Here is a 56967-nt window from a genome sequence, read left to right as displayed (position 1 = left end):
TGCGCTCATCCCCACCGAATCGCGTGACCGCCGTGCCGTTCATCGACCTGACTGCCCCCTTGTGCGTTCGTCTGCCCGCGCTCGCGTCCCGTAAGCCGTCTCCGGGCGCCGCGCCGCGCCCGGCGTCCAACCGCGCCTGAACGTGCTGACGGGACAATCGGAAGTCGTCGACGGCATCGCGCTGCGCACGCATCTGCAACCGATCTACAGCCTGCCGCATCAACGCGAAGTGGGCTACGAGGCGCTGTTGCGCGGCGAGACGGGCGGCGGCGCGCTCGTCGGGCCGTTCGATCTCTTCGGGCGGGCGATCGTCGCGGGCAAGCTGACCGAGCTCGACCGCATGAGCCATCTCGCGCATCTGCGCAATGCGGCGCCCCTGCTGCCGGACGCGCAGTGGCTCTTCCTCAACATCAATCCGGCGACCTTCACCGATCCGGGCTACGCCGCGCGGCTCGCCTCCGCGACGCGCGAAGCGGGCCTCGCGCCCGAGCGCCTCGTGATCGAAGTGCTGGAATCGGGCGGCACGGATGTCGAAGAAATCGCGCGCGCCACGCACACGTTTCGCGCGCAGGGCTTTCTCGTCGCCGTCGATGATTTCGGCGCGGGGCATTCCAACATCGACCGGCTGATCACGCTGCGGCCGGACATCGTCAAGCTCGATCGCAGTCTCGTGCGCACGAAAAGCCCGCACATGCGCGACGCACTGATGCCGAAGCTCGTCGATCTGCTGCACGAATCGGGGATGTTCGTGGTCGCGGAAGGCATCGAGACGAGCGACGATCTGATGCTCGCCGCGCGCTCGAACGTCGATTTCGTGCAGGGCTATCTGTTCGGCATGCCGTCGGCGCGACTCGCCGAACGCGGCGCGGCGACGCCGCTTTTCGAAGACGTGTTCGACGCGCTCGCCCAGATGCGCCGTACCGAGCGCCTCGCGGGCGACCTGCTCCTGCTGCCGTATCGCGCGGGGCTCACGCAGGCCGCGCGGCGTTTCGCCTCGGGCACGACGACCGAATCCGCCTGCGCCGATCTGCTCGCGCTGCCATGCACGCTCAGTTGCTTCTTCCTCGATCAGGCCGGACGCGAGTTCATGCCCGGGCTCGCGGGCGCGGCGGCGATCGCGCCGAGCGAGCGATTCGCGCCGATCGCGGATCCGTCGACCGGGCGCTGGGACAATCGCCCGTATTTCGTCGATGCGCACGCGAAACCGCAGCAGGTCATCACGAGCGCGCCGTATCTCTCCGTGACGGGCACGTCGCTGTGCGTGACGCTCACGGTCGCGACGCAACGCGCGGAGAAGCCGGTCGTGATCGGCGCGGACCTCGACTGGCGCAAGCTGACCGAAGCGACGCCCGCGGTTTTCTGAGCTTTAGACAGCGCTTTTCGCCTGCGCGATGGCATCGGCAAGCGCCGCCGCGCCCGCGCGCAACGCCGCGAGATTGCCCGGCTCGAACGTCCAGTGCCCCGCCGCGTTCACGACGGCCAGTTCCGCGCCGGGCCAGTGCGCCGCAAGATCCACGGCCTGATCGGCCGGGCACACCATGTCGAAGCGGCCATGCACGATCCGGCAAGGCAGATGCGCGATGCGCGCGACGCGCGGCAATAGCGGCGAAGGCGGCAGTTCGTTCGCCATGTAGTGACGCTCGAGCAGCGCCATCGAGACGGCGGCGGAGTTGGCTTCCGCGCTCGGGCGTTTCTCTTCCTCGGCCGGTTCCTTCTCCGGCTTGTTGACGACGGACAGCGTCGTCTCGTAGTGCGTCCACGCGCGCGCGAGCCGCGTGCCGGCCTCGTCGAAACGCGCGAGCGGCGCTTCGGTCATCTGCAAGATTTCTTGCGCGTTCGCGGGACGCTTGCCGCACGCCGCCTCGATCGCATCGAGAAACGCGCGATGCGCCTCGGGAAACACGCGCCGCACGTCCCATAGGAACCAGTCGATGTCCTCGCGCCGCGCGAGAAAGATGCCGCGCAGCAGGAAACCCGTGCATTGCTCCGGATGCGCGACGCCGTATGCGAGGCCGAGCGTCGTGCCCCACGAGCCGCCGAAGATCGCCCATCGCTCGATCTTCAGCGCGACGCGCAGCTTTTCCATGTCCCCGACGAGCGCATCGATGCCGTTCGCTTCCAGCTTGCCGAACGGCGTCGACTTGCCGCAGCCGCGCTGATCGAAGAACACGACGCGCCACTTGTCCGCTTCGAGCACCTCGGCCCATTTCACGTTCATCGCGCCGCCGGGGCCGCCGTGCACGACGAGCATCACGGGCGCGTCGTGCGGGCCCTGCGCGCGCCAGTAGATCGAGTGGCCGTCTCCCACGTCGAGCATGCCTTCGTCGAACTGCACCGGCGATTGATTGTCCATTGCGCTTTCCTTGCTGAATGTGTTTCGTCGGGGTCCATTGTTGCACCGGTTCCATGTCACCGCATGACGCGGAATGCCCGTCCTGCGCGTTTCGCCCGATACGCTATGCTTGCGGATTCCCGCCGTTGGTCATCCACCCGTCATCTACGAATCCCGATGCGACGCACCCTCGTCAAGTGGCTCTTTGCAACCTATCTGCTCGGCAGCGGCATCGTCTGGTCGATTTTGATCCTGCCGCTCTTTCCGTTCGTCGGCCGCAACGGGCGCTACCGGCTCGCGAAGCTCTGGTGCCGCGCGATGGTCGCGATGATGCGCGTCATCACCGGCGTCACGTGTTCGATCGAAGGACTGGAGCATCTGCCCGACGGGCCGTGCATCATTCTGTCGCGACACGAGTCGACCTGGGAGACGCTCTCGTTCATGGCGCTCTTTCCGCGGCGCATCAGTTTCGTGTTCAAGCACGAGCTCATGAACATTCCCTTCTTCGGCTGGGTGCTGCGCGGCCTCGACATGGTGAGCCTTAATCGCGGATCGATCCGTCAGGCGCACGCCGCCGTGACGCGCGAGTGCGCCGCGCGGCTGAAGAAAGGCGATTCGGTGGTGATCTTTCCGGAAGGCACGCGCGTCGCGCATGATGCTCCGCTTAAGCTCGCGTCGGGCGGCGTGCGCCTCGCCTGCGCGACGAAGGTGCCCGTCGTGCCCGTCGTGCACGACGCGGGCAAGGTCTGGCCCGCGAAGGGCTGGCCGGACCGCGGCGGACATATTCGCGTGATCGTCACGCCTTGCTTGCCGCTCGATTGCGAGATCCCGCAAGAGTTGAACCGCCTCGCGCAGTCGCAGATGGACGTGGCGCTCGCCGAATTGCGTTAAGCGGCGCTCAATATAGCGGCCGCTTCTTCGCAGCACACAAGCGATTGACCGCGGAAATCAGCGTTTCCATGTCGACGGGCTTGCGCAGATAGCCGTCGTAGCTGACGAAAGCCGGCGGATTCGGATGCCCCGAAATCATCAGGAAAGGAATGTGCGCGAGCGCCGCGTCGTTCTTCATCGTCTGACAGAGCAGCGCGCCGCCCAAGCCGGGCATCATCCAGTCGGACACGACAATGTCCACTCTCTCTTCCCCGAGTATCGATAACGCTCCGTTGCCGTCGAACGCGCATAAGACGGTGCAATCCTCGCCTTGCATGCAGAGGGTCCAGGCTTCGATGGTGGCGGGGTCGTCGTCGACGAGCAGTACTGTCTTCATCTTGCGAACATGGTCGGGTGCGGCGCGTGTGTGCGGGAATGTCCGCGACAGAGGCGGCGGACAACCCGGATGTGACCGCCGCCATCGCGGTTTGTTGCAGTCACTTCGTAGCCGCCGCTTTTGTCATAGTATTTCTTTCGCGCAAAACGTGCGCGGTAAATGCTGCTTCAGCAACTTGCGCGCCGCCCGGCGCAGCCGGTCATTTGCTCCCGGCGCGTGAACGGCCGGCTTCGCGCAGCGCATCGACAAGCGTTTCCTCCACCGGCGTGCGCGCGGCGTCATTGCGGCGGATCAGGCCGATGGGCTCGTCAGTGCCGGCAAAGGGCATCGGCAGCGCGGCGAGCAGCCCGAGTGCGATGTCCTGCTCGACCGCGCCGGCGGGCACGAACCACACGGCGTCGTTGTTCATCGCGAGCGAGCGCCCGAGCGACACCGACAAGGTTTCGACGAGCGCCGTCAACGCATGCGCGCCGAACGCCGTCAGCACGCTTTCGGCCGATTGACGAATCAATGTGCCGAACGGCGGCACGACGATCACGAAGCGCGCGAGCAACGCGGGCGTGAGCGGCGTCTCGAGCGTGAGCGGATGCTCGCGGCGCACGACCACCGCAAGCGGCTCGCGATAGATTTGTTCGAAGGACAGCGCGTGCATCGCCTCCGGCTCCGACAGCCGCCCGACGACGAGATCGACATCGCCCGCCTTCAGCTTCTCCAGCAGCAGCGCGTTCGAATCCGTCCAGACGGACAGCGAGACGGCCGGCCACTGCTGACGGAACGACATCAGCGCGGGCGAGAGCAGCACGGGCGCGACCGTCGGCAAGATGCCGATCGCAATGGACCCGGGCACGTCGCCGCGTTCGCGCAGGAGCATGTCGACGCCCTCGCGCAAGGACGCGACACACGCGCTCGCGTGCGGCGCGAAGAGCCGCCCTTCGCGCGTGGGCACCGCGCCGCGCCGCCCGCGCTCGAACAGCCTCACGCCTAGAATGGATTCGAGCTCGGCGATCGTTTTGGAAACCGCGGGCTGCGTGATCGACAGGCTGTCGGCGGCGCGCTGCACGCTGCCGAGCTGCGTGACGGCAAGAAAACACTGCAGATGCCGGAACTTGACGCGGGTGTTGGTGAAATCGGTATCCATGACGATCCGTTATGCAAGATGGCACGAAACATCATTTTCCATAACTTGCATCGTTCTATAAAGTAGCCGTCAGAAACATCCTATTCAACTTCCACAAATACAGGAGACAGTCGACATGACCTCCCCCATCCTCACACCGCGCGATTGGGAATCCCATCCCGCGTATCTGTCGCCGGGTTACAAGTCGTCGCTTCTGCGCAGCCCGGGCTTGCCGCTCATTCCGCTCAAGGAAAACCTGCGCAATCGCCGCGTGCCGGTCTATGGTGCTGACGATCTGGGCGTGCTCGACAACGACCTCACACGCAACGCCGCGAAGAACGGCGAACCGCTCGGCGAGCGCATCATCGTGACGGGACAGGTGCTCGACGAAGGCGGCCGTCCGGTGCGCAACACGCTCGTGGAAGTGTGGCAGGCGAACGCCGCAGGCCGCTACGTTCACAAAGCCGACCAGCACGACGCGCCGCTCGACCCGAACTTCCTCGGCGCGGGCCGCTGCCTGACCGACGACGAAGGCCGCTATCGTTTCATGACGATCAAGCCGGGCGCGTACCCGTGGGGCAATCACCCGAACGCTTGGCGTCCGCAGCACATTCATTTCTCGCTCTTCGGCGAATATTTCGGCTCGCGCCTCGTCACGCAGATGTACTTCCCCGGCGATCCGCTGCTCGACCTCGATCCGATCTATCAGGGCATTCCCGAGCACGCGCGCAAGCGTCTCGTCTCGTCCTTCTCGATCGACACGACGCAGGAAAACTACGCGCTCGGCTACGAATTCAACATCGTGCTGCGCGGCCCGGATCAAACGCCGACGGAGTAATCGAACATGACCACGCTGAAACAGACCCCATCGCAGACCGTCGGACCGTACTTCGCTTACGGCCTCGTTCCGGAGCAATACAACTTCGATCTGAAGAGCCTCTTCACCGCGTCGGCGGCGGATCGCGAAGTGCCGGGCGAGCATATCGCCGTCGTCGGCAATGTGTTCGACGCCGAAGGCAAGCCCGTCAACGACGCGCTGATCGAAGTCGCCCAGGCCGATGCGAACGGCCGCTATGTGCAGAACGTGCAGGAAGCGCGCGAATCAGGCTTTCGCGGCTTCGCCCGCGTGGGCACGGGCACGGATCCGAAATTGCGCTTCATCGTCGATACGGTGAAGCCGGGCGCAACCGCCGACGATTCCGCGCCGCACCTCGACGTCATCGTGCTGATGCGCGGCATGTTGCTGCATACCTACACGCGGATCTACTTCGAGGACGAAACCGAAGCCAACGCGAAGGACACCGTGCTGCAGAGCGTCCCGGCCGAGCGCCGTCATACGCTGATCGCGAAGCGCGAGGCAGGCGCGTCGGCCAAGCCGGGTTCGTCGGGCACGATCTATCGCTTCGACATCCATCTGCGCGGCCCGAACGAGACGGTTTTCTTCGATCTGTAAAGCGTCTCGCGGCAGTCGTGTGAAACGAAAGGCGTCCGGCACTGCGTTATAGTGTCGGACGCCTTTGGTCTTTTCTCCGCTTTCTCCCATGTCCGACGCTCCCACGCCCAGCCCGCTCTACGTCAAGCTCCTCGGTGAAACCGCACAGATCGGCTGGTCCGAACTGGAGCGCTTCTTCGCGCAAGGCAAGCTCATCTGGGTGAAGGGCGATCTCGATCTCGTGAGCGTCGCGGAAGCCCTCGCCGCCGACGACACGCAGCAGGTCACCCAATGGCTTTCCGCCGGGCTGATCGAGCGCATGCAGGCAGCGACGGCCGCCGATCTCGCCGCGCGCGATCCGGAGTTGTGGGCGGTCGTTCTCTCGCCGTGGGTGTGCGTGCAGGAACGCCGTTGATCTGGCTTCGATGATGCTCCTCGTGCGTAACCGCGATGCATACGCCGGACGTCGAAAGCGCCGAGGCGCCTTCGACGCGACACCGGAGCAAGCGGTAAAGCGCTAACTCCGCTTGTCGACGTAATCCGTCCATAGCACGACGAGAATCGTCATCAGCGCCGGGCCGATGAATAATCCGATCAGCCCGAAAGTCTCGGCGCCGCCGAGAATGCCGAACAGCACGAGCAGAAACGGCAGCCGCGCCGACCCGCCGATCAGCACCGGCCGCACGAAGTGCTCGGCGACGAACACGACGATCATCCCGAACACGGCGACGCAAATCGCCGCGATCATCGAGCCTTGCGCAAGCAGCCACAGCGCCGAACCGAGGAACACGATCGGCGCGCAGAACGGCAGCATCGCCGCGATGGCCGTCAGCATGCCGAGCAAGGTGGCGTGCGGCACGCCCGTCACCGCATAGGCGATCCCGAGCAGCGCGCCCTCGCCCAGTCCCACGACGACGAGTCCGACCACCGTGCTGCGCACCGATTCGGCCATGCGCCGCACGAGCGCCGCGCCATCCGGACCGAACGCGCGGCGCGAACCCGAAAGCAATTGCTCACCGAGCTTCGAGCCCGCAAGAAACACGAAGAACAGCGTCATCAGCATGAAGCCGAAGATGACGACGCCATGCACCACACGCCCGCCGAAGTGCCGCGTCATCGCGACGACGGTCGCACTATGCAGGTTCTTCACCGCGGGCGACGTTTCGAGCGGCGTCGCCAGATTCTCCTGCCACCAGTGCCCGACCTGTTGCGCACCCATCGGCAGATGCTCGATGAAAGCGGGCATCGGAATGCCGGTGCGCAACACATCGTGGAACCAGTGGAGCATGTCGCGCGCTTCGTTCGCCGTTTGCGCCGCGACGATGAAGAACGGCACGACGAACAGCAGACCGATCGCCGCCGTCAGCAAGACCGCGAGCACGTTGTGATGCCGCTTGAACATCGGCCGTCGCTCGAGCCAGCCCAATGCCGGCCATAGCGCAATCGCGATCACGCTCGCCCAGACGACCGCCGGAATGAATGCGCGCGCGGTATAAAGCGCGACCAGCACGAGCACCGTATAGAGCACCGCCGACGCCGTGCGCTGAAGCTTGCGGGTGCGCTCGGATGAGTCCGGTGTCGAGTCGTTGCGCGGTTGGATGGGCATGAGTGAGCGGTCTCTCTTCGTGATGTGCGATTGTCGGCAGAACATGAATCGTTCGCCAGCATTGTAATCACGCACGAATCATTCCACTGGATGCGCGCCGTCATGCATCTTTATTTACAAAAGGCGCGTTTCGCGCTCCCTATAATCGAGACTCGCCATCGAAGCAGGATTTTTGCAAATGAAGGAATTCGCCTCGCGCGCAACGGCTGGCGCATGCTTGTCTCTCGTACTGCTCGCCGGATGTTCCACCGGCCTCAACCGGTCGAAGGAAGATCAATTGAACGCGCAAAACGGCATCACCATGTTGCCGGTCAAAGGGGGCGTGGAGATGCGGCTGCCCGAGGCGCCGCTCTTCGATACCGACGAATCGACCCTCCGCGCAGGCTATTCGCCGCTGCTCGATCGCGCCGCTCAGGTGTTGAAGCGCAGCATGCGGCCCATTCTGATCGAAGGTCATACCGACAACCAGGGCACGCTGGCCTATAACCGCACGCTTTCCGATGCGCGCGCCCAGGCCGTCGCGCGGGCGCTGATCGCGCGTGGCGTGCCCGCCGAGCGCATCGCGACGAAAGGCGTGGCGTGGCTGCGGCCCATCGCCAGCAACGAAACGGCGCAAGGCCGCGCAATGAACCGCCGCGTGGAAATTCTGGTGCGCGCCGAGAAGGAAGAGACGCTGCTCGGCGCGCCCGCGAAGGTCAAGCGCTAGCCGCCTGCTCGACCTCCAGCACGAGCAGCTGCGAGCCGTCGGCGACCTGATCGCCGACTTCGAACAGAATCTCGCCGATCTTGCCCGTCGAAGGAGCGACGATCGTATGCTCCATCTTCATCGCTTCCATCACCATCAGCGGCGCGCCCTTCTCGACCGTCGCGCCCGTCTCCACGAGCACCGCGATCACCTTGCCGGGCATCGGCGCGGTGAGACGGCCTTCGTGCTCGGCATCGCCCGCATGGGCCATCAGGTTCTGCCACTCGAACTGGAACGCCGCGCCTTCGTGGAAGACGTGGAAGACGTCGCCGTCGGTGAAGACGTGGCCCTTGATCAGCGCATCGTCGAGCTGGACCGCGAATGACGTCGCGCCGCTATGCGACCAGTCGAAGCGCGCGCTTTTATCGTTCAGCGTGAGACGCTTGTCGCCGTTCTTCGTGAACACGACCTTCAGCGTCTCGTCCGTATCGAGCGCGCGCCAGTTCAAATCCTGGCTATAGCCGCCCGCCATGCGCCAGTGCGACAGCGCATCCCACGGCGAGTGGCCGTGCGCCTCGCCGCCCTCGCGCGTGAGCAGCGCCGCGCACGCGAGCGCAAGCCCCTTCTTGCGCGAAACGAGAGTGGGCGCGAAGAGCGCATCGTGATGACGCTCGATCAGGCCCGTGTCGAGATCGCCGGCACTGAACGGCTGGCTCGTCACGATGCGTTGCAGGAACTCGACATTCGTCGACAACCCGACGATCTCGCACTCCGCCAGTGCGCGCGCCATGCGCGCCAATGCATCTCGGCGGTCGCGGCCATGCACGATCAACTTCGCGATCATCGGATCGTAGAACGGCGTGATCGCGTCGCCCTGACGCACGCCGCTGTCCACGCGCACGTCGCCGTCGATAGAAAACTGCACCGCGTGCGGCATGCGCACGTGCTTGAGCGTGCCCGTCGACGGCAGGAAGCCGCGCGACGGATTTTCCGCGTAGATGCGCGCTTCGATCGCGTGGCCGTGCACCTTCAGCTCGTCCTGCTTCAGCGGCAAGGGCTCGCCCGCCGCCACGCGCAGTTGCCATTCGACCAGATCGAGCCCGGTCACCATCTCCGTCACCGGATGCTCGACCTGCAGGCGCGTGTTCATCTCCATGAAGTAGAACTGGCCGTCCTGCGTCATGATGAATTCGACCGTGCCCGCGCCGACGTAGTCCACCGCGCGCGCCGCCGCGACCGCGGCTTCGCCCATCGCGCGGCGGGTTTCATCGTGAAGACCCGGCGCGGGCGCTTCTTCCAGCACCTTTTGATGGCGACGCTGCACGGAACAATCGCGATCGAAGAGATAAACCGCGTTGCCGTGCTTGTCAGCGAAGACCTGCACTTCGACGTGACGCGGGCGCAGCAGATACTTCTCGATCAGCACGCGATCGTTGCCGAAGCTCGACGCCGCCTCGCGCTTGCACGATGCGAGCGCCGCCGCGAAGTCCTCGCTCTTCTCGACGACGCGCATGCCCTTGCCGCCGCCGCCCGCGCTTGCTTTCAGCAGCACCGGATAGCCGATGCGGTCCGCTTCGCGCTGAAGCAGCGCAGGATCCTGATCGTCGCCGTGATAGCCCGGCACGAGCGGCACGGACGCGGATTGCATGAGCGCCTTTGCGGCCGCCTTGGAACCCATCGCGCGAATCGCGTCGACGGGCGGCCCGATGAAGACGAGACCCGCCTTCTCGCACGCATTGGCGAACTCCTCGTTCTCCGACAAGAATCCGTAGCCCGGATGAATCGCCTGCGCGCCGGTCTTCTTCGCCGCATCGACAATGCGCTCGATGCGCAGATAGCTCTCCGCCGCGGCCGACCCGCCGACATGCACCGCTTCATCGCAGACATCGACATGCTTGGCTTTCGCGTCCGCATCGGAATAGACGGCGACGCTGCCGACGTTCAGGCGCTTCGCCGTCGCCGCGACCCGGCACGCGATCTCGCCGCGGTTCGCAATCAGTATTTTGTTGAACATGGCGTTACATCCTGAACACGCCGAAGCGTGTTTCTTCGATAGGTGCGTTCATCGTCGCGGCGAGGCCGAGGCCCAAAACGTCGCGCGTTTGCGCGGGATCGATCACGCCGTCGTCCCACAGACGCGCGCTCGCGTAGTACGGATGCCCTTGCGCCTCGTACTGATCGCGGATCGGCGCCTTGAACGCCTCTTCTTCCTCCTTCGACCACGTGCCGCCCTTCTTCTCGATGCCGTCGCGCCGCACGGTCGCCAGCACGGACGCGGCCTGTTCGCCACCCATCACCGAGATGCGCGCGTTCGGCCACATCCACAGGAAGCGCGGCGAATAGGCGCGGCCGCACATGCCGTAGTTGCCCGCGCCGAACGAGCCGCCGATGATTACCGTGAACTTCGGCACCTTCGCCGTGGCAACCGCCGTGACCATCTTCGCGCCGTTGCGCGCGATGCCTTCGTTCTCGTACTTCCGGCCGACCATGAAGCCCGTGATGTTCTGCAGGAACACGAGCGGAATCTTGCGTTGCGCGCACAACTCGATGAAATGCGCGCCCTTCAATGCGGATTCGCTGAAGAGAATGCCGTTGTTCGCGACGATGCCGACCGGATGCCCCCAGATATGCGCGAAGCCGCACACGAGCGTCGTGCCGTAGCGCGCCTTGAATTCGTCGAAGGCGGAATCGTCGACGATGCGCGCGATCACCTCGCGCACGTCGAAGGGCTTGCGCGTATCGACGGGAATTACGCCGTACACGCTCTGCGGGTCGTAACGCGGGGGACGCGGCTCTTTCAGCGCGAGCGTCGGCGTTTTCACCCGATTCAGATTGCCGACGATGCTGCGCGCAATGCCGAGCGCATGCGCGTCGTTCTGTGCGAGATGATCGGCAACGCCGGACAGGCGCGTATGCACGTCGCCGCCGCCCAGATCTTCGGCGCTGACTTCTTCGCCCGTCGCGGCCTTGACGAGCGGGGGGCCGCCCAGAAAGATCGTGCCTTGATTCTTGACGATGATCGATTCATCGCTCATCGCCGGTACATAGGCGCCGCCCGCGGTGCACGAGCCCATCACCACGGCGATCTGCGCGATGCCTTGCGCCGACATGTTCGCCTGGTTGTAGAAGATGCGGCCGAAGTGATCGCGGTCGGGGAATACGTCGTCCTGATTCGGCAGGTTCGCGCCGCCCGAATCGACGAGATACACGCACGGCAGACGGTTCTGCTCCGCGATTTCCTGCGCGCGCAAATGCTTCTTCACGGTCACGGGATAGTATGTGCCGCCCTTCACGGTCGCGTCGTTGCACACGACGACGCATTCCTGCCCCGCAATGCGCCCGATGCCCGTGATGATGCCCGCGCCCGGCGCGTCGTCGTTATACATGCCGTATGCCGCGAGCTGCGACAGTTCCAGAAACGGGGTGCCCGGATCGAGCAGTTGCGCGATGCGATCGCGCGGCAGCAGCTTGTTGCGCGACACGTGCCGGTCGCGCGCGGCCTGTCCGCCGCCTTCCGCGATCTTCGCGACCTTCGCTTTCAGATCCGCGACGAGCGCCTCGAGCGCGGCCGCGTTCGTGCGGAATTCCTCGCCACGCGGATTCAGTTTAGATTCGATGATCGTCATGAGCGCGCGCCTCAGGCCGTCTCGGCGAACAGTTCGCGGCCGATCAGCATGCGGCGGATTTCGCTCGTGCCCGCGCCGATTTCATAGAGCTTCGCATCGCGCCACAGCCGGCCGACCGGATATTCGTTGATGTAGCCGTTGCCGCCGAGGATCTGAATGGCCTCACCCGCCATCCATGTGGCCTTTTCCGCGGTGTAGAGGATGACGCCCGCGCAGTCCTTGCGCACTTGGCGCACGTGGCCGGAGCCGAGCGTGTCGAGCTGGCGGCCGACCGCGTAGAGATACGCGCGGCAGGCCTGCAGCGTCGAGTACATGTCCGCGACCTTGCCCTGGATGAGCTGAAATTCGCCGATCGCCTGGCCGAACTGTTTGCGATCGTGGATATACGGCACGACCGCGTCCATGCATGCGAGCATGATGCCGGTCGGGCCACCCGCGAGCACGGCGCGCTCGTAGTCGAGGCCGCTCATCAGCACCTTCGTGCCGCCATTCAACTGACCGAGTATGTTCTCTTTGGGCACCTCGACGTTCTCGAACACGAGCTCACCGGTATGCGAGCCGCGCATGCCGAGCTTGTCGAGCTTCTGCGCGACGGAAAAGCCCTTCATGTCCTTCTCGACGATGAACGCCGTGATGCCGCGCGGACCGGCTTCGACGTCCGTCTTCGCGTACACGACGAGCGTGTCGCAGTCCGGGCCGTTGGTGATCCACATCTTCGTGCCGTTGAGCACGTAGTGATCGCCCTTTTCCTCGGCCCGCAGCTTCATGCTGACGACGTCCGACCCCGCGTTCGGCTCGCTCATTGCGAGCGCGCCGATATGCTCGCCCGACACGAGCTTCGGCAGATACTTCTGCTTTTGCGCTTCCGTGCCGTTGCGATGAATCTGGTTCACGCACAGATTCGAATGCGCACCATACGACAGCCCCACCGACGCCGATGCCCGCGAAATCTCTTCCATCGCGACCATATGCGCGGTGTAGCCCATGTTCGCGCCGCCGTATTCCTCGGAGACGGTCATGCCGAGCACGCCGAGATCGCCAAACTTCTTCCAGAGATCCATCGGAAACTGGTCGCTGTGGTCGATTTCGCCGGCGCGCGGCGCGATTTCCTTCGCCGCGAAATTGGCGAGCGAGTCGCGCAGCATGTCGATGTCTTCGCCCAGCGCGAAATTCAGTCCGGGTACGGTGCTCATGAGTCGTCTCCTTCAGATGCGATGTTTTCGGCGCGCCCTGAAATTTGAGTTTCACTCACACAGGGCAGCAAACCACGGAATGGGGCAATTTCACGCTCAAATCGGCTAGCCGTCAATAGGTTTTTGAGCTACGCTCACATTTATTTCGCACGCTTCGCCATCATGTCCACGCATACCACTACCGGCCGCCGCACGCCCACGGGCGTCAAATCGCAGCAGCGCGTGAAGGACATCCTGCAGGCGGGCCGCGATGTCTTCGCAGAGAAAGGCTACGACGCCGCGACGAGCGCCGAGATCGCGCAGCGCGCAGGCATTTCGGAAGCGACCGTGTTCAGCTATTTCGCCGGGAAGCGCGAGCTATGCGCGCGCGTGATCGCCGACTGGTACGACGAAATCATCGATGCCTTCGAGACCGGCCTGCCGCGCGACGGCTCGGTGCGCCAGCAGTTCGCGTTCATCGTCAGGACGCACATGCGGCTCATGCTGATGAACGGTACGGGACTGTGCGCGCTCGTGCTGTCGGAAGGGCGCAGCAAACAGCACGATCTGTCGGACACGTTGACAGAATTGCAGCGCCGCTACACCGCGCCGCTGATGGACGTGCTCGCGCGCGGCCAGACGCTCGGCCATGTGCGCAGCGACATGCCGTTGCGTCTCTTGCGCTCGCTCGTATTCGGCCCGATGGAACACGTGCTGTGGGACGCGACGCTCGCGAAGCGCCGTCTGAGTCAGACTCAGATCGAGACGACGGCGAACGAACTGGTGGAAGTATTGTGGACGGCGCTGCAGCCGCCGAATGTGCAACTGGCGGCGCTCGCGCAGTTCCGGCAAGACGTGGAGGAAGCGTCGCGGCGCTTCGAAACGAGCGCCGCGCGAGAGAAGCCTACTTCCTGATGAAGCGCAGCGCGAAGCGCGCGAGCTTCGGCACGGTGGCCGGACGCAACAGCCGCGCGTCGTAGCCGCCCATGCGGCGGTCGTTTTCGGCGAGACACAGTTCGATCAGCGCGCGAACCGATACATCGCCCGCCACCGAATCGCCGACGTTCGCCGGAAAGTTCACGTCCTGCGCCGCGCCGCTCTTGTCGAAGCCGCGCGCGAGCGAGATGCGGTCGCGGATCAGCGAAAACCAGACGCTCGCGGTCTTCGCGAGAAACCACGGCTTGCGATACCACGGCAGGCTGCGCCGATACCACGCGGCCCAGTTAGCGAAGAACAGAATGTGCCGCGCTTCTTCCTGAATGACCGGCTCGAAGGTCTCGACGAGTTCTTCGGGGAAATATCCCGATTGCCGCGCCGCCTCGAAAAGCCCGAACGCGAAAAAACTGTCGATGCACTCGCTGTATCCCGTGAGCATCCACGCGCGCAGCGCATCGGCGGGAGCGGGATACGGCGGCTCCGGCGCGAGCGCGATGCCGTACGCCTCGACGAGCTTCGACAGCACGAGCTTGTGCCGCGCCTCTTCGCCGCCGTTCATACGCAACGCTTCGCGCAGTTGCGGGTCGGTGACGGTGCCCGCGTAGGTCGCGACGCGAATCGATGCGCGCCCTTCTGTCTGCACGGCGATATCCCAGATCGGCAGCGAGGTCACGCGCTTCAACGCGGCGGGATCGAGTTTGGGCCAGTCGATGACGGCGGGCTTGTACGGATTGTGCGTCGTCAGCAGCATCTCGCAGAACATGCGCTTGTGCAGGTCCGAACCGATCGGAATCTGCCCCGTCGACCGGTACGTCCAGTTGCGCATCGCATGATCTGCTTCGACTGTGTTGAGCGTGTCGGACATATTCGAATATTGGCGGCCGATTGGGTACGCCCTGCGCATTTTGGCATACAGGACGCTGACTCGCAGCATCGCGCGCCATTTTCGCCTAGTGCGAGATTTTTTCCAGGGCGAGATCGCGCGTTCTCGGGCCCATGAAGCCGATTGCCGCCATCACGATCAACATCGCCGACGCGATGAACACGAACACGCCCGTCGTCCCGAAGCCCTTGAGCACACCCGCGATGATGAACGACGTGAAAATCGCCGAAAAACGGCTCCATGAGTAGACGAAGCCGACCGCGCGCGCCCGGATGCTCGTCGGAAAGAGTTCCGTCTGATAGGCGTGGAAGCTGTAAGACATGATGTTCGCGGAGAGCGTCAGACCGACGCCCATCGCGATGAGAAACGCCGCGTTCCTCGACTGGCTGAAGAGCAGACCGCAGACGATATTGACCGCCGCCATCGCGACAATGGCCGTCTTGCGCTCGATCCTGTCGGCGATGGCGAGCCCGATGAGCGGACCGATCGGCGCGGCGATCGCGATGATGCTCGAATACATGAGGCTCGACGTCACCGTGACGCCCTGCTTCACGAGCAGCGTCGGCACCCAGTTTGCGAAGCCGTAGAAGCCGACGGTCTGGAACACGTTGAAGACGATCATCATCGTGGCGCGCTTGCCGTAGGGCGGCTGCCACATGTCGGCGAAGGTGCCGCGCCTGTCCGCGGTTTCGAGGGCGGCTTCGGGCGGCGGCAGCGGCTTGCCGTACTCGCGCGCGACTTTCTCTTCGAGCGCGCGCATCACGCGGTCGGCTTCGTCGAGCCGCCCTTTCTGCGCGAGCCAGCGCGGGCTTTCCGGCAGCGTGCGGCGAATCCACCAGACGAAGAGCGCACCGTGCGCACCGATGACGACGACCCAGCGCCAGCCGTCGATTCCGAAGGGCGCGCGCGGCACGAGCTGATACGCGAGGAACGCGACCACCGGCACGGCCATGAAGCCGACCGCCTGCTCGCACGCGAACGCGCGGCCGCGGATATGCCGGGGCGCGAGTTCGGAGATATAGGTGCCGATCGTGACGAGTTCCACACCGATGCCAACGCCGGCGATGAAACGCCAGATGTTGAGGCCCGTCGCCGTGTCCTGGAACGCCATGATGAGATTGGCGAGCGTGTACCACAGCAGCGAATACGTGAAGATCGCGCGACGGCCAAAGCGGTCGGCGAGAAAACCGCAGGCGATCGTGCCGACGAACAGCCCGGCGAACAGCGACGCGATGAAGCTTGCGATGCCCGTCATGCCGAAGAAACCGGTGGTCGTCGGCGTGAGGATGCCGCTTTTGACGAGACCGGGCGCGACATAGCCGGAATACAGGAGATCGTAGAGCTCGAAGAAGAAACCGAGGCTCAGCAGCACAATGAGCGTCCAGACGGTACGCGTCGCGGGCAGGCGATCGAGCCGGGCGGAAATGCTGCCGGCGGTGACGGGGGTTGCCATCGGGTTGTCTCCTCTTGAGGCGGGTTGCGGCGCGCTCTTCTGGCGGCGCGGCGCGGGCGAACGAGGGACGGATTTTAACCGGATAGGTAACCGCGATGGCGCCCGCCACACTCAATGCGGCTGAATCCCGCTCATCAACAACGCGACGACATGCCGCGCGAGCTGCTCGGCGCTGATGGCCCGGCTTCCTTCCCCGCGCCAGCGCGTAGTCGCGAGCGGAAACACCGTCAGCCCGAAGAGCGACGCGAACACGAGCGACGGCTCCAACGACGGATTCAGCTTTCCTTCCTTCTGCCAACCCGCGATGCGCTCGATCGCGCGATCCTTGTGCGCGTCGCCGAAGCGCTCGGCCATGCGCCGACGCAGCAGCCCGCCCTCGCTGATCATCTCGCGCACCCATAGCGCCGCGAACCACGGATATTTATCGACGGTCGCGACGAGCGTTTCCACGAAGGCGCGCAGCGTATCGACAGGCTCCGAATCCGGATCGTTGAACACGCGCGCGAGCTCGACGCGCAGCGGCACGAAACGCTCGTCGATCAGCATGTCGAGCAACTGATCGCGCGTCTTGAAGTAGTAGTGAACCATCGCCGGCGTGACGCCCGCCTCGCGCGCGATCGCGCCGAGCGTCGTTTCGCCGATGCCCTGCCGCGCGAACAGCTCGAGCGCGATATCCAGCAGTTGCTCGCGGGCCTGCTCCCCATGCGTACCGCTCGGGCGCCCCGGTTTCCGTCGCGGCGCGGGGCTCGCGGATGCGCCCGCGCCAGTGTCCAGCACATCGTTTTCCATATAAGAATTTGACGAGATCCGTTTCGTGGCCTATATTAACTTCCACGTTAATTAATTACAATCGATCCGAACTGCCGGGCGACAAGTCCGGCCGCGGATACGCAACACATCCTCACTCTTTGCTCGCGGCGTCGCTCACGCCGGCTCAGTCGACATGACATCTTTGCACCAAACCGCCGTCGCGGGCGCGCAAGCGTCCGACGAAACCGGTATCGCACCGAAACCGCCCGTCCGGCTGTTGTTCACGGCGCTCCTGCTCGTGATGCTGCTCGGCGCGCTCGACCAGACTATCGTCTCGACCGCGCTGCCGACCATCGTCGGCGATCTCGGCGGGCTCGAAAACCTCTCGTGGGTCGTCACGTCCTACCTGCTCAGCTCGACGATCGTCGTGCCGCTCTACGGCAAATTCGGCGACCAGTTCGGCCGCAAGATCGTACTTCAGGCGTCGATCCTGATCTTTCTCGCCGGCTCGATTCTCTGCGGCGTCGCGCAGAACATGACGCAACTGATCGCGCTGCGCGCCCTGCAAGGGCTGGGCGGCGGCGGCCTCATGGTCATCACGATGGCCGCCATTGCCGACGTCATCCCGCCCGCCGAACGCGGCCGCTTCCAAGGCTTGTTCGGCGGCGTGTACGGCCTGGCGACGGTCGTCGGCCCGCTGCTCGGCGGCTTTCTCGTCGAGCATCTTTCGTGGCGCTGGATTTTCTACATCAACCTGCCGCTCGGCCTGATCGCGCTCGCCGTGATCCAGCTCGTGTTCAAGCCGCACACCGCGCATGTGAATCATCGCGTCGACTACATGGGCGCGGGGTTTCTCGCCGCGGCGCTCACCTGCATCATCCTTTTCACGAGCGAAGGCGGCACGCTGCTTCCGTGGACCTCGCCGCAGCTCTGGGGCACGCTCCTGCTCGGACTCGTGTGCATCGGCGGCTTCGTCTACGAGGAACGCCTCGCCGCCGAACCGATCATGCCGCTCTCGCTCTTCAAGGAGCGCACCTTCGTGCTGGCGGGGCTGATCGGCTTCATCGTCGGTTGCGCGCTGTTCGGCGCGGTCACGTTCCTGCCGCTTTATTTGCAGGTCGTGAAGGGCTCGACGCCGTCGCAGGCGGGCCTGCAGATCACGCCGATGATGGGCGGCGTGCTGTTGTCGTCGATCGTGAGCGGGCGCGTCATCAGCAAGATCGGCAAATATCGCTTCTTTCCGATCATGGGCACGGCGCTCGTTTCCACCGCGATGCTGCTGCTCTCGACGCTCGACCTCGACACGCCGCTCGCGATCATGAACGTGTACATGGCGCTGCTCGGCCTCGGACTCGGCATGGTGATGCAGGTGCTCGTGCTCGCGGTGCAGAACGTCGTCGAATTCCGGTTGATGGGCGTGGCGACCTCCAGCGCGACACTGTTCCGCTCGATCGGCGGCTCGGTCGGGGTGGCGGCGTTTGGCGCGATCTTTTCGAATAGCTTGCGGTCTCGCCTCGAAACACTGCTTCCGCCCGGCACCGAAATGCCGCAATCGCTCGGACCGCAGGCGGTCGCGCATCTGCCGCCCGCCTTACACGACGATTACCTGCACGCGTTCGCGGGCTCGATGCACACGGTCTATCTCGTCGCCGCGTGCATCGCGCTCATCGCTTTCGCGCTCTCGTGGTTCCTGAAGGACCATCCGCTCAGGAAGCGCTGACACGAGGGAAACCTCTAAAGCCACGGCTATCGGGGCTTTTACTAGCTCCTGAACTATTTTGGCTTGGTAACCTTCTGCCGATTCTGAGCGGACACGATCCGCGGAATGCCCATGCTCCGGCGCTCATCGACGCGCCGGACGCCCGGATACGAGACCTTCCGGGCTGAACTGACCACCCTTTGGAGTTAAAACAGTGAAGAAACTGCTCGCGGCACTGACGATGTCCCTTCTCGCCGCCACGTCGCTCACCGCCGTCACGCCGGCGCTGGCGAAGGACTATTCGACGATCCGTTTCGGCGTCGACGCAAGCTATCCTCCGTTCGAATCGAAGGGTTCCGACGGCAAGCTGGTCGGTTTCGACATCGATCTCGGCAACGAGATCTGCTCGCGCCTGAAGGCGAAGTGCGTGTGGGTCGAGAACGATTTCGACGGCATGATCCCCGCGCTCAAGGCGAAGAAGTTCGACGGCGTGCTCTCGTCGATGTCAATGACGCCGCAACGCGCCGAACAGATCGCCTTCTCGAGCAAGCTCTTCAACACGCCGACGCGCCTCGTCGCGAAAAAGGGCAGTAACATTCTTCCGACGGCCGAAAGCCTGAAGGGCAAGAACGTGGGCGTCGAACAAGGCACGATCCAGGAAACCTACGCCAAGACCTACTGGGCGCCGAAGGGCGTGACGGTCACGCCGTACCAGAACCAGGATCAGGTCTATGCAGATCTGACCTCGGGCCGTCTCGACGCCGCGTTGCAAGACGCCGTGCAGGCCGAAATCGGCTTCCTGAAGACGCCGCGCGGCGCGGGCTACGACTTCGCCGGCAAGAACATCGACGATCCGAAGACGCTCGGCAACGGCGCGGGCATCGGTCTGCGCAAGGAAGACACCGACCTGAAGGCGAAGATCGACAAGGCGATCGCCGACATCATCAAGGACGGCACCTACAAGAAGCTCGAGAAGAAGTACTTCGACTTCGACGTGTACGGCGGCTAAGTCTCACGTCACGCCCAGCCGGGCTGGCGAACGGGCTCCGCGCTCAAGGGCGCGGAGCCCGTTTTGCTTTTGGGCGCCCGCCGCGCCGATTTCGGCTAAGATCGAACGTCCGGTAGGACGCCGACGGACGGAGACACCGCGGCGCCCGGCAATTCCCAGAGGCAAGACCCGCGCATTCGCGTGCGCGCGACCAACATGCAAACCAGAACCCATCCCCTGATCTCGCCGACGCTCGGCACTTCCCGCAACATCACGAGTTTTCACTACGGCCCCGGTGGCGGCCAGAAAATCTATATCCAGTCCTCGCTGCATGCGGACGAACTGCCCGGCATGCTGGTCGCGTGGCGACTGCGCCGCCAGCTCGCCGAATTCGAGGCGGCAGGCAAGCTGCGCGGCGAAGTGGTGATCGTGCCGGTGCCGAACCCGATCGGCCTCTCGCAGCATCTGCACGGCACGCTGATGGGCCGTTTCGAGACCAACAGCGGCCACAACTTCAATCGCAATTTCTACGATCTCGCCGCGCTGATCGCGCCGCGCATCGAAGCGCGTCTCGGGAAGGACGCCGGCGCGAACACGCTGGCCGTCCGCGCCGCGATGAAGGAAGCACTCGACGAGCAGACGCCGCACACCGAGCTCGAATCGCAACGCCTCGCGCTGCAAAAACTCTCCTTCGACGCCGATGTCGTGCTCGACCTGCACTGCGATCTCGACGCCGCGCTGCATCTCTACACCAACCCGGACATCTGGGACGAAGTGGAGCCGCTCGCACGTTATCTCGATGCGAAGGCGTCGCTGCTCGCGCTGAATTCGGTCGGCAATCCATTCGATGAAATCCACAGCTTCTGCTGGTCGGATCTGCGCCAGCGCTACGGCGAGCGTTTTCCAATCGCGAACGGCGGCATTTCGGTGACGGTCGAGCTGCGCAGCCAGCACGACGTGTCCTATGAACTCGCCGACAAGGACGCGCAGGCGATCGTCAACTACCTGATCCACCGCGGCGTCATCGATGCGCCCGTGCCGGAGCTGCCGCCGCTCGTGCATCCCGCGACGCCGCTCGCGGGCGCCGAGCCAATCGTCGCGCCCGCGTCGGGCGTGCTCGTGTTTCGCGCGGAAGTGGGCGCGTTCATCGAAGCGGGCGAGCCGATCGCCGATATCGTCGATCCGCTCACCGACACCGTCACCACGCTCGAATGCACGACCTCGGGCGTGATGTACGCGCGGCATATCACCCGCTTCGCGACGGCCGGGCTCGAAGTCGCACGCATCGCGGGCGCGAAGGCTTATCGCACGGGTTCGCTGCTGTCGGCGTAAGCTTGCGTCAGAACGGCGCGAGACAGCATTGCGCGGCCACGACCTTCCACGCGCTGCCGATGTCGCCCCACGTTCGCGTGTAGCGCAAGCTGCCCGCGAACGGGGCGCCCGCGAATGTCCCGGAAAGCGCCACGCGCGTCACCGTGACGGCAAAGCCGCCGTACACGCGCACGCTCTGCTCTTCGACATCCAGCTTCTCGATGCGCTGCATGCCGTAGCGATGCCCGTTCAGATCGTCGGCCTTGGTCCACACCTTGCCGGTTGCATCGACGAAGCTCAGGTCGTCGGCCAATAGCGCATCGAGCGCGTCCACGTCCGACGCCACCATCGCCTTCTTCAGGCGCTCTTCCAGTTCGCGGATTCCTTGCTCGTCCATGATTTCGCTCGCGGTGACAGAACCGTGAGCATCGCATCGGATCAGCCGGATGCACAAGCGGCGATCTTTCACCGTCCGTGTTGCACGCACGACACACCGCAAGCTCGTTGCAAGCACTGTCACATTTGTTTCTTCGGCGATCGCTACATTTGCGCCCGTCGCCGCCACGCGCCGTCAGAGCGCGACGCGGCGCAGACACCGTCGACAACCACACCGCGAACCAACTCACGGAGCTTGTTTTGAAGAAGAATCTCTTGGCGACCGCCGCGCTCGCCGCATTCGCCGCAATCGCCGCCACCTCCGCCCACGCGCAAAGCAGCGTCACCCTGTACGGCATCATCGACGCCGGCATCAGCTACGTGAACAATAGCTCCAGCAGTCCGACGCGCGCCGGCGATTCCCTCGTGAAGTACGACGACGGCGTCGCGCAAGGCAGTCGCTGGGGCCTGCGAGGCGCCGAAGATCTCGGCGGCGGCCTGAAGGCGATCTTCACGTTGGAGAACGGCTTCAACAGCGGCACGGGCACGCTCGGTCAGGGCGGCGCGGAATTCGGCCGTCAGGCCTATGTCGGGCTCGCGCAGAACAACGTCGGCTCGCTGACCTTCGGTCGTCAGTACAGCTTCAACACCGACTACCTCGGCTCGAACTATTCGATCGGCGGCCAGACCGTCGCGGGCAACTACGCGTACCACATGAACGACTTCGACCAGTTGACGTCGAGCCGTATCAACAACGCGGTCAAGTTCTCGAGCGCGAACTTCTACGGCTTCACGTTCGGCGCGATGTACGGCTTCTCGAACACGGCCGGCGGCTTCGCGGGCACGCCCAACACGACGGTCGGCACCACGACGACTCAAGGTTCGTCGCGCGCCTACAGCTTCGGCCTGAACTACAAGGCCGGCCCGCTCGGCATCGGTGCGGCATACACGGACATCCGCTATCCGACGGCCGCGACGCCGGCATTCAGCGCGACGATCGCCAACATCAACACGACCGGCACGACCAACAACGCGAAGGATCTGCGCAGCTTCGGCGTCGGCGCGAATTACGCGTTCGGCGCGGCGACGGTCTTCGGCCTGTGGACGAACACGCGCTTCGAGCCGATCGTCGGTTCGAGCTCGCGCCTGAACGCGTTCGATATCGGCGGCAAGTACGCATTCACGTCCGCGATGACGGCGGGTCTCGGCTACACCTACATGGACCTGTACGACAACTTCAAGGGCCACTGGCACCAGATCGACGCGAGCTTCGACTACGCGCTGAGCAAGCGCACCGACGTGTACGCGCTCGCGATCTATCAGAAGGCGTCGGGCTCGAACAACGGCGTGGAGAATCAGGCGTCGATCGGTTCTTCGTCGTCGAGCTATTTCGGCACGTCGGGTCTCGGCGAGAACAACCAGCTCGCGTTGCGCGTCGGCATCCGCCACAAGTTCTAAGCTTCGGCAAAGCAGAGATGAATCGGGCCGCAGTTCGTCGGGGGCGGCCCGATTTTTTTGCTTCGCGCGTTACTTGCCTTTCTTGCCCGTGGCCTTGTGATAGCGCTCGATGTACTCATCCATCAGCTTCCTGATCGCGCGGCCGATCTGCATGTAGTCGCTCTCGTTCAGATTCGCGAGCGACACGCGCCCCGACGGATGCTGCGTGCCGAAGCCGCGCCCCGGCAACAGCACGACGCGCGCATCCTTCGCGAGCCTGAAGAGAATCTCCGAAGGCTCGGTGTTCGCGATGATCCAGTCGACCAGATCGCGGCCATGCCTGCGCTCGCCGAGATATTCGATGTCGAGGATCGTGTAGTAATCGACCGCATTCTCGTCCGGCTCTTCGAGCGCGATGCCGATCTCGCGATAAAGCGCCTGCTTGCGGTTGCGGATCATGCGCTTCAATGCGTTCTTGTACGCGTCGGGCGTGTCCATCAGCGAGAAGAGCGAGAACAGCACCATCTGCACCTGTTGCGGCGTCGACAGGCCCGCCGTGTGATTCAGCGCGACGGTGCGGCTGTCGGCCACGAGCCGGTCGATGAACTTGAGCTTGTCCGGCTCCGTCGTGATCGATTCATAGCGCTCGTGGAGCTGCGCCCGCTGATCCTTCGGCAGCGCGGCGAGTTGCTTGTCGAAGATGTTGTCGCGATGCGTGGCGATCGCGCCGAGCCGCCAGCCGGTCGCGCCGAAGTACTTCGAATACGAATAGACGAGGATCGTGTTCTTCGGGCACAGCGCGAAGAGCGAGACGAAATCGTCGGCGAAGGTGCCGTAGACATCGTCGGTCAGGAGGATCAGGTCGGGCCGCTCCTTCACGATGTCCGCAATGTATTCGAGGCTCTCCGTATCCATCTTCACCGACGGCGGATTGCTCGGGTTCACGAGGAAGAACGCCTTGACCTTCGGATCGCGCAGCTTGTCCAGTTCGGCTTTCGAGTATTGCCAGCCTTGGGCGACATCCGCTTCCAGATTGACGACCTTCAGCTTGTAATCGTTCAGGCGCGGAATCTCGATGTACGGCGTGAAGATCGGCGTGCCGAGCGCGATGGTGTCGCCCGGCGCGATGAGGAAATTCTCGCGCATCGTGTTGAAGATGTACGTCATCGCGGCGGTGCCGCCTTCGACCGCGAAGACGTCGAATTCGCCGACGAACGGATGCTTGCCGATCATCTCGCGCCGCAGATATTGCGCGACGATCTGCTCCGAGAGCTTAAGCATACGGTCGGGCACCGGATAGTTCGAGCCGAGAATGCCTTCGCACATTTCGTAGAGGAAGTCGCCCGCGTTCAGGCCCAGCTGATCGCGCACATACGACACCGCGCCCGCGAGAAACGCGATGCCCGGCACGCCCTTGTTCTCGCGCGCGAAAATCTCGAAGCGCTCTTCCAGCCCTTCGCGCTTCGGAAAACCGCCGACGCCTTCTGGCATGTACGCGAACGAGCGCTCTGACTCGCGCATCGCGAAGAGGCCGAGCTGCCAGAAGCCGTGGCGCGGAATCGTCGCGAGGAAGTTCGGATTGCCGCGCCCCGCGTTGAGCATCGAGAGATTCGCCGGACGTTCCACCGCCCCGCCGCCCGCCGCCTTGATGAGTTCGTCCTTCAGCTCGAACGGGCTGAGCGCCGCCATGCCGGCGCGGTCGTTGGAACCCGATTTATCGGACTTTGCCATCCAGCACCTCCTGAATTGATGATCGAAACGATGCGACAGGAAAACGGCGTCACGTGAGCAGCATCACGATCACCATCCCCCAGATCGTGAGCAGCGTATTGCCGACCGCGTAAGTGACCGTATAGCCGAGACCGGGCACCTGGCTCTTCGCGGCATCGCAGATCATGCCGAGCGCGGCGGTCGTCGTGCGTGCGCCCGCGCAGATGCCGAGCAGGATCGCGGGATGGAACTTGAACACGTACTTCGCGACATACATGCCGATGACGAGCGGCACCGTCGTCGCGAAGATGCCCCACAAGAAGAGACTCGCGCCGAGCTTTTGCAGCCCTGCGACGAAGCCCGGCCCTGCCGAAATGCCCACGACCGCGATGAACACGTTCAGGCCGACGGAGTTCATGAACCAGACGGTCGGCGCGGGAATGCGCCCGAAGGTCGGATGAATCGCGCGCAGCCAGCCGAAGACGATGCCCGCGATCAGTGCGCCGCCCGCCGTCGACAGCGTGAGCGGAATCGCGCCGACATGCAGCACGAGCGCGCCGATCAGCGCACCGAGCGTGATCGCGAGGCCGACGAAAGCCATGTCGGCGGCATCGGCGGGACGGTCGAGCACGCCGAGCACCTTCGCGGCCGCCGACGTGTCTTGCGTCCGCCCGACGAGCGTGAGCGTGTCGCCGCGATGCAGCTTCGTGCTCGGCAGAATCGGAATCTGCGTTTCGGTCGCGCCGCGCTTGATCTTGCGCAGGAACACGCCGCGCGATGTGGGCCATTGCGCGAGCTCCTGCAGCGTCTTGCCGTCGACTTCCTTGCTGGTCACGTAGACATCGACGCCTTCGATCGGCACCGCGAGCAATTCGGCATCGTCCACTTCGGTCGCAACGCCGCCGAGCAGATCGACGAGCAATTCACGCCGCCCCGAGATCGCGACGACATCGCCCGGATGCAGGATGTCGTCGATCTTCGCTTCCTGAATGGTCCCGCCGCGCCGGATGCGCTCGATGAAAAGCCGCGCGCCGGCCGGTTCGAGCGCTTCCGCCTGCGCAATCGACATGCCCGCCACGCGCCCATGCTCCGCCACGCGATACGCGCGCAGCTCGAACTTGTGCCATGCCTGGCCCGCGCCGCCGAGCTCGCCAGCGCCGCCGAGCGTCGCCTCGTACTCCTTGCAGGCGGCGACGAGATCGATGTTGAGCAGCCGCGGACCGAGCATCGCGAGAATCAGCGCCGAGCCGATCGTGCCGAAGATATAGGTGACGGCGTAGGCTGTCGGCATCGCGTCGAGCAGCGCCTTCGCCTGGTCGGACGGCAGGCCGAGGCGGTTGATGGCGTCGGTGGCGAGGCCCATCGATGCGGAGATCGTCTGCGAACCCGCGAACAAGCCGGCCGCCGAGCCAACGTCGTAACCCGCGATCTTCGCCGCGGCATAAGGCGCTGCGAGGCATAGCACGCACTGGACGACGGAGAAGAGCGCCTGCGGCAGCCCGTCCTTCGCGATGCCGCGCACGAACTGCGGGCCGACGCCATAACCCACCGCGAACAGGAACATCAGGAAGAAGACCGATTTGACGTTCGACGATATGACGATGCCGAATTGCCCGATGGCGATGGCCGCGAGCAAGGTCGCCGTCACCGCGCCGAGGCTGAAGCCGCGAAAGCTCTTTCCGCCGACCCAATAGCCGACGCCGAGAGAAAGAAAAATGGCGATTTCGGGGTAACTGCGCAGCGTTGCTGTAAGCCAGGACATAGGCACTCCTTTGCGGCGTGGTCCTCGCGATCGCGTGAAAAGTCAGGCGGCGCGTGTGGTGGCTCTTCTTTCAATACACTATTTTTCGTCGGCTGGTTCAATGTTCGATCGAAGGTTCGTTTTTCAGTCTTGCTGCGATGCACGATGCACATTTGAAACTTAGTTAGCATGCTTAACCAATGACATACTTTCGAGCGCCGCAAAAAAAACAGCGGCTTGTGAGGCCGCTGCTTTTCACATCGAGACGCAGACTGCGAGGCGTCTTATTCCGCCGTTTCGAGCAGCGGATAGTCGGTATAGCCCTGCGCGCCAGCCGCATAAAATGTCGACGTATCCCAGTCGTTGAGCGCTGCGCCGAGCTCGAAGCGGCGCACGAGATCCGGATTCGCGATGAACGGCTTGCCCCACGCGACCGCGTCCGCATCGCCGCGCGCGATGATCGCTTCGGCGCTTGCCTTCGAAAAGCCTTCGTTGGCGATATATACGCCGCCGAACGCCTTCTTCAGTTGCGGCCCGAGGCTGTCAGCCGCTTCGTGCTCACGCGCTGCGATGAACGCGATCTTGCGAAGGCCGAGTTCTCGCGCGACATGACCGAAGGTCGCGGCGCGATCGCTGTCGCCCATCGTGTGGGAATCCGCGCGGGGCGCGAGATGCACGCCGACACGATCCGCGCCCCACACATCGATACATTGATCGACGACTTCGAGGAGCAGGCGCGCCCGATTCTCGATCGAACCGCCGTAAGCGTCCGTGCGCTTGTTGGTGCTGTCCTGCAGAAACTGGTCGAGCAGATAGCCGTTCGCGCCGTGCACTTCGACGCCGTCGAAGCCCGCGCGCTTCGCGTTCTCCGCGCCCTTGCGGAACGCCGCGACGACACCGGCGATTTCATCGAGTTCGAGCGCGCGCGGCGTCACGTACGGACGCTGCGGACGCACGAGACTCACATGCCCGCTCGCCGCGATCGCGCTCGGCGCCACCGGCAACTCGCCATTCAGGAAGACCGGATCCGAGATACGGCCCACGTGCCACAGTTGCAGGAAGATCTTGCCGCCCGCGTCGTGCACGGCTTTCGTCACGAGCTTCCAGCCTTCGACCTGTTCGCCGGACCAGATGCCCGGCGTATCGGCATAACCGACGCCTTGCGGCGTGACCGAGGTCGCCTCGCTGAGGATGAGACCCGCCGATGCGCGGTCCGCGTAGTACTGCGCCATCAGCGCGTTGGGCACGCGCTCGACGCCTGCGCGCTGACGCGTGAGCGGCGCCATGATGATGCGGTTCTTGAGCGTGAGTGCGCCAACTTTGAGCGGATCGAAGAGTGTCGACATGAATTGGTGTCCTAATGAAATTGAAAGCAGACTTTCACCACGCGGTAAGCAAGCTCAGAGATTCCCTATGGAATCGCGGAACGCCTGAATGACCGCTTCGTCGCGCTTGAAAAATACCCACTGTCCGACGCGCTTCGTGGTGACGAGCCCGGCTTTTTGCAAGGTCGCGAGATGCGCGGAAACGGTGGACTGCGACATGCCGCAGCGCCCATCGATCTGGCCCGCGCAGACGCCGTGCGACAACGGCAGTTCCTGATCAGGGAAATGCAGTTGCGGCTCCTTCAGCCATTCGAGAATCTCACGGCGAAGGGGGTTGGCAAGGGCCTTGTGAATTGCGTCGATGTCCATTTCGTTGCTCGTGCGTCTGACGAATGGAAAGCGCTGGCTGTCCGAATCGTCTTGAGGCGAAGCATATATCGGAAATTTACGATATGCAAATCGCGATGCAATGCGCGTTGCGCAGAATATTGTCCGAAGTCGCTGCACGCTCCGGCCGGTCTGGTACGCTCCCCCGTTTCATCGGCCGTAAAAAACTACGAAACCTTATGGATACTCCTTTCAACGAACGCGGCGTCACGCTCTCGCGCGCCGGCCTGTCCGCGTCGGGGCAGATGATTCCGCTGCGCGACTTGCGCGCCGCGCGCGTCGTGATGATTCCGCGTCAGAAGCCGCTGCCCATCATCATTGCGCTGCTCGGGCTCGTCGCGCTCGTCGCGGGCATTTTGACTGGCTCGGGTCCGGCCCTCGTACTGGGCGTGATGACCGTCGTGGTCGGTTATCTCACCTGGATCACGCAGGACGTGATCTATCAATTGATGGTCGCGACGCCCGACGGCGAGCGCGAAGTGCTCATCACGAAGGATCAGGAATTCGCGGACAAGGTGGCGGCGCTCGTCGGCGAGGCCGTCGCGAAACATGCGGCAAGCGCGGCGGCGAAACCGCAAGCGTGATCTTGATGCGGCGTTTACACGGCGCCGCGTTTCTTTAGCCCGGCGTTTAGGCACGCGGCGCTAGAGTGCAAGCGTTGCCACTACGAGCCGTCTCCGAACGGCTTACATCGATGGACCTCCGCACCTCCGATTCGTCCAGCCTTCTCCACGCGCTCGACGGCGGCTCGCCGCGCCGCCGCGCAACGCGTCATTGCGTCGCCTTCGATCTGACCGTGCCGGGACTCGACTCGTCGCCCGCGCGCGAAGTGCTCGCGTATGCGTTCGGCGCGCTCGCGCAGGCCTACATCGTCGAGACGAGCCGCCTTCACGACTGCACCACGCTCTATGTCGAGACCGACAGCGAAGACATCAACGATGTCATCGGCACGCTTACCGCACATTTCCCCAACGCGACGCTCGGCCGCGTGACGCGCGTCACGCGGCACTGAACGCAACGTCAGGTGACTTGCAGCGGCTCCACGTGCCAGATGTCGCGCGCATACTCCGCGATCGTGCGATCCGACGAGAAGATGCCCATGCCAGCGACGTTCTCGATCGCGCTCTTCGTCCAAGCGTCCTTGTCGCGGAACTTGAGATCGACTTCGGTCTGCGTCTTGTCGAAGCTGTCGAAATCGGCGAGCACCATGTAGTGATCGCCCCAGTCCACGAGCGTGTGGAAGATGTCGTAGAAACGATGCGGCTCTTCCGGCGAGAAATGCCCGAGTCGGATCTGGTCGAGTGCAACTTTCAGCTCCGGATTCTCCTCGTAGATCTGCCGCGGCCGATAACCCGCCGCACGCAGCGATTCGATCTCGTCGGTCGTGTTGCCGAAGATGAAGATGTTCTCGCGCCCGACCGCATCGCAGATTTCGATGTTCGCGCCATCCAGCGTGCCGATGGTGAGCGCCCCGTTCAACGCAAGCTTCATGTTACCGGTACCGGATGCCTCGGTCCCGGCCATCGAAATCTGCTCGGAGAGATCGGCCGCCGGAATGATGAGCTCGGCCACGCTCACGCCATAGTTCGGAATGAAGCCGACCTTGAGACGATCGCCGACGAGCGGATCCGCGTTGATCTTCTTCGCGACATCGTTGATGAGCTTGATGATGTTCTTCGCCATCTTGTACGCGGAAGCCGCCTTGCCCGCGAACATCACGACGCGCGGCGTCCAGTCCTGCTCCGGATTCTCGCGGATACGGTTGTAGCGCACGATCACGTACAGGATATTGAGCAGTTGCCGCTTGTACTCGTGGATGCGCTTCACTTGCAAATCGAATAGCGCTTCCGGATTGATGATCGCATTGGCGTCGCGTTTCGCGCGTTCCACCAGACGCAGCTTGCTCGCGAACTTCGCCTCGTGAAAAGCGTTGCAGAACTCGGGATCGTCGCGCCATTCGCGTAGACGCCCCAGCTCGAACAGATCGGTGCGCCAGCGCGGCCCGAGCCGCTTGTCGATCAAGGCGGAGAGCGACGGACTCGCCTGCGCGAGCCAGCGTCGCGGCGTGACGCCGTTCGTCACGTTCGTGAAGCGCTCGGGGTACATGCGCGCGAAGTCGGAGAAGATGTTCTGCACCATCAGTTGCGAGTGCAGCTTCGATACGCCGTTCACCTTGTGGCTCGCGACGATCGCAAGATGCGCCATGCGCACGCGTCGCTGACCGTATTCGTCGACGAGCGAGATGCGGCGAATCAGATCGACATCGCGTCCGAACTTCTCGGTCACTTGCTTCAGGAACTGCGCGTTGATCTCGAAGATGATCTCCAGATGCCGCGGCAACAGACGCGCGAGCATCTCGACGTCCCACGTTTCCAGCGCCTCGGGCATCAGCGTGTGATTCGTGTACGAGAACATCTGCTGAATGAGCTTCCACGCCTTGTCCCACGGCAGATGATGTCTGTCGACGAGAAGACGCATCAACTCCGGAATCGCGAGCACCGGGTGCGTGTCGTTCAGATGCACCGCGACCTTTTCCGCGAGCCGACCGAAATGCGTGTGCGTGCGCTGATAGCGGCGAATCAGATCCTGCATCGTCGCGGAAACGAAGAAGTATTCCTGACGCAGACGCAGCTCGCGGCCGGCCTGCGTCGAGTCGTCCGGATACAGCAGACGCGATACGTGCTCGGACGTGTTCTTCGCTTCCACCGCGCGGCGATAGTCGCCCTGATTGAACGCGGACAAGTCGAACTCGTCGGTCGCGCGCGCGGACCACAGGCGCAGCGTGTTCGTCGCCGTCGTCGCGAAGCCGGGGATGACCGTGTCGTAGGCCATCGCGTTGACATGCTCGGTGTCGATCCAGTCGGTGCGATCTTCGTGCTGTACGGTGCGTCCGCCGAAATGCACGGTGTACACCACCTCGGGCCGCGGGAACTCCCACGGATTGCCCGCGCGCAGCCAGTAATCGGGCATCTCGACCTGGTTGCCGTCGACGATCGTCTGCCGGAACATGCCGTATTCGTAACGGATGCCATAGCCGAAGCCCGGCACGCCGACGGTCGCCATCGAATCGAGGAAGCAGGCCGCGAGGCGCCCGAGGCCGCCGTTGCCGAGGGCGGCATCCGGCTCCAGATCCTCCAACGTCGCGAGATCGACGCCGAGCCCGGCCAGCGCGTCGCGCACCTCGTCATAGATGCCGAGCGCGAGCAACGCATTGCTGAAAGTTCTGCCGATGAGAAACTCCATCGACAGGTAGTAGACGCGTTTCACGTCCTGTTCATACTGCAGCCGCGTGGTGCGCATCCAGCGTGCGACGAGACGATCGCGCACCGCCAGTTCAGCGGCATGGAGCCAGTCGCGCGGCTGCGCGGTGACCGCATCTTTGCCGACGCCGTACATCAGGCGGTTCGAGATGGAGCGTCTGAGCGCATCGACGGTGCTGTTGAGCTGGTCGAATTCCAGGTCGACGGATGTCATCGGAACCTCCGGTATTTGCGACATATGCAACGACCACGAAAGCATGACGGGAGTTCACCGGGTGCCCCATATTGGCGCGCTGATCCGGTCAAGCGGGTGCGGACGTGCCTGAATGTGCAGGTTACGCCACTTTTATTTTTTTTGGTATGACGTGGCGAGACCTGAAGCGAGGCCCGCGAATTGCTTCCGGCAACCGCAGGCCCGACATGACGACGTCGTTTACTTCGGAATCCAGATGGTTTTCAGACGATCAGCGGCGTGGTGCGCGAGCGGCAATCAGCAGAAGCGCCGCGAGCGATACGGCGAGCAGAATAAGCGAGAGCGCCGACGCCGGCAGATAGTAGCCGCGATTGACCTGACCCACGACGACGATCGGCACGGTCGCGAAACCGGGCGGATAGACGGTGAGCGTCGCGCCCAGTTCGCCGAGCGACAGCGCGAAACCGAGCGCGAGGCTCGCGCGGATCGCAGGCACGAGTTGTGGCAATACCACGCGCGCGAGAACCATGCGCGGCGGCGCGCCGAGGCTCGCGGCGGCCTCGCGCAAGATCGTCAGTTCGGGACGCAGCGCGGCGGCGGCGCACCGGTAGCAGAACGGCAACACGAGCGCGAGTTGCACGAGTACGACGATCGCGGCCGATCCGGACAGATCGAGCGGACGCTTGTGATACGCGATCAATACCGCGAGCCCGAGCACGACGCTCGGCACGCCGCTGCCCATCATCGCGACGGCATCGACGAGCGCGCCGAGACCGCGGCGGTCGCGCCCTTCCAATGCGAGCGCGAGCCACAAGCCGAGCGCCGTGCCGATGAACGCGACGCCCAACCCGACTTCGAGACTCGTGGTCACCGCATCGAGATCGCTCGATGAAAGCCGCGCGAACCAGCGCGTGCTGAAGTCATCCGGCAAGATCGTTCCCGACCAGTGCGATGCGACGCTCGACAACGCGACGACGACCACCGGCAGCACGAACAGCCAGAAGCACAGCAACGCGACGAAGCCCGTGAACGCGACGCGCAGCAGCGCGCCGGGCGTGAATCGCGAGGAAACCGAAAGCTGCATGTCAGCGGACTCCCGCGCGCCGGTTGACGCGCCTGTAAAGCGCATAGAGCGACAGCGACATCAGCAGCATCACGACCGAGCCCGCGGCCGCGGTAGGAAGATCGAGATCGACGGTCGCCGCGCTGTAAATCGCGATCGGCAAGGTGATCAGATGCGCGCTGCCGAGCACGAGCAAAATGCCGAACTCGTTCAGCGTGAGAAGAAAGCAGAGAATCGTGCCCGCGGCGATGCCGGGCCACGCGAGCGGCAACACGACTTTCGTCGCGACCATCCAGCCGTCGGCGCCGAGACTCTTCGCCGCCTCGACAAGCCGCATGTCGAGCGTCGCATACGATGCGAGCGTCGGGCGCACGACGAACGGCGCATAGAACACGACTTCGGCGAGGATTACGCCTCCGATGCCGAAGAGGAAATCGAGCGGCGCTGCATCGAGCGAAAAGAGCCGCTGCAAACCGATGCTGACGGACCCTTGCGAGCCGTAGAGAAAGATCAGCGTGAACGCGACCAGAAACGACGGAAACGCGACGAACAATTCGAGGAAGCGCGTAAGCAGACGCGCGCCAGCGAAAGGCCTGAAGAACAACATCGACGCAATCGCGACGCCGAGCAACGAAGCGATGCTCGCGCTCGCGAAGAGAATGCCGAGCGTCGTGCCGATCATGCCGCGCGTTTCCGGATTGCCGAAGAACGCGGTGTACGCATGCAGCGTGAAACCGTGCGCGCCGGTGACGCTGAGCATCACGAGCCGCGCGAGCGGATAGACGACGAGCGGCCCGAGCACGAACACGAGTATGAAGAGCAGATGCCATTGCCCTTTGCGCTCGCGGCGCCGCGCTTCATTCGCATGCTCGGCGAATTGCGCGGAGAGATCGGCGTCGGTGATGCAGCCTTCGTCGCGCGCGACGCTCTCAGGAACGAACAAGGACGACATCGTCAGCCTCGAAGCGAAGGGACACGCGCGTGCCTTTCTCCGGCATGCGCGCATGGCCGCGTGGGGTCGTCACGAGCACGGGCTCGCCGGGCGACGCATCGAGCGCGACGGTAATCGAAAGCGCCGCGCCATACCATTCGACGGACGCGATGGTGCCGTGCAGCGGACCCTCGCCCAGCGGCGCGATCGTGAAGCGCTCGGGACGAATGCACGCGAGACGTTCGCGCTCGTCGTGCCGCGCATCGCCGACGGGATACACCACGCGCGGCGGCAACAGATTCGCCGCGCCGAGATAGCGCGCGACGAAGGCGTCGTTGGGCGCGTCGTACAACTCGCGCGGCGCGCCGAGTTGCGCGATGCGGCCATCGCGCATCAGGAGCGTGCGATCGGAGAGCACGAGCGCATCGTCCTGATCGTGCGTCACGCAGACGATCGTCAGATTCGACAAGCGCTCATGCAACGCCTTCAGTTCGCTGCGTACGGAAGCGCGCAGGTTCGCATCGAGCGCGGAAAGCGGTTCGTCGAGCAGCAGCACATCCGGTTCGATGACGAGCGCCCGCGCCAGCGCAACGCGCTGCTGCATGCCGCCGGAAAGCTGCGCGGGCATGACGTGACCGGCGTCGGAAAGCTGCACGAGCTTGAGCGCATCGGCGACGCGCCTTGCGACCTCGCCCGTCTTCAACTTGCGCGCGCGCAGCCCGAACGCGACGTTGTCGAACACGGACAGATGCGGAAAGAGCGCATAGCTCTGGAACAGCAGCCCGAGATTGCGCTGATGCGGCGGCACGTGCGTGAGATCGCGGCCCGCGATGGTGAGCGTTCCCGCGAGCGCATCGGCCTTGGCGAAGCCCGCGATGAAACGCAACAGCGTGGTCTTGCCGCAGCCGCTTCGGCCGAGCACGGTGAGGAATTCGCCGCGACCGATGCGAAGCGAGAGATCGTCGAGCACGGTGCGCGTACCGAAGCGCACCGTCAGGCGATCGACGTGCACGCCCGACATCGAAGAGACGCCGGACACTTCCCTGGCAAGCGCGCTCACGTTACGACTTCGGCTTGACGACTTCGGTCTGCTTGCCCGTGTTACCGATGACTTCGCTCTTCCAGCGCTCGGTCCAGCCCGCCTTCTTCTGCATGACTTCGTTCCAGTCGACCGGAATCAGCTTCACGCCCGAGATCGCCTGCTTGACGGCATCGCCGTTCTTGCCGGCGAGCGGCACGTCGGTGCGTCCCGGAATGCCGTAGATATCGGGCACTTTCGACTGCACGTCCGACGACATCAGATAGTCGATCAGCTTCTTGCCCGCTGCCTGATTCGGACCGCTCTTGATGAGGCCGATCGCATACGGCAACTGGAACGTGGTCGGCGCTTCGCCGGCCTTGTGCGAGAGGAAGAGCGGCTTGATCGAGAGACCGCCGTTGGCGGCATCGTCGAGATCCATTTGCAGATCGCCGTTGGCGAACGCGATCTCGTTGCGCGAGAGCAGCACGTCGAGATAGCCTGTGCCCTTCGTATGGAACTTGGCGCTCTGCTCGAGCGACTTGAGGTAGTCGAACGCCTTGTCCTCGCCCATCAAAGCCGAGGTCAGGATGATGACGGCCATGCCGTCGCCCGCCGTCGCCGGATTCGAATACGCGATCTTGCCCGAGTAGTTCGGATGCAGCAGATCGGCAAAGGTCTTCGGCGCGGTCTTCGTGACTTCCGGATTGATCGCGAACGAGAAGTAGTTGTTCACGAACGTGGCCCAAGCGCCGTCCTGCGCTTTGGCGATGGCGGGCACGTTCTTGTAGTTCACGCTCTGATAGGGCTGCAGCAGGCCGCCTTGCTGCGCTTGCTGGATGAAAGGCGGCAACGTGACGAGCACGTCGGCCTTGGGCGAATCCTTTTCGACGGTCGCGCGGTTCACCACTTCGCCGCTGCCCGCCGTGACGATGTTGACCTTCACGCCTTCCTTCTTTTCGAAGGCGGGAAGCACGTCCTTGTAGAGATTCTCGAGGCCATCGGCGGTGTAGAGGACGACGGCGTCGGCGGCGTGGACGGGCATCGCGGCAAGCAGGGCGAAAGCGGCGGCGAACGCCGGCAGTAGGTTGCGCGCGCGGCGCAAATCGCGGGTCATTGTTTGGTGTCTCTTAGGTGGTGGATGGTCGGGGCCGACCTTCAACCGCCAAGCATTGCAGAGGTCTGTGACATCGATGTGAATTGGAGTTTTTGCTTTCGCTTCGGAAACTTGATTTCGCGTCGGTCTTTGGCTCTGCCCCTGCGCGGGCGGCCCCGCACAGGAGCAGTGCTGATAAACCAACAAGAAAACCGAATCCACCGCCAAAAGCAACGCATTCTTTCCCCCCGATAAGCAATCCCCAAGCCCTCATCCACTAGACTATCGAGTTCCGCAAAAAAGCTCCGACCAAGGCAACAAGATGTACAAGAAAGGCGTGGTAATCGAAATCCAGTTTCCTTCCGAGCGCTTGAACGACGCAGCGGGCGATCCCTACTGGATCGATCTCACGCTCGATGAAGCAAAGCGGTTGCATGCGCAGCTATCGCGACGCTTCGAGGGCGATGCCAGCGCCAACCAACCCCTCGACACTTTCACGATCGAATAACGCGCCATCACTCGCGAGTGCACGGTTAAACAAGACGAGCGCGGGCCTTGAAGCCGATACTGCCGCATCCCCGTCTTGCTTCATGCCTCACATGATTCCGATTCTCGCCGCTCCCGTCTTCGTGTTTCTCTGGTCGACAGGCTTCATCGTCGCACGGGCGATCACGCCTTACGTCGATCCGAATCTGTATCTGCTCGTGCGCTTTTCCGGCACGACGCTGCTGTTTTTCGCAATCGCCATCATTACGCGCGCGCCTTGGCCGAAAGGCCGCGACGTCGGCCGGCATCTCTTCGCCGGAGCGCTCCTGCAAGGCGTCTATCTCGGCGCGGGTTATTGGGCCGTCGCGCAAGGGCTCGGCGCGGGCATCATGGCGCTGCTCGGCGCCCTGCAGCCGCTTCTGACGGCCGCCGTCGCCGCGCGGCTCTTCGGTGAACGGCTCTCGCCGCGCGCATGGGGCGGGCTCGCGCTTGGGCTCGTTGGCGTCGCGATGGTGCTCGCGCCGAAGCTCGCGGCGAGCGGCGCCCACGTCGGACATGCGGCGAGCGTGCATCCGTCGCAGTGGATCGTCGTGTCGGTCGCGATGTGCTCGATCGTCGCGATCACCGCGGGCACGCTGTATCAGAAGAGCTCGCTCGCGCGCGCCGATATCCGCAGCGCCAGCGCGTTGCAGAACGCGGGCGCGGCGATCGTCGCGCTCGTGCTCGCGATGGCGCTCGGGGAGCATCGCTTCATCCCGTCGATGATGACGTGGATCTCGCTCGCATGGGGCATCGTGATGCTCTCGGGCGTCGCGACGACGCTGCTCGTGTGGATGGTCCGGCGCGGCGACGCATCGCGCGCAACCGCCCTGCTCTTTCTCGCGCCGCCGCTCGCCGCATTCGAAAGCTTTGTCGCGTTCGGCGAGACGCTCGATGCCGTGCAACTCGCGGGCTTCGGCTTCGCGCTCGCGGGCGTGCTGCTCGCGCGCGCCAAATAACGCGATCGGCGCGGCTCAATCCACCGTGTCCGCGCCCGCCGGAATGTGCGCGCGCACCGCCTTGCCCGGACCCGGCGACCACGCCGGCCGCGTCGTCCTGCCCGTATCGACGACGACGAGATAGTGGCCCGCCCACGGCGTCGTCTTGCGCGTAGCCTTCAGGACCCACATCGACCCGCCTTCGGATGCGCGCGCCTCGTATTGCGCATCGAGAATGCCGTGATGATCGATGAACGTGTTGAGCGTCGACGGAATGCGTACACATCCCTTCGAGTGCCGCATGCCGAGCAGCGGCTCCAGCTTCTCGGGATCTGTGGCGTGCATCTGAAAGCGCATCGGCGACTTGCCGCCCTTGCCCCAGCCGCGCTCGCCATCGGCCCAGCCGAAATCGTAGATGCGCATGTCGCGCGCACCGTAGCCGCGAATCTTGAACTCGTTAAGCGTGCCCTCGGCCCGGAAGTCCATGTTGCCCGGCACGTGCTGAAACACGCCAAGCGGCGTGACGAAGTGATCGTAAGTGCCGGGGCGGCCCGTCGATACCGGCGACGCGCCGATCATCGACCACGGATCGCCCGCCTTCGCGCGGAAGTAGATGAAGACCGCCTGCACGTTTGCACTGCGATCGACCAGCACGACGAACTCGCTGGCGAGATCGCCGTGGCCGTCTACGTCGAGCGTATGTTGCAGCAGACGTCCGTAGGCCTGCTGATCCGCGACGGGCACGGTGAGCCGCCGATCGACTTCCTTCGCGAAGTTCTGCCTCATCGCGTACGCGCCCGCGGGCGGCATGCCGGTGCGCTGCGCGAGATTGGGTTCGGGCGGCTCGGGAGGCAAGGGCACTTCGGGCGCCTGCGCTTCGGATGCCGCGCTCGCGGCGCTCGCCGCCGACGCCGCACTCGCCTCCGATGCGGCGGCAGCCTCGGAAGCGGCGGAGGCAGCCGGAGCCGGTTGCGCCGGCATCGGCACAGGCATGGCCGGAAGCGCGCGCTCGGGCGCGCTCGCGCTGTGCGGGATGCTCGCGCCTTGCGGCATCGGCGGCGCGGAAACGGCGGGTGCTGCCGAAACGCGTCCCTGCACGACCGTCCCCGATGCGCCCGAGGCAGTCTGAGGCTGCGCGTGAACCGCTGTCGCCATCGAAACGAGCGCGCCTGCCGCCGCGCCCACTAAAATTTTTGCGCCGAATGGCGTCTTGTTTTTTCCTGCCTGCTGCATCGATATGAATGATCCGCTTTGCGTGCTGCCAACGAGCGGCGCGTGCGCGCAAGATTGCGCGCACAGAAAAAAAGCCGGTGCGCACGAGGCACCGACTTCGCCGCTCCATAACGTTCGTCAGCGGAGATTTAGCAAAGTTCGTTCCGGGCGATGCGCGCGACAATCGGCGCAGCGCGCACGGTCAATGCAGGCGGATAGACGCGTCACCCGATGGCGACGCCCGGGCGCGCAAGGGTTCGTCGAGAAAGCGCTGATGACACAGCTTTTGCGCGATCGCCTCGCCGATGTAAGGCACATCGGTCGCGAGCCTGGCAGTCGCGTAGGCGTGAGCGGTGCCCGCGCCGTGGACTTCGATATCGCTCGCATAGCCGCCGAGCTCGTGCTCCAGGAAGCGCCGCACGTCGCGCGCGGCGCAGCGTTGCGGAAGATTCCAGACGATCAGGTTCATTGCCGTCACCTCCTTGCGCGCACGCGCACCGGCTGCGGACGCTGCTTCAGGATCACGCGCGCCGCAAGCGTGCCGACGACCAAAAGGGACACATACGCAAACATCATGGCGACTCCATGGCGAATTTCGAGATAGGTCCATACTAATCCCGTAGACCATTCGCGTGCTGCGACATTCCGCCTTTTTCAATAAATGTTCTAAATCGGACGGATGCGTCGAACCGATGGGTCAGAAACCGCTGCACGTCATGCTGGAAAGATTCGGATAGCGATTGGGCCAGTCGCCAGCCATCGCGCTCTGCGCATCTTTCAGCGTGATGTCGCCGGTGCAGACGCAGCGCTTCAGATAGACCGCGAGCCGTTCCTTGCGCCGCTGGCCCGCGCGCCCTTCCCAGCGGCGCAGATCGAGATTCGCGGGCGAATTGGGCGAACCGCCGAGCAGCACCGGCATGCGGTGATCGAGCGCATATTCCGATGCGAACGATGCATCGATGCTGCGCTGCTTGAGAAGCCGCTCCTTCTGGCGCATCTGGATCTCGAACGACGGCAGCACGCGGTCCACGTAACCGGGCATGCAGATCGTATCGACGATGGTCGCCTGCGTGACGCGCGCGTCGAGCCATTCGGCGCGCTGGGCGCGCGGCGCGCCGGGCATCATCAACGCGAACATCGCGCAGCACCACGCCAGCGCCGTGCACGGAATGCGGCGGGTGCGGCCGGTGCGGCCCGCGCCTGGCTTCGTTTTCCCGGTGAACCGGATATCCCTTCGACTCATGCCTCTGTGCGCCATCCATCGCGGCCACGGATCGCCGCGTGTTTTTGAGATGATCGGAGGTTCAATTAAAACACACGAAACGCACGCCGCACGCGAAAGCTCGATCGCGAGCGTCGAAGCGCGTCATGTCGAAGGGCCGGATGCGGGAGAAGCACAGGCGAGCGGGACGGCGAGCGCGGCGTCGAGCGCCTCGGCCGCCGCGACGAATGCTGCGAACGATGCCGCGATGCACGCATCGTCCTCGCCGTTGCGATCTTCCGCGACCGCGAGTTCGCAATCGCGCTGCAACGCGACGCACGCGCGCACGAAAGGCGCAGCCTTGATCACCGCGGCCGCCCCTTTCATGCGATGCGCGATGTCGCGCAGGCGCGCGTGGTCGCAGTCGTCGAACGCGCCGTGCGCGTCCGCGAGGTCCTGTGCGTTGGCGGCCTTCAGCGTGTCGACGAGCGCGCCGGCCTGATCGCCGAAACCGGCGAGCGATGCGTGGTCGAATACCGGCTCGTCGGGCGCATCGGACCCAGCCGCTCGCGGCTTCTTCGACGCGGCCGCCGACGCGCGGCCGCCGAGTGTCACGGCAAGCAAGGCCTCGCGCAGATCGTCGAGGCCGAGCGGCTTCACGAGGCACGCGGTCATGCCCGATGCAACCGCGCGCATCGCCGCGTCGGGCTGCGCATTCGCCGTCAGGCCGACGATCGGCATCGCGCGCGGCCTGGACGGGTCGTTGGCTTCGTCGTCGCGGATCGTGCGCGCCAGTTCCTCGCCGCTCATTCGGGGCATCGAGCAATCGGTGAGGATCACGTCGAACGCGCGCGGATCGGCACGCCAGCGCGCGAGCGCCGCCTTGCCGTCGACGGCCAGTTGCGCCGCGCCGCCGAGCAACCGGATCTGCCCGTCGAGCACGATGCGATTGGCCGGATGATCGTCGACGACGAGCACGCGCAGTCCCGCCAGCACTTCGTCCACCGCGCCCGTCTGTATAGGGCGCGTGCCGGCGGCGGTCGCGACCGCTTGCGCCTCCGGCAGATCGAGCATCACGGTGAAGCGCGTGCCGCGCCCGGGCTCGCTCGAGATCTCGATCGTGCCGCCCATCATCATGGCGAGCCGCTTGCTGACGGTGAGTCCGAGCCCGGTGCCGCCGACGCTGCGCGCGCGGCCATCGTGCGCCTGCACGAACGGCGTGAAAAGCATCGCCTGCTTCTCGGGCGCGATGCCGATGCCCGTGTCGGATACCGCGAGCGTCACCGCGCGCTTGCCGTCCCGCGCCGGCGCGATGCCGTATTCGAGCGTGACCGCGCCGGCATCGGTGAACTTGATCGCGTTCGAGAGCAGATTGCCGACGATCTGCCGCAGACGCTGGCCGTCGGCGAGGATCCAGGCCGGGCCGCCATCGGACAGGCGCTTCACGACGAGCGCGACGCCCTTCGCGCGCGCGGCCGGCTCGTAGATCGCCGCGACGCCCGCGATCCACGCCTCGACTTCGAGCGGCGCGGGCGCGAGCACGAGACGCTCGGCCTCGATCTTCGCGACGTCCAGCAGATCGTCGATCAGCCCGAGCAGATCGTGCGCGGCGTGATGCGCGATCGACAGCGCGCGCTCGGTCGCGGCGCGCTCGCCGGGCGCGCGCAGCTCCATTTCGAGCAGGCCGAGCACGGCGTTCATCGGCGTGCGGATTTCGTGGCTCATCGTCGCGAGGAAGGAGGACTTCGCGCGGTTCGCCGTTTCCGCTTCTTCCTTTGCGGCGCGCATCGCATTTTCGGCGGCGATCCGACGCGCGATCTGCGCGCGCATCGTCAGCGCCCAGCCTGCGAGCACGAACACGAGCGCGGCGCCGAGCAGCGCACCGAGCTCGACTTGCGGACGGCGGCGCTCCCACAGCACCTCGGGATGCTCGGAGAGCGACCATCGTGCGCTGATCGATTCGAGTTGCGGAAGCGGCAAGCTGGCGATCGCGCGATCGATGATGCCCAGCAAAATCGGCTCGCTGGATGCGACGCTCAGTCCATACGGAACCGGCTGCGTCGACAGCACGCCGCTCACGACGAGCGACCCGCGATACGGATTGCCCACCGTATAGTTCGCGAAGGTCAAGTCGGTGACGGTGGCATCGGCTTCGCCTTTCGCGACGGCGTACACCGGCGCTTCGGGCCGGGACGCCGCGTAGATGAAGCGCGCGTTTGGCGCGTGCCGTCGCACGAGCGCCTGCAGCGGTGTAAACACCGGGAGCGCGACCCGCTTGCCCGCGAGCGCGGCGGCGTCGCGCAGCGGCGGCTGGCCGGCGGCCGTCACGATCGCGAGGATGCCGTCGCCGATCGGGACGGACGTCGACGCCCCGGCCATGTCGGTTCCGTCGGCGACGCCGAACGGCAGCATGTCCGATGCGCCGCTCGCCAGATCGGCGGTCAACTGATCCATCGAATCGCGCATGCGGGCTTCGAAACGAAGCCCCGTGACGCGAGCGATCGCCGCCAGAAAATCGACCACGACGCCCGCTGGCTCGCCCTGCGAGTCGCGGAACGTGAGGGGCGCGGCGCGCGACAGCATCGAATAGCGCACCACGGGATGGGCCCGCACCCAGGCGGCTTCCTCCGCAGACAGCTGGACCGGCTTCTGCTGCGTGATCACGGTCGCGCTCGGCGTCCAGCGCGCGATCTCTGCCAACAGGAACGCCGGCGGCAAAGCGGCAAGCGCGTCATCGACCCGGCGCCGCAATGAGCCCGCATCCGCACGGTCCTGTGCAAAGGCGAAGCGGTAGCCGCCGTCGTCGAGAGCGGCGTAGTTGGTAACGGTCAGGTTCGGCAACCTGAAATGCCTCAAGACGTAGGCGGCGGCAGTCACGTCGCCGACGAACGCGTCGGCATCGCCGAACGATACGGCGAGCAGCGCGCCGATCAGGTCTGGATAAGCGGCGGGCGTCATCGACGGATACGCGGTCTGCAAGCGCGCGGGCGAGGTCTGCGCGTCCACGTATGCGAGCCGGTGAGTCGGCGCGCGCTTCGCGATCGGCTCGATGCAGAGCTGCTTGAGCGGAAGATACGGACGGCTGTATGCGAGCGCCGCGCCGCTGTCCTCGCCGGTCGCGCCGGTCGCCATGTCGATTTCGCCGCGCGTGAGCGCCGCGATCATCGCGGCGCGGCTCGGATAGAGACGCCATTGCGTATCGGCGTCGAGCGCGGCGGCGATGGCCTTCACGTAATCGATGGAGATACCGCGCGGCGCGGCCGCACGCGGATACGCCATGTCGAGCGGCGGCGCGACGCCCGGCGCCACGCCGACGACGATGCGCTCTTTCGCGCGTGCCGTCGGCGTCATCGCGAAGAGCACGCTTGTCAGGATGACGAAGAGGATGCCCGCGCACGAGCGCCATCGCGCGCGTGCGGCCCGCGCGATGGCGCCACGAAATCTTGCAAGATCGAACAAGCCGCACCCCCGGAATGAGCGGTGCGGCTAGTGTCTCAAAAAGGTCGCGGTGCGTATATCACCGGCTGGCGGCATGTTCACACGTACCGTTGCAGCCGGCGAAACGCGACTCGCGCGCGTGCGGATCAGGCGGGAACCGACTCCGCCTTTTGCGCGCGCGACCATACGCGATGCTTGCTCATCGCTTCGATGAAGCGCTTGAGCACCTGCTTGACATCGCTGCCGACCGCGACGCCTTCCTCGCCGTTCGGCAAATGCGCGGCCGCGAGCAGGTCCTCGCCGTCACCGACCGCGCCGATCGCCTTCAGATGCTTGAACGCTTCGAGCACGAAATGACGCGCGTCGCCGGACTCGGACAGCGTCTTCGCGCTCTCCTTGCCGCCCGCGACGATCACGCCGTCGAACATGATCGACGGCATGCCGAGGATGGTCGCGTCGGCCTCGATGCCGGGCGCCGGCGAGCCGAGCGTCGGCGAGATGACTTTCGCATGCGCGCCCTCGGCCTTGAGCGCGTCCTGCACGGCCTTGATGCTCGCGGCATCGGCGCCCGGCGCGGCGAGAATCGCGACCTTGCGCGTCTTGACCGAAGGCTTCGTCTTCGCGACGATCGACAACGCCGGCGATTCCGTCACCGACGACTTGCCGAGCTCGTCGGCGTCGGCGTTCTTCTTCGGCGCGGGCAAACCGAGATTGACGGCGACGCGCGCGGCGAGCGTTTCGTCGATATTCGCGAGGATGCCGAGTTGGCGCTCGCGGATGTTCTTGCGCTCGACCTTGGAAAGCTCGAACGAATAAGCGCCGACGATGTGATCCTTTTCAGGATCGGTCATGCTGTTCCAGAAGAGCGTCGCCTGCGAATAGTGATCTTTGAACGACGGGCTGCGCACGCGGATCTTCGACCCTTCGACGCGTTCCGTATACGTCTCGAAGCCGCCTCCCGCCGCGGCCGGCGCGGTTTCCCTGGGCCATCCGCCGTCGATCGAATTTGGCTCGTAGGACGCCTGCCCCTTGTCGATCGTCTGGCGATGCATCGCGTCGCGCTGACCGTTATGCAGCGGCGCGAGCGGCCGGTTGATCGGGATCTCGTGGAAGTTCGGGCCGCCGAGACGGCTGATCTGCGTATCGGTATAGGAGAACAAACGCCCCTGCAGCAACGGATCGTTCGTGAAGTCGATGCCCGGCACGATATGCCCCGGACAGAACGCGACCTGCTCCGTTTCGGCGAAGAAGTTGTCCGGATTGCGATTCAACGTGAGCTTGCCGATCATCTTGAGCGGCACGAGTTCTTCGGGAATGATCTTGGTCGGATCGAGCAGATCGAAGTCGAACTTGTGCTCGTCCTCTTCCTCGACGATCTGCACGCCGAGCTCCCATTCGGGATAATCGCCGTTGTCGATCGCTTCCCACAGATCCCGGCGATGGAAGTCCGAGTCCTTGCCCGCGAGCTTCTGCGCTTCATCCCACAGCAGCGAGGCCGAGCCGATCGTCGGACGCCAGTGGAACTTCACAAAGCGGCCTTTTCCTTGCGCGTTGACGAAGCGGAAGGTATGGATGCCGAAGCCTTCCATGGTGCGCAGACTGCGCGGGATCGCGCGATCGGACATCGTCCAGAGCACCATGTGCGCGGACTCGGGCACGAGCGAAACGAAATCCCAAAAGGTGTCGTGCGCGGACGCGCCTTGCGGCATTTCGTTGTGCGGTTCGGGTTTGACGGCGTGGACGAAGTCGGGAAATTTGATCGCGTCCTGGATGAAAAACACGGGCATGTTGTTGCCGACGAGATCGAAATTGCCTTCTTCCGTGTAAAACTTGACGGCGAAGCCGCGCACGTCGCGCACGGTATCGGCCGAGCCGCGCGAGCCTTGCACGGTCGAGAAGCGCACATAGACAGGCGTCTCTTTCGATGGATCTTGCAGGAACGCGGCCTTGGTGAGTTCTGCCTGCGATTCGTAGACCTGGAAGACGCCGTGCGCGGCGGAACCACGCGCATGGACGATACGTTCCGGAATGCGCTCGTGATCGAAGTGCGTGATCTTTTCCCGCATGATGAAGTCTTCGAGCAGCGAGGGGCCGCGTTCGCCGACGCGCAGCGTGTTCTGGTTATCGGCGACTTTGACGCCCTGGTTCGTGGTCAGGGCTTGATTCGTTGCGTCGGAGCGGAAGGTTTCCAGCGCTTCGACTTTTTTGTTGGTGTTGCCTTGCGACGGGGTGCGGGCGGTGCCGCCCGCCGGCGGTTGCTTCTTTGATGCCATTGTTGCGCTCCAAGAGTTTCGCGTGAGGTTTTGCGCTCAGTCGGTCGCAAGCGGTGTTCCTGGTTTTTTGCGGGTCATCCCGGCGAAAACGCAGGCGGACTAAACTCAAAGCCCGCCCGCGCAAAGGCAAAAATCAACCCACCGGCGATAACGCCCCCAACTTGTCCGCAGTAACTTTCTGCAAAGCAATAATCCGCCCCATCGCCGCATGATTGGCGGTCGCATCGTCATACATCCTGGCGAGATCCGCCTTGAGCTGCGTCCTCGATCCGCCATCGAGATAAACCATATGCCCCGACGGATAAAACGTCGCCGACAAATTCTGCCGCACGGTCTTGTCGATCAGCGGCATCTGCTGCAAATCGATGATCGTCTGATAAAACGGCGTCACGAAGTCATACATCCCGTTCGCGGAAAGCACTTTCAGATCGACATTCAAAGCCATCACAGCGGCGAGATCGCCCGCCGTATAGAGGATGATGTTGCCCTTCGAATCCACGCCTTTCTGCGCGCCCGTCGGATCCGTATGCTTGAAGTCCCAATTGAGAAAAGCCTGATCGTTAAGATCAGTGAATGACGATGTCGACGTGAACTTCAGTTGCTCGTTCAGATAGCTGTTCCACATCGTCGTGTAGACGCCGCTCACCGCTGTCATCGTCGGGTCGTTGCCGCCGGAATTCGGGTCGATCTTGCCCGCGATGCCTGTCGAGATCGCTGTTACGCGGCCATCGTAGGAACCGAGCGATTCGCCCTTCGACTTCAGCAAAGTCGTCAAAAATAGCGAGTTGCCGCGGCTGTCGTACGCGGCGATATCGAGGCTCCACGCGAGCAGCGTCGCCTTGTCGATGCCCGTGTATTCGGACAGCTTTTCGACCACCTCGTCATCGGTTTGCGGAAACTTGCGCAGCGCGTTCAGATAGTCCGTGCGCGAGAATTCCGCGACCTCTTCCGCGAAGTTCAGAAGATTCGTGGGCGTCGGATGCACGCCGAGTTTCTTGTGATACCACGCGTCCGCCGCCGCCGTCGGCAACGCGCCCACCGGGTTACCCGCCTGCCGATAATCGAGAATCGACGACTGCAACGTGACGCCGTTCAGATCGATGCCGTCCTCGTGCAGCCTGTACGCGAGCACGCAACTGCGCGCCGTGCCGTACGACTCCCCGAACAGAAACTTCGGCGAATTCCAGCGGTTGTTCTTCGTCAGATAGCGCTTGATGAACTGCGCGATCGAAGCCGCATCCTCGTCGACGCCCCAGAAATCGCGGTTCTTGTTCGGCTCGATCGCGGCGGAGTAGCCCGTGCCGACCGGATTGATGAAGATCAGGTCGCTGCGATCGAGCAGGCTGTCCGGGTTGTCCTCCATCTGATACGGCGCGGGCGGCGTGAAGCTCGGCATCGCCGTCTTGATGCGGCGCGGCGCGAACGAGCCGAGCAGCACGAACACCGACGACGAACCCGGCCCGCCGTTGTAGAAGAACGTCAGCGGACGCTGTTCCTCCTTCGCGCCATCCTTCGTGAATGCGACATAGAACATCTTCGCACTCGGCTTCGAGCTGCTCGGATCGACCGTCACGAGATGGCCGACCGTCGCCGTATAGGCGATCTTCGCGCCGCCGATCGTCACGTTGTGATGGGTGATCGCCGCGTTCTCGTCGGCGTCGGTCGCGGCGATCGCGTCGTCGGGGCCGTTGCCGTACGCGACCGGATCGAAGTACGGTTGATCCTTCTTCGCCGTCGTGGTCTTCTTCGGCGCTTTCTTCGCGGCGGCCGCCAAGGCCGGTTCTTCCGCGTCGGAAGGTTTGTCGCTCGCTGCCAGTGGATCGGAGTTCATCGTCGTCGCTCCAGAATCGTCGTCATGGTTGTTGTTCACTGTCTTACGCCTTTGCACTTTGCTTCAACTCTTCGCGGGCTGGAGCGCGGCCGCGATCTTCGCGCCGTCGGGGCTGCCCATGCCGGTGCACGCGTCCCAGCCGTCCGCCGCCGAGAAGCTGCCGTTATTGCCTTCCGTGATGTCGCGGAACGCCGCCTTGGTCTTGTAGAGCCTCGGATTGACGAAGCCCGATGGCGACGCGTTGATCGCGTTGATCCGCGCGATCAGCGCAGCCCACAGCGGCGCGACCGCGCTCGTGCCGCCGACGACCGTATCCTCGCCGTCGATCAATACCTCGTAGCCGGTTTGCGGCGACGCATCGCCCGCAACATCGGGCACGCCGCGCTTCGCGAGCTTCGTCGGCTTGCCGTTGCGCGTCACGGACAAGCCCGCCTGCCACGCGGGCAATGCGAACACGCCGGAGACGCCGCCGCCGCCCGCGCCGCCCTGGTCGCCGTCGTTCCACACGACTTCCTTCGCGATGCCCGAGCCGGATGCCGCGAGGCTCGTGCCGCCGCAGCCGAGCACGTACGGGCTCGACGCGGGAAAGTCGACGTGATCCGCGCCGTCGCCGACGCCATCGGACGAGCCGCTGTCGCCCGACGCCGCGCAGACCGTCACGCCGAGCGCCGCCGCGCTCTGCAGCACGTCGTTGAACGCGCCGATCGACTGCGCGGACCAGTTCGACTCCGGGCCGCCCCAACTGATCGAGATCACGGACGGCTTGTTGGTCGAGTCGTGCAGCGCGCGATTGACGGCATCGACGAAACCGGCGTCGCTGTTCGGCGCGAAGTACACGGCAATGCGCGCGCCCGGCGCGATGGCGCCCGCGATCTCGATATCGAGCGTCACTTCGCCATCGGGTCCGTTGGGGTTGCCCGTGGGCGCGTTCTTCGCGTTATCGACGCCGACCGCGACGACTTTCGGCGCCTTCACGCCGAGCTTCGAGAAATACGCGGAGAGATCGGCGTCGCGATAACCGCCACCCAGCTCGATGATCGCGATGCACTGGCCGGCGCCGTCGCCATCGGGGAAATCGTAGAGACGCGCGAGATCGACCGGCGTGAACGACGCGGGCGCCGCACCTCGGGCGGGCTTGAACGGCGGACGAAAGCGGAAATGCGGACGCGCCTGCGGCTTGCTGTCGAGGCCGAGCACGGCGGTGACGGCGTCGTGCATGTCGTCGGGCACCTTGACCGGCCCCGTGCGGCCGCGATATTCGCCGATGTTGTGATGTTGAAAGCGTTCGAGCTTGACGTCGAAAGCTTTCTGAAACTGCTCGATGGTGCCTTTGAGCACCACGCTGCGCGTCTCTGTTTCGGCGCGCACGACCGTCAGGCCGTATTGCTTGGCGAAGGCCTCGACCTTGCCGACGTCTTCGTCTGATGCGGTGAAACGTTTGTCGAATTCCTCGCGCGAGACGGCTTGCGCGGGCGCCTCGCCGGCGTCGATGCGCGCCATCATCTGCTTGAATCCGGCTTCGTCCTTGCGCCGCAGCATCACGATCACTTCGATCTGCTCGGAAGGATCGCAATCGCCGACGCACGTAGCGCCATCGGGATGAATCTTGTCGCTGCCGCTGACCGGTTGCTTCGTCATGGTATCGATGCTCCTCGCTGGCCATGAAGTTCAAAGGTTCTCGATCCTGCCGCTGCCGCGCTTCGGCGCTTTCGACGGCTTGCTCAGCGCACGCCGCTTATCGTCTTATTTTCCTGGCGCGAATGCAATTGCTCGGACCGTTGACGAGAGCATGCAGTTCCGGCGAGACAAAACCTGTCCCGGTCTTCAACGAGGCGTCTCTATAGGATTTTCGACGGAAGGCGGCACGCCGAGGCGTTCCATCAGGCGGCGCGCATCGAACGGCGCGCGGACTTTCTGATCGTTGTCGAAGTAGCAGAAGACGTCGCGCGCGGCGCGCGGGCGCGGTTTCGCCGACGAGATCAGGCGCGCGTCCCCGATCTGTCCGCCCGCCGCCCAGCACTCGATGCGCCGTGCCCATTCGTCGAGCGCCTCGTCCTTATAGCTGCCGCCGTAGAGCGTTTCACTGCCGTGAAGGCGCAGGTACGTGAAATCGGCCGTGAGGTCTTCCGCATACGGCCAGCCCGCGACCGAATCCGAGACGACGAGCGCCATGCCGTGCTTGCGCAGGAGCCGCACGAAGTCATCGGTGCAAAAGCTCGGATGGCGGATTTCGATCGCGTGCCGCAGCGCGCGCTTTTTTCCCGGCTCGAACCACGGGGCCTTCACGCGCGTGTCGTGTCCCTCGGCGAGCCGGGCCGCGGCGACGGTGTCTTTCGGCAGCAGTTCGAGAAAGCGTGCGAAGGCGTCCGGGCGGAACGTAAAATTCGGCGGAAACTGCCAGAGAAACGGCCCGAGCTTGTCGCCGAGCGCGAGCGCGCCGGATGCGAAGAAATTCGATATCGCCGGAATGGCCGTCTCATCGCGGAACCGCAGCATGTGCGTCAGATAGCGCGGCCCCTTTACGCTGAAGACGAAGCCGGCGGGCGTCGCGTCATGCCACGCGCGATAGCTCGCCACGCTTTGCAGCGAATAGTGCGATCCGTTGATCTCGACCGTCTGGACCGCGCGCGACGCGAATTCGAGCTCGCGAGCCTGCGCGAGCTTCTTCGGATAGAAGACGCCGCGCCAGCCGGCATAGCGCCAGCCCGAAATGCCGATACGGATGCGCCCCGGCATCACGCGCCCCTAATGCGCGCGCTCTTCGTCGTACTCCGGGCGGACGCCCTGCTGCAGCCACGGCTCGCGATGCTTGCACCACAGCTCGTAGTCCGGTTCGAAGAGGCCGGTTTGGTCGAACGCGCCGAGGGGCAGGTCGACTTCATCGCGCGACGTGTATTCCATGTACGCGACCGAGCCGCACACCGGGCAGAAATGCCGCCGGCCTTCGTCGGAACTGCGCCACGTAGAGAGGCTACCGCTCATCATCACGTCGCCGCGCCCGTAAATCGCATAAGCTCCGAAGGCGGAGCCGTGCACTTGCCGGCAGGTCATGCAATGGCACATTCCAACGCGCTTCGGCTCGCCCAGCGCGCGAAAGCGGAACGCGCCGCACGCGCATCCGCCTTCATGAACCGTGGCCGCCCGCTCATCATTCTTTTGAACGTTCATCGATCTCTCCCGTAAATCCGACGGTTTGTTACGATAACCCTCCACGATCGGAGATGGCATTCATGAGCACATCGAGCACGACCGGCACCACGCGTACCTTGTCCCTGCTGAAGCTGCTTCCCGGCGCCGGAGCTGAGTTCGGTCCCGCCGCCTCAGACCTCGTCGCCCACGTGCTGTCGCATGATCGTTTCGATGCGGCGGCGAACGTGAGCGCGCCGCGCGAAACCTTCCGCGGCGTCACCGTCGACGACGCCATGAACGACGAGTACGTGTTTCCGCTCGGGCGCACCGGCCAGTCGATCGTGCTGACGGGCTATCGCATCGCGGCGGGCTTCATCGCCGAACGCGCCGCCGACGAATGGCTCGAACTCGCGCACAAGGAACGTCTCGCAAAAGGCTTGCCCGCCGCGCCGCAGGGCAGCGAGCCGCCCCTTGCGCCCGATCCCGCCGAAGCGGATCAGCTCCTCGACCGTGCCTACGATTGCGCGCAGCGCATCCTCGATCCGGTCGCGGGCGAGCAGGTGCTTTCGCTCTTCGAGACGCACTATCGCGGCGGGCGGGAATTTCTGCGCCTCACGTGGGAAGGTTTGCCGGAAGATCTCGTGCCCGAGTCGCGCCGACCGCTCGCGGCGCTCGCCGCCGCCGCGCAGAACGGCGAGCGGCGCGAGAAACGCGACTACGATCCCTACGGCCTCTATGGCGTCGACGATTACGATGTCGACCGGCCGCTCGCGTATCGCGAGAAGATCGGGCCGTTTCTCTTCACGATGACCTATCGCCACGAGTATCCCCAGGTCGACGACGAGCGCCTCGGCACCGCGTTCGCCGTGTTTCACGAAGCGGGCAGCGACATCGTCGCGGCGGCAGTGCGGCTGCAGCTCGTCAAGGTGCCGCCGCTCACGAGCAGCGCAGATCTCGTCTATACGCTCGACACGTACTCGGGCGAGATGCTTTCGCTCGCGCTTGCCGCCACCGAGGCGCTCGGCCCCGAAAAGCTGTGCGAGGTGTTCAATGCGCATCGCGTGATTTACATCAGCCTGTGGGAAGTGCGCAAGCCGTGGCGCGGCGAGGGACTAGGCGTCGCACTGCTGCATCAGGCGCTGGAGCGCCTTCCCGTCGATGTCGATGGCCGGCCCAACGCGCTGTGCGTCGCGCCCGAGCCGTATCAGACCGAGATGCGTCACTTCGAAAAGCTGCCCGGCGTGCTGCGCGAGGAGTTGAAGACGCCCGCGAGACGCCTGGCCGCACACTTGACCGGCTGGCTCGAACGCTCGAAGCTGCCGATCGCCATGCATTTCTTCGTGCCGATGGCCAAGCACGCGGGCATCGGCTCGGCGGGCGAGAACGCGCGGCTCATCGACCGGATCATGGAGAGCGAGGCTTAAGCGGCATGCTCGTCATCGTCGACATGCAGGCGCGGCTGCTGCCGCATCTGGACGGCGCCGGACGGCTGACGGCGCGCGTCGCCACGCTGCTGCGCGCGGCGAATCTGCTCGACGTGCCGGTGGTCGTCACGGAGCAGAATCCGCAAGGGCTCGGCGGAACGGTGGACGCGCTGCTCGCAGATATTGGGCTGGCAAAGGTGATCGAAAAGCACACGTTCGATGCGACGCTCGCGCCCGCCTTCGTCGACGTACTGCCGCCCGCCTCCACGACATTGTGGGTCGCGGGCGCGGAGGCGCATGTTTGCGTGCTTCTGACCGTGCTCGGATTGCTGCGGCTCGGCTACCGCGTGGAGTTCGTCGCGGATGCGGTCTCGTCACGCCGCGCGGAAGATCGCGCCGTCGCGCTCGAACGGGCGCGGCAAGACGGCGCGCGGCTCACGACCGTCGAAACGGCGATCTTCGGCTGGCTCGGCAGTTTCAGGCATCCGCGCTTCAGGGACGCGCTCGCGCTCATCAAATGATTCGCGGATCGGTGCTTAATTGCCATCGCGCCACCGGCCCAGCGCATCCGCGACGCGCGCGATCACATCGTCCCATTGGCTGGGTTTGGTCTGCCTGAACAGACGCGCTTTCGGGTACCAGACCGATTCTTCGCCGTCGATCAGCCAGCGCCAGCACGGGTTCGAAGGCAGCAGCATCCACACCGGCTTGCCCAGCGCGCCCGCGAGATGCGCGACCGACGTATCCACGGCGATGACGAGATCGAGCGAGGCGATGATCGCGGCCGTATCGGCGAAGTCCTGGACATCGTCCATCAGGTCGAGCGGCCGAAAATGCGGCGGCAGGGTGTCGAGTTGCGCGCGCGCGACGGGCGCCTTCTGCAGATTGACGAAGCGCACGCCGGACACGCCGAGCAATGGAACGCAGGCTTGCGCACTGATCCAGCGGCGGGCGTCGAACACGGACGGCCGCGGCTCGGCCATCGCCGCGAAGCCTATCTTCGGCACCTGCGCGGGCAGCCGGCTGCGCCAGTGTGCGATGCGCTCTTCGTCCGCGGCGATATAGGGGGTGACGTTGGGAACGGTGTCGTACGTGGTTCCTAGCAGCGCCGGCAGGCTCATCAGCAAACACCAGTAGTCATGGTGCGCGAGGCTGTCGATGGCGTCGCCGCCGATGCAGATGTCGACGCCATCGATCGAGCTGAGCAGCGAAGGCGCTAACGGCGATGCGAACGAGAGCGTCGTTAGCCCTTGCGACTTCAGCATCGGCAGATAGCGGCAAAACTGGAAAGTGTCGCCGAATCCCTGTTCATGGAGCACGAGTATCGACTTGCCGGCCAGCGGCTCGCCTTGCCACCGCGGAAAAGGGAAGCTCGGCGGGAACATGGGCCGCTGCCGCTCACTAGTGTCGTAGCGGGATTCCATCAACGGCCAGCCCTCCACATACGCTCCAACGCGCAGCAGCGCTCCGCCCAGATTGAGCCGGGCTTCCGCCGAATCCGGATCGAGTTCCACGGCGCGCCGAAACGTCGCCAGCATCTCGTCCGCGCGCGCGGGGTGCTCCTTGAGCAGGTTGCCGAGCGCGATGTACGCCGGCAGGTAATCCGGCTGGACCTCGATCGCGCGACGGTATGCCGCTTCAGCCTCGTCGATACGCTCAAACCCGGCAAGGGCCGTGGTTCGATAAATCACCTGGCCCAGGTTGTAATGCGCGCCGCTCAACTCGGGCAATTGATCGGCCAGACGGCGATAGACGTCCTCCAGACCCGCGTCTCGTCCATCCGTTTCAAGTATTTCCGCCAGTCCCTGATACGCACTCGCCAGACGCGGATTCAATTCGATGGCCGCGCGATACGTGCGCTCGGCTTCCTCGCGGCGCTGCAAGGCGGCGAGTGCGCTACCCAAGCCAAAGTGCGCGTCGGCCCAGTTCGGGCGGTTGTTGATCGCAAGTCCAAAACATTCCCTCGCTTCTTCGGGGCGCGCCTGCTTCATCAGTAGCTTGCCCAGGCTGTAATGCGCCGACGCGAAGTCCGGCCGCAATTCGAGCGCCCGTCGCAGCGACTGCTCCGCGTCCGCGATCCGCCCCTGCAGCGCCAGCACATTGCCGAGGTTGTAATGCGCTTCGGCGAAATCGGGCTTCAGATCGAGCGAGCGCCGGAACATCGCTTCCGCTTCAGGAAACCGTTTCAGTTGCTCGTAGAGATTGCCGAGATTGTTGTGGACGCCCGGGTGCTGCGGATGTTCGGCGACCGCGCGCTGCCAGTACGCCTGGGCCAGATCCACGCGATTCATCGCATAAGCGCATCCGGCCGCGAGATTGAGCGCCTCGACATCGGCGTGAGGGCGATCGAGCAGCGGCGACAAAACGGCCAGTGCCTCGCCGTACTGATTCGCCGAATAGTGCTGCATTGCGCGATGATAGGGATCGAGCATGACGGACCTCAGGAGTTGAAAGGTGCTTGCGCGCTGCGATATCGCATGTCGGCGATCGCGGCGACGAAAATCATGCAATTTTGAACCGCGCGCGCTCGTGCAGACGTCACAAAGCGTTGCTTACGCCGGATCGTTTAGCGAAATGATCTCTCCCGTTTTTGAGCATGGGCGCGCATGAGCGCAGGAATCCGATCCGAGACGCCGCCGCATGGCATCGGACTTGCTGCACCTCACCGGTTGCGGGACGACGAACGTTCGGTTCCCTTACAGTCGACGAGCGATCGCGCCCCCGCGCCTCATACGCCTCCCGTGAACTCGAACATCGGCGCTCCGCCCGATCCGTCGCAATCGGTCGCGAGCCAAAAAGCCTATAAAGATTCGAGCCGGCGCGGCGTCCTTCCGAACGAGCGAGGAGAACCGATCCCCATGTCCCCAGCCGATACCCATCCCCACGACGCCAGCGACACGGCGCAGAAGCCGTCGCGCCGGCGTTTCCTTCAGTCGGCCGCGGCGGCGGCGGCCGTGAGCGCCGCGCCGCTCGCGCATGCGCAACAGCAAGCCGCGGCGACGCCAGCCGCCGCACCGCCGCCCGCCGCCCTGCCGATGATGCCCGTGAAGCTCACCATCAACGGCCATCCGTATGAATTGCAAGTGGAAGCGCGCACGACGCTGCTCGACGCGCTGCGCGAATACGCGAACCTCACCGGCACGAAAAAAGGCTGCGACCGCGGACAGTGCGGCGCGTGCACGGTGATCGTGTCGGGCCGGCGCATCAACTCGTGTCTCACGCTCGCGGTGATGCACGACGGCGAATCCGTCACGACCGTCGAAGGCCTCGCGCCCGACGGCGACACGCTCGCGCCGATCCAGCGGGCGTTCATCGAGAAGGATGCCTTTCAGTGCGGCTACTGTACGCCCGGGCAATTGTGCTCGGCGACGGCGCTCATCGACGAATACCGCAAAGGCGACGCGAGCGCCGTCACCGCCGACGTGCGCTTTCGCCCGGCGCAGCTCTCCGACGATGAAATCCGCGAGCGCATGAGCGGCAACATCTGCCGCTGCGGCGCGTATCCGAACATCGTCGCGGCGGTGAAAGCCGTCGCGTCGGGCAACGCCTAAGGGAGACGCACATGGACGCGATCTCCTATCAGCGCGCCGCCGACATCGGTTCCGCGCTCTCGGCGGCGAGCCAGCCGGGCACGATGTTCATCGGCGGCGGCACGAATCTGCTCGATCTCATGAAAGGCGGCGTGATGCGGCCGGTGAGACTCGTCGACATTACACACATCGACGCGCTCGACGGCATCACCGCGCTGCCCGACGGCGGCCTGCGGCTCGGCGCGCTCGTGCGCAACAGCGACGCCGCAAACCACGCCTGGGTGCGCGAGCGCTATCCGCTCTTGTCGCAGGCGCTGCTCTCGGGGGCGTCGGCGCAATTGCGCAACATGGCGACCGTCGGCGGCAATCTGATGCAGCGCACGCGCTGCTCGTACTTCTATGACACCGGCTTTCCCCAGTGCAACAAGCGCGCGCCGGGCAGCGGGTGCGCGGCCATCGATGGCAACAATCGCATGCACGCGATTCTCGGCGCGAGCCGTCAATGCATCGCGACGAATCCATCCGACATGAACGTCGCGCTCGCCGCGCTCGATGCCGTGGTACGCGTCACCGGCCCGAACGGCGAGCGGACGATTCCGTTCGCGGAGTTTCATCGGCTGCCGGGCGAGCGGCCCGATCTCGACACAACCTTGCAGGCGGGCGAGCTGATCACGTCCGTCGATCTGCCGCCGCCGCTCTTCGCGGATCACTCGAAATATCTGAAGGTGCGCGACCGCGCGAGCTATGCGTTCGCGCTCGTGTCCGTCGCGGCGGCGTTGCAGATGGACGGCGACACCGTGAAAAGCGCGCGCATCGCGCTCGGCGGCGTCGCGCACAAGCCGTGGCGCGCGAACGCGACCGAACAGGCGCTCGCGGGCAAATCGCTCGACAAATCGACGCTGCAAACCGCCGCCGCGCTCGCCGTGCAGGGCGCGGCGCCGCAGCGCGACAACGCGTTCAAGGTCGCGCTCGCGCAGCGTGCGATCGTGCGCGCGCTTCAACAGGCAGGAGGTGTCGCATGACGTTCATCGGACAACCGCTCGATCGCACCGACGGCGTGCTGAAGGTCACCGGCCAGGCACGCTATTCGGCCGACAACACCGACGCGAAGCTCGCGCATGCGGTGCTCATCACGAGCACGGTCGCGAGCGGCCGCATCGCGTCGATCGACACGAGCCGCGCGCAATCCATGCCCGGCGTGCTGCTCGTGATGACGTATCAGAATGCGATGCGTCTGCCCAACGGCGGCGTCCCCGACGCGCAGCCGCCCGCCGTGCGCAAGTTGACGCTCCTGCAAACCAACCAAGTGCGTTACAGCAACGAGCCGGTGGCGGTCGTCGTCGCCGATTCGCTGGAGCACGCGCAAGGCGCCGCGCGTTACGTGGACGTGCGCTACGAAGCCGCGATGCCCAATGCCGATTTCGCGCACGCGAAGGCTTCCGCGTATCAGCCGGAAAAGATGATGGGGCGCGCGATCACGACGAAGCGCGGCGATGTCGACGCCGGCTTGCGGCAAGGCCCGACGCGCCTCGACGCCGTCTACACGACGCCCTACGAGCATCACAATCCGATGGAGCCGCACGCGACGGTCGCCCGCTGGGACGGTCCGAAGCTCACGCTCTACGACGCGACGCAAGGCGTATCGGGCGCGAAAAGCGCGGTGGCGAAGTTCT

At 64.6% G+C, this 56967-nt stretch carries 50 protein-coding genes (1 of these 50 running past the window's edge); 20 read left to right on the top strand and 30 right to left on the bottom strand.

The window, feature by feature from the left end:
- Positions 1-142: 142 nt before the first annotated feature.
- Positions 143-1363 (top strand): EAL domain-containing protein, encoded by a 1221-nt coding sequence (locus NCS28_RS16335; RefSeq protein ID WP_250514792.1) that lies wholly within the window; start codon positions 143-145, stop codon positions 1361-1363.
- Between the two features lie 3 nt (positions 1364-1366).
- Here NCS28_RS16335 and pip read toward each other — a convergent pair whose 3' ends face one another.
- Entirely contained in the window at positions 1367-2353 is a 987-nt protein-coding gene (pip, locus tag NCS28_RS16330) for a prolyl aminopeptidase (RefSeq protein ID WP_250514791.1), read from the bottom strand.
- Positions 2354-2509: 156 nt separating this feature from the next.
- On the opposite strand from pip, the gene NCS28_RS16325 reads away from it, so the two are divergent.
- Positions 2510-3223 (top strand): lysophospholipid acyltransferase family protein, encoded by a 714-nt coding sequence (locus NCS28_RS16325; protein WP_250514790.1) that lies wholly within the window; start codon positions 2510-2512, stop codon positions 3221-3223.
- 7 nt (positions 3224-3230) lie between these two features.
- Here NCS28_RS16325 and NCS28_RS16320 read toward each other — a convergent pair whose 3' ends face one another.
- On the bottom strand, positions 3231-3599 hold the full coding sequence (locus tag NCS28_RS16320; RefSeq protein WP_250514789.1) for a response regulator: 369 nt from the start codon (positions 3597-3599) through the stop codon (positions 3231-3233).
- Between the two features lie 199 nt (positions 3600-3798).
- The gene (gene pcaQ / locus NCS28_RS16315; RefSeq protein WP_250514788.1) at positions 3799-4737 is read right to left on the bottom strand and encodes a pca operon transcription factor PcaQ; all 939 of its coding nucleotides are present in this window, start codon (positions 4735-4737) and stop codon (positions 3799-3801) included.
- A 115-nt stretch (positions 4738-4852) separates the two neighbouring features.
- Here pcaQ and pcaH point away from each other — a divergent pair, with 115 nt between their 5' ends.
- From pcaH to NCS28_RS16300, 3 genes are all read left to right on the top strand, one after another.
- Positions 4853-5554: a protocatechuate 3,4-dioxygenase subunit beta gene (gene pcaH / locus NCS28_RS16310; protein ID WP_250514787.1), complete on the top strand. Its 702-nt coding sequence runs from the start codon at positions 4853-4855 to the stop codon at positions 5552-5554.
- Between the two features lie 6 nt (positions 5555-5560).
- Positions 5561-6169, top strand: a complete 609-nt coding sequence (pcaG, locus tag NCS28_RS16305) for a protocatechuate 3,4-dioxygenase subunit alpha (protein WP_250514786.1) — start codon at positions 5561-5563, stop codon at positions 6167-6169.
- An 88-nt stretch (positions 6170-6257) separates the two neighbouring features.
- Positions 6258-6563 carry a DUF2288 domain-containing protein gene (locus NCS28_RS16300; protein ID WP_250514785.1) on the top strand — a complete coding sequence of 102 codons (306 nt, stop codon included), beginning with the start codon at positions 6258-6260 and terminating at the stop codon, positions 6561-6563.
- A gap of 102 nt (positions 6564-6665) precedes the next feature.
- Here NCS28_RS16300 and NCS28_RS16295 read toward each other — a convergent pair whose 3' ends face one another.
- Positions 6666-7754 (bottom strand): AI-2E family transporter, encoded by a 1089-nt coding sequence (locus NCS28_RS16295; protein ID WP_250514784.1) that lies wholly within the window; start codon positions 7752-7754, stop codon positions 6666-6668.
- Positions 7755-7932: 178 nt separating this feature from the next.
- Between NCS28_RS16295 and NCS28_RS16290 the strand changes: the two genes are divergently transcribed.
- Positions 7933-8460: an OmpA family protein gene (locus tag NCS28_RS16290; protein WP_250514783.1), complete on the top strand. Its 528-nt coding sequence runs from the start codon at positions 7933-7935 to the stop codon at positions 8458-8460.
- Here NCS28_RS16290 and NCS28_RS16285 read toward each other — a convergent pair.
- Genes NCS28_RS16285 through NCS28_RS16275 form a run of 3 tightly spaced genes read right to left on the bottom strand, consistent with a single transcriptional unit; the run spans position 8450 to position 13258 of the window.
- Positions 8450-10453, bottom strand: coding sequence for an acetyl/propionyl/methylcrotonyl-CoA carboxylase subunit alpha (locus NCS28_RS16285; RefSeq protein ID WP_250514782.1), 2004 nt, complete (start codon positions 10451-10453; stop codon positions 8450-8452). The genes NCS28_RS16290 and NCS28_RS16285 overlap by 11 nt on opposite strands.
- A gap of 4 nt (positions 10454-10457) precedes the next feature.
- Positions 10458-12065: a carboxyl transferase domain-containing protein gene (locus tag NCS28_RS16280; RefSeq protein ID WP_250514781.1), complete on the bottom strand. Its 1608-nt coding sequence runs from the start codon at positions 12063-12065 to the stop codon at positions 10458-10460.
- An 11-nt stretch (positions 12066-12076) separates the two neighbouring features.
- Entirely contained in the window at positions 12077-13258 is a 1182-nt protein-coding gene (locus tag NCS28_RS16275) for an isovaleryl-CoA dehydrogenase (RefSeq protein WP_250514780.1), read from the bottom strand.
- 162 nt (positions 13259-13420) lie between these two features.
- On the opposite strand from NCS28_RS16275, the gene NCS28_RS16270 reads away from it, so the two are divergent.
- Positions 13421-14152, top strand: a complete 732-nt coding sequence (locus NCS28_RS16270) for a TetR/AcrR family transcriptional regulator (RefSeq protein ID WP_250514779.1) — start codon at positions 13421-13423, stop codon at positions 14150-14152.
- Here the strand turns inward: NCS28_RS16270 and NCS28_RS16265 are convergent.
- The 3 genes from NCS28_RS16265 to NCS28_RS16255 all read right to left on the bottom strand — a co-directional run bounded on the left by NCS28_RS16265 (position 14142) and on the right by NCS28_RS16255 (position 17286).
- Positions 14142-15038 carry a ferritin-like domain-containing protein gene (locus NCS28_RS16265; RefSeq protein ID WP_250514778.1) on the bottom strand — a complete coding sequence of 299 codons (897 nt, stop codon included), beginning with the start codon at positions 15036-15038 and terminating at the stop codon, positions 14142-14144. The two genes, NCS28_RS16270 and NCS28_RS16265, sit on opposite strands and share 11 nt — an antisense overlap.
- Before the next feature lie 85 nt (positions 15039-15123).
- Positions 15124-16509, bottom strand: a complete 1386-nt coding sequence (locus tag NCS28_RS16260; RefSeq protein ID WP_250514777.1) for an MFS transporter — start codon at positions 16507-16509, stop codon at positions 15124-15126.
- A gap of 111 nt (positions 16510-16620) precedes the next feature.
- Positions 16621-17286 carry a TetR/AcrR family transcriptional regulator gene (locus NCS28_RS16255; protein ID WP_250514776.1) on the bottom strand — a complete coding sequence of 222 codons (666 nt, stop codon included), beginning with the start codon at positions 17284-17286 and terminating at the stop codon, positions 16621-16623.
- A 166-nt stretch (positions 17287-17452) separates the two neighbouring features.
- On the opposite strand from NCS28_RS16255, the gene NCS28_RS16250 reads away from it, so the two are divergent.
- The 3 genes from NCS28_RS16250 to NCS28_RS16240 all read left to right on the top strand — a co-directional run bounded on the left by NCS28_RS16250 (position 17453) and on the right by NCS28_RS16240 (position 21278).
- Entirely contained in the window at positions 17453-18979 is a 1527-nt protein-coding gene (locus NCS28_RS16250) for an MDR family MFS transporter (RefSeq protein ID WP_250514775.1), read from the top strand.
- A gap of 193 nt (positions 18980-19172) precedes the next feature.
- Positions 19173-19967, top strand: coding sequence for an ABC transporter substrate-binding protein (locus NCS28_RS16245; protein ID WP_250514774.1), 795 nt, complete (start codon positions 19173-19175; stop codon positions 19965-19967).
- Between the two features lie 195 nt (positions 19968-20162).
- The gene (locus NCS28_RS16240; RefSeq protein WP_250514773.1) at positions 20163-21278 is read left to right on the top strand and encodes a succinylglutamate desuccinylase/aspartoacylase family protein; all 1116 of its coding nucleotides are present in this window, start codon (positions 20163-20165) and stop codon (positions 21276-21278) included.
- A gap of 7 nt (positions 21279-21285) precedes the next feature.
- Here NCS28_RS16240 and NCS28_RS16235 read toward each other — a convergent pair whose 3' ends face one another.
- Entirely contained in the window at positions 21286-21654 is a 369-nt protein-coding gene (locus tag NCS28_RS16235) for a nuclear transport factor 2 family protein (RefSeq protein ID WP_250514772.1), read from the bottom strand.
- 239 nt (positions 21655-21893) lie between these two features.
- Between NCS28_RS16235 and NCS28_RS16230 the strand changes: the two genes are divergently transcribed.
- On the top strand, positions 21894-23090 hold the full coding sequence (locus tag NCS28_RS16230) for a porin (protein WP_250514771.1): 1197 nt from the start codon (positions 21894-21896) through the stop codon (positions 23088-23090).
- A gap of 69 nt (positions 23091-23159) precedes the next feature.
- Here NCS28_RS16230 and NCS28_RS16225 read toward each other — a convergent pair whose 3' ends face one another.
- The 4 genes from NCS28_RS16225 to NCS28_RS16210 all read right to left on the bottom strand — a co-directional run bounded on the left by NCS28_RS16225 (position 23160) and on the right by NCS28_RS16210 (position 28214).
- Positions 23160-24800, bottom strand: coding sequence for a bifunctional aspartate transaminase/aspartate 4-decarboxylase (locus NCS28_RS16225; RefSeq protein ID WP_250514770.1), 1641 nt, complete (start codon positions 24798-24800; stop codon positions 23160-23162).
- A 49-nt stretch (positions 24801-24849) separates the two neighbouring features.
- On the bottom strand, positions 24850-26541 hold the full coding sequence (gene aspT / locus NCS28_RS16220; RefSeq protein ID WP_250514769.1) for an aspartate-alanine antiporter: 1692 nt from the start codon (positions 26539-26541) through the stop codon (positions 24850-24852).
- 263 nt (positions 26542-26804) lie between these two features.
- Positions 26805-27866, bottom strand: coding sequence for an alkene reductase (locus tag NCS28_RS16215; protein WP_250514768.1), 1062 nt, complete (start codon positions 27864-27866; stop codon positions 26805-26807).
- Between the two features lie 54 nt (positions 27867-27920).
- Positions 27921-28214 carry an ArsR/SmtB family transcription factor gene (locus tag NCS28_RS16210; protein ID WP_250514767.1) on the bottom strand — a complete coding sequence of 98 codons (294 nt, stop codon included), beginning with the start codon at positions 28212-28214 and terminating at the stop codon, positions 27921-27923.
- 197 nt (positions 28215-28411) lie between these two features.
- Between NCS28_RS16210 and NCS28_RS16205 the strand changes: the two genes are divergently transcribed.
- Positions 28412-28816 carry a DUF6232 family protein gene (locus NCS28_RS16205; RefSeq protein ID WP_250514766.1) on the top strand — a complete coding sequence of 135 codons (405 nt, stop codon included), beginning with the start codon at positions 28412-28414 and terminating at the stop codon, positions 28814-28816.
- A gap of 110 nt (positions 28817-28926) precedes the next feature.
- Positions 28927-29244, top strand: coding sequence for a hypothetical protein (locus NCS28_RS16200; protein WP_250514765.1), 318 nt, complete (start codon positions 28927-28929; stop codon positions 29242-29244).
- 8 nt (positions 29245-29252) lie between these two features.
- On the opposite strand, the gene NCS28_RS16195 is transcribed toward NCS28_RS16200, so the two are convergent.
- The 5 genes from NCS28_RS16195 to phnS form a co-directional block, all read right to left on the bottom strand.
- On the bottom strand, positions 29253-31706 hold the full coding sequence (locus NCS28_RS16195; protein WP_250514764.1) for a glycogen/starch/alpha-glucan phosphorylase: 2454 nt from the start codon (positions 31704-31706) through the stop codon (positions 29253-29255).
- Between the two features lie 250 nt (positions 31707-31956).
- Complete coding sequence (phnV, locus tag NCS28_RS16190; protein ID WP_250514763.1) at positions 31957-32769, bottom strand: 2-aminoethylphosphonate ABC transport system, membrane component PhnV; 813 nt, start codon at positions 32767-32769, stop codon at positions 31957-31959.
- 1 nt (position 32770) lies between these two features.
- Entirely contained in the window at positions 32771-33700 is a 930-nt protein-coding gene (gene phnU, locus NCS28_RS16185; protein ID WP_250514762.1) for a 2-aminoethylphosphonate ABC transporter permease subunit, read from the bottom strand.
- Positions 33678-34700 (bottom strand): 2-aminoethylphosphonate ABC transport system ATP-binding subunit PhnT, encoded by a 1023-nt coding sequence (gene phnT / locus NCS28_RS16180; RefSeq protein WP_250515034.1) that lies wholly within the window; start codon positions 34698-34700, stop codon positions 33678-33680. Before phnT ends, phnU begins: the two co-directional genes overlap by 23 nt.
- 40 nt (positions 34701-34740) lie before the next feature.
- Positions 34741-35814 carry a 2-aminoethylphosphonate ABC transporter substrate-binding protein gene (gene phnS / locus NCS28_RS16175; protein ID WP_250514761.1) on the bottom strand — a complete coding sequence of 358 codons (1074 nt, stop codon included), beginning with the start codon at positions 35812-35814 and terminating at the stop codon, positions 34741-34743.
- Between the two features lie 301 nt (positions 35815-36115).
- Here phnS and NCS28_RS16170 point away from each other — a divergent pair, with 301 nt between their 5' ends.
- Both NCS28_RS16170 and NCS28_RS16165 read left to right on the top strand, forming a co-directional pair.
- Positions 36116-36301 (top strand): hypothetical protein, encoded by a 186-nt coding sequence (locus tag NCS28_RS16170; RefSeq protein WP_250514760.1) that lies wholly within the window; start codon positions 36116-36118, stop codon positions 36299-36301.
- 91 nt (positions 36302-36392) lie between these two features.
- Positions 36393-37277 carry a DMT family transporter gene (locus NCS28_RS16165; protein ID WP_250515033.1) on the top strand — a complete coding sequence of 295 codons (885 nt, stop codon included), beginning with the start codon at positions 36393-36395 and terminating at the stop codon, positions 37275-37277.
- A 15-nt stretch (positions 37278-37292) separates the two neighbouring features.
- On the opposite strand, the gene NCS28_RS16160 is transcribed toward NCS28_RS16165, so the two are convergent.
- From NCS28_RS16160 to NCS28_RS16120, 9 genes are all read right to left on the bottom strand, one after another.
- The gene (locus NCS28_RS16160; protein ID WP_502801198.1) at positions 37293-38411 is read right to left on the bottom strand and encodes a L,D-transpeptidase; all 1119 of its coding nucleotides are present in this window, start codon (positions 38409-38411) and stop codon (positions 37293-37295) included.
- 259 nt (positions 38412-38670) lie between these two features.
- Positions 38671-38937, bottom strand: a complete 267-nt coding sequence (locus tag NCS28_RS16155) for an RNA-binding protein (protein WP_250514758.1) — start codon at positions 38935-38937, stop codon at positions 38671-38673.
- A gap of 228 nt (positions 38938-39165) precedes the next feature.
- Positions 39166-39711: a hypothetical protein gene (locus NCS28_RS16150; protein WP_250514757.1), complete on the bottom strand. Its 546-nt coding sequence runs from the start codon at positions 39709-39711 to the stop codon at positions 39166-39168.
- Between the two features lie 123 nt (positions 39712-39834).
- On the bottom strand, positions 39835-43128 hold the full coding sequence (locus tag NCS28_RS16145) for an ATP-binding protein (RefSeq protein ID WP_250514756.1): 3294 nt from the start codon (positions 43126-43128) through the stop codon (positions 39835-39837).
- Positions 43129-43253: 125 nt separating this feature from the next.
- A complete protein-coding gene (gene katE / locus NCS28_RS16140; RefSeq protein WP_250514755.1) occupies positions 43254-45380 on the bottom strand; it encodes a catalase HPII in 2127 nt (708 codons plus the stop codon).
- Between the two features lie 133 nt (positions 45381-45513).
- Positions 45514-47211: a S10 family peptidase gene (locus NCS28_RS16135; protein WP_250514754.1), complete on the bottom strand. Its 1698-nt coding sequence runs from the start codon at positions 47209-47211 to the stop codon at positions 45514-45516.
- A 63-nt stretch (positions 47212-47274) separates the two neighbouring features.
- Positions 47275-48849, bottom strand: a complete 1575-nt coding sequence (locus tag NCS28_RS16130) for a S53 family peptidase (protein WP_250514753.1) — start codon at positions 48847-48849, stop codon at positions 47275-47277.
- A 186-nt stretch (positions 48850-49035) separates the two neighbouring features.
- The gene (locus tag NCS28_RS16125) at positions 49036-49947 is read right to left on the bottom strand and encodes a DUF72 domain-containing protein (protein WP_250514752.1); all 912 of its coding nucleotides are present in this window, start codon (positions 49945-49947) and stop codon (positions 49036-49038) included.
- Between the two features lie 9 nt (positions 49948-49956).
- A complete protein-coding gene (locus NCS28_RS16120; RefSeq protein ID WP_250514751.1) occupies positions 49957-50379 on the bottom strand; it encodes a GFA family protein in 423 nt (140 codons plus the stop codon).
- 62 nt (positions 50380-50441) lie between these two features.
- Between NCS28_RS16120 and NCS28_RS16115 the strand changes: the two genes are divergently transcribed.
- Positions 50442-51764 (top strand): inositol monophosphatase, encoded by a 1323-nt coding sequence (locus tag NCS28_RS16115; protein ID WP_250514750.1) that lies wholly within the window; start codon positions 50442-50444, stop codon positions 51762-51764.
- 5 nt (positions 51765-51769) lie between these two features.
- Complete coding sequence (locus NCS28_RS16110) at positions 51770-52285, top strand: isochorismatase family protein (protein WP_250514749.1); 516 nt, start codon at positions 51770-51772, stop codon at positions 52283-52285.
- Positions 52286-52300: 15 nt separating this feature from the next.
- On the opposite strand, the gene NCS28_RS16105 is transcribed toward NCS28_RS16110, so the two are convergent.
- Positions 52301-54196 carry a tetratricopeptide repeat protein gene (locus tag NCS28_RS16105; RefSeq protein ID WP_250514748.1) on the bottom strand — a complete coding sequence of 632 codons (1896 nt, stop codon included), beginning with the start codon at positions 54194-54196 and terminating at the stop codon, positions 52301-52303.
- Between the two features lie 426 nt (positions 54197-54622).
- Between NCS28_RS16105 and NCS28_RS16100 the strand changes: the two genes are divergently transcribed.
- The 3 genes in view from NCS28_RS16100 to NCS28_RS16090 are tightly spaced (at most 11 nt apart) and all read left to right on the top strand, a layout consistent with a single transcriptional unit that may run on beyond the window.
- Positions 54623-55315, top strand: a complete 693-nt coding sequence (locus NCS28_RS16100) for a (2Fe-2S)-binding protein (protein WP_250514747.1) — start codon at positions 54623-54625, stop codon at positions 55313-55315.
- A gap of 11 nt (positions 55316-55326) precedes the next feature.
- Positions 55327-56316, top strand: coding sequence for an FAD binding domain-containing protein (locus tag NCS28_RS16095; RefSeq protein WP_250514746.1), 990 nt, complete (start codon positions 55327-55329; stop codon positions 56314-56316).
- Positions 56313-56967: the 5' portion of a xanthine dehydrogenase family protein molybdopterin-binding subunit gene (locus NCS28_RS16090; RefSeq protein ID WP_250514745.1), read on the top strand. Its footprint extends 1568 nt past the window's final position; the window shows 655 of its 2223 coding nt (coding positions 1-655); its start codon is at positions 56313-56315; the stop codon falls past the right edge of the window. Before NCS28_RS16095 ends, NCS28_RS16090 begins: the two co-directional genes overlap by 4 nt.

The sequence above is a fragment of the Caballeronia sp. INDeC2 genome, assembly GCF_023631325.1.
GTDB lineage: Bacteria > Pseudomonadota > Gammaproteobacteria > Burkholderiales > Burkholderiaceae > Caballeronia.
The sequence above is the reverse complement of the archived record's forward strand: the minus strand, read 5'-3'. Positions and strand labels throughout refer to the sequence as shown.

Bases quoted from the DNA above. Each gene is read 5' to 3' on its own strand.
- pip (WP_250514791.1), bottom strand. From the start codon at position 2,353: ATGGACAATCAATCGCCGGTGCAGTTCGACGAAGGCATGCTCGACGTG.
- NCS28_RS16325 (WP_250514790.1), top strand. From the start codon at position 2,510: ATGCGACGCACCCTCGTCAAGTGGCTCTTTGCAACCTATCTGCTCGGC.
- NCS28_RS16320 (WP_250514789.1), bottom strand. From the start codon at position 3,599: ATGAAGACAGTACTGCTCGTCGACGACGACCCCGCCACCATCGAAGCC.
- pcaQ (WP_250514788.1), bottom strand. From the start codon at position 4,737: ATGGATACCGATTTCACCAACACCCGCGTCAAGTTCCGGCATCTGCAG.
- pcaH (WP_250514787.1), top strand. From the start codon at position 4,853: ATGACCTCCCCCATCCTCACACCGCGCGATTGGGAATCCCATCCCGCG.
- pcaG (WP_250514786.1), top strand. From the start codon at position 5,561: ATGACCACGCTGAAACAGACCCCATCGCAGACCGTCGGACCGTACTTC.
- NCS28_RS16300 (WP_250514785.1), top strand. From the start codon at position 6,258: ATGTCCGACGCTCCCACGCCCAGCCCGCTCTACGTCAAGCTCCTCGGT.
- NCS28_RS16295 (WP_250514784.1), bottom strand. From the start codon at position 7,754: ATGCCCATCCAACCGCGCAACGACTCGACACCGGACTCATCCGAGCGC.
- NCS28_RS16290 (WP_250514783.1), top strand. From the start codon at position 7,933: ATGAAGGAATTCGCCTCGCGCGCAACGGCTGGCGCATGCTTGTCTCTC.
- NCS28_RS16285 (WP_250514782.1), bottom strand. From the start codon at position 10,453: ATGTTCAACAAAATACTGATTGCGAACCGCGGCGAGATCGCGTGCCGG.
- NCS28_RS16280 (WP_250514781.1), bottom strand. From the start codon at position 12,065: ATGACGATCATCGAATCTAAACTGAATCCGCGTGGCGAGGAATTCCGC.
- NCS28_RS16275 (WP_250514780.1), bottom strand. From the start codon at position 13,258: ATGAGCACCGTACCCGGACTGAATTTCGCGCTGGGCGAAGACATCGAC.
- NCS28_RS16270 (WP_250514779.1), top strand. From the start codon at position 13,421: ATGTCCACGCATACCACTACCGGCCGCCGCACGCCCACGGGCGTCAAA.
- NCS28_RS16265 (WP_250514778.1), bottom strand. From the start codon at position 15,038: ATGTCCGACACGCTCAACACAGTCGAAGCAGATCATGCGATGCGCAAC.
- NCS28_RS16260 (WP_250514777.1), bottom strand. From the start codon at position 16,509: ATGGCAACCCCCGTCACCGCCGGCAGCATTTCCGCCCGGCTCGATCGC.
- NCS28_RS16250 (WP_250514775.1), top strand. From the start codon at position 17,453: ATGACATCTTTGCACCAAACCGCCGTCGCGGGCGCGCAAGCGTCCGAC.
- NCS28_RS16240 (WP_250514773.1), top strand. From the start codon at position 20,163: ATGCAAACCAGAACCCATCCCCTGATCTCGCCGACGCTCGGCACTTCC.
- NCS28_RS16235 (WP_250514772.1), bottom strand. From the start codon at position 21,654: ATGGACGAGCAAGGAATCCGCGAACTGGAAGAGCGCCTGAAGAAGGCG.
- NCS28_RS16225 (WP_250514770.1), bottom strand. From the start codon at position 24,800: ATGGCAAAGTCCGATAAATCGGGTTCCAACGACCGCGCCGGCATGGCG.
- aspT (WP_250514769.1), bottom strand. From the start codon at position 26,541: ATGTCCTGGCTTACAGCAACGCTGCGCAGTTACCCCGAAATCGCCATT.
- NCS28_RS16215 (WP_250514768.1), bottom strand. From the start codon at position 27,866: ATGTCGACACTCTTCGATCCGCTCAAAGTTGGCGCACTCACGCTCAAG.
- NCS28_RS16210 (WP_250514767.1), bottom strand. From the start codon at position 28,214: ATGGACATCGACGCAATTCACAAGGCCCTTGCCAACCCCCTTCGCCGT.
- NCS28_RS16205 (WP_250514766.1), top strand. From the start codon at position 28,412: ATGGATACTCCTTTCAACGAACGCGGCGTCACGCTCTCGCGCGCCGGC.
- NCS28_RS16200 (WP_250514765.1), top strand. From the start codon at position 28,927: ATGGACCTCCGCACCTCCGATTCGTCCAGCCTTCTCCACGCGCTCGAC.
- NCS28_RS16195 (WP_250514764.1), bottom strand. From the start codon at position 31,706: ATGACATCCGTCGACCTGGAATTCGACCAGCTCAACAGCACCGTCGAT.
- phnV (WP_250514763.1), bottom strand. From the start codon at position 32,769: ATGCAGCTTTCGGTTTCCTCGCGATTCACGCCCGGCGCGCTGCTGCGC.
- phnU (WP_250514762.1), bottom strand. From the start codon at position 33,700: ATGTCGTCCTTGTTCGTTCCTGAGAGCGTCGCGCGCGACGAAGGCTGC.
- phnT (WP_250515034.1), bottom strand. From the start codon at position 34,700: ATGTCGGGCGTGCACGTCGATCGCCTGACGGTGCGCTTCGGTACGCGC.
- phnS (WP_250514761.1), bottom strand. From the start codon at position 35,814: ATGACCCGCGATTTGCGCCGCGCGCGCAACCTACTGCCGGCGTTCGCC.
- NCS28_RS16170 (WP_250514760.1), top strand. From the start codon at position 36,116: ATGTACAAGAAAGGCGTGGTAATCGAAATCCAGTTTCCTTCCGAGCGC.
- NCS28_RS16165 (WP_250515033.1), top strand. From the start codon at position 36,393: ATGATTCCGATTCTCGCCGCTCCCGTCTTCGTGTTTCTCTGGTCGACA.
- NCS28_RS16160 (WP_502801198.1), bottom strand. From the start codon at position 38,411: ATGGCGACAGCGGTTCACGCGCAGCCTCAGACTGCCTCGGGCGCATCG.
- NCS28_RS16155 (WP_250514758.1), bottom strand. From the start codon at position 38,937: ATGAACCTGATCGTCTGGAATCTTCCGCAACGCTGCGCCGCGCGCGAC.
- NCS28_RS16150 (WP_250514757.1), bottom strand. From the start codon at position 39,711: ATGAGTCGAAGGGATATCCGGTTCACCGGGAAAACGAAGCCAGGCGCG.
- katE (WP_250514755.1), bottom strand. From the start codon at position 45,380: ATGGCATCAAAGAAGCAACCGCCGGCGGGCGGCACCGCCCGCACCCCG.
- NCS28_RS16135 (WP_250514754.1), bottom strand. From the start codon at position 47,211: ATGAACTCCGATCCACTGGCAGCGAGCGACAAACCTTCCGACGCGGAA.
- NCS28_RS16130 (WP_250514753.1), bottom strand. From the start codon at position 48,849: ATGACGAAGCAACCGGTCAGCGGCAGCGACAAGATTCATCCCGATGGC.
- NCS28_RS16125 (WP_250514752.1), bottom strand. From the start codon at position 49,947: ATGCCGGGGCGCATCCGTATCGGCATTTCGGGCTGGCGCTATGCCGGC.
- NCS28_RS16120 (WP_250514751.1), bottom strand. From the start codon at position 50,379: ATGAACGTTCAAAAGAATGATGAGCGGGCGGCCACGGTTCATGAAGGC.
- NCS28_RS16115 (WP_250514750.1), top strand. From the start codon at position 50,442: ATGAGCACATCGAGCACGACCGGCACCACGCGTACCTTGTCCCTGCTG.
- NCS28_RS16110 (WP_250514749.1), top strand. From the start codon at position 51,770: ATGCTCGTCATCGTCGACATGCAGGCGCGGCTGCTGCCGCATCTGGAC.
- NCS28_RS16105 (WP_250514748.1), bottom strand. From the start codon at position 54,196: ATGCTCGATCCCTATCATCGCGCAATGCAGCACTATTCGGCGAATCAG.
- NCS28_RS16100 (WP_250514747.1), top strand. From the start codon at position 54,623: ATGTCCCCAGCCGATACCCATCCCCACGACGCCAGCGACACGGCGCAG.
- NCS28_RS16095 (WP_250514746.1), top strand. From the start codon at position 55,327: ATGGACGCGATCTCCTATCAGCGCGCCGCCGACATCGGTTCCGCGCTC.